The sequence below is a fragment of the Pseudomonas sp. NPDC079086 genome (assembly GCF_044542155.1).
Lineage (GTDB): Bacteria > Pseudomonadota > Gammaproteobacteria > Pseudomonadales > Pseudomonadaceae > Aquipseudomonas.
The window spans coordinates 909,827-965,057 of record NZ_JBITTY010000002.1 but is presented as its reverse complement, the minus strand read 5'-3'; the positions used below and the strand labels follow the sequence as shown (position 1 = coordinate 965,057).

General features: G+C 59.9%; 54 protein-coding genes and 6 tRNA genes (2 of these 60 cut by a window edge). 42 read left to right on the top strand and 18 right to left on the bottom strand.

Features of this window, described 5'->3' with window-relative positions; all coding sequences use genetic code 11:
• From ACIGEK_RS14230 to ACIGEK_RS14205, 6 genes are all read left to right on the top strand, one after another.
• Positions 1-442, top strand: partial view of a flagellar motor protein gene (locus ACIGEK_RS14230; RefSeq protein WP_397493915.1) — the 3' portion only. Its footprint begins 299 nt before the window's first position; 442 of the gene's 741 nt are visible here — the last part of the coding sequence; its start codon lies off the left edge, out of view; it ends in the stop codon at positions 440-442.
• 12 nt (positions 443-454) lie between these two features.
• Positions 455-1,324, top strand: a complete 870-nt coding sequence (gene motD / locus ACIGEK_RS14225) for a flagellar motor protein MotD (RefSeq protein ID WP_397493914.1) — start codon at positions 455-457, stop codon at positions 1,322-1,324.
• Between the two features lie 51 nt (positions 1,325-1,375).
• Positions 1,376-2,164: a ParA family protein gene (locus tag ACIGEK_RS14220; RefSeq protein ID WP_304864316.1), complete on the top strand. Its 789-nt coding sequence runs from the start codon at positions 1,376-1,378 to the stop codon at positions 2,162-2,164.
• An 87-nt stretch (positions 2,165-2,251) separates the two neighbouring features.
• Positions 2,252-3,091 (top strand): CheW domain-containing protein, encoded by an 840-nt coding sequence (locus tag ACIGEK_RS14215; protein ID WP_397493913.1) that lies wholly within the window; start codon positions 2,252-2,254, stop codon positions 3,089-3,091.
• A 105-nt stretch (positions 3,092-3,196) separates the two neighbouring features.
• Positions 3,197-3,676, top strand: coding sequence for a chemotaxis protein CheW (locus ACIGEK_RS14210; protein WP_090252131.1), 480 nt, complete (start codon positions 3,197-3,199; stop codon positions 3,674-3,676).
• 3 nt (positions 3,677-3,679) lie between these two features.
• Positions 3,680-4,084, top strand: a complete 405-nt coding sequence (locus ACIGEK_RS14205) for a DUF2802 domain-containing protein (protein WP_397493912.1) — start codon at positions 3,680-3,682, stop codon at positions 4,082-4,084.
• A 21-nt stretch (positions 4,085-4,105) separates the two neighbouring features.
• On the opposite strand, the gene ACIGEK_RS14200 is transcribed toward ACIGEK_RS14205, so the two are convergent.
• Both ACIGEK_RS14200 and ACIGEK_RS14195 read right to left on the bottom strand, forming a co-directional pair.
• On the bottom strand, positions 4,106-4,432 hold the full coding sequence (locus tag ACIGEK_RS14200; RefSeq protein WP_397493911.1) for an EscU/YscU/HrcU family type III secretion system export apparatus switch protein: 327 nt from the start codon (positions 4,430-4,432) through the stop codon (positions 4,106-4,108).
• Positions 4,429-5,973: a flagellar hook-length control protein FliK gene (locus ACIGEK_RS14195; protein WP_397493910.1), complete on the bottom strand. Its 1,545-nt coding sequence runs from the start codon at positions 5,971-5,973 to the stop codon at positions 4,429-4,431. The genes ACIGEK_RS14200 and ACIGEK_RS14195 overlap by 4 nt, the downstream gene beginning before the upstream one ends.
• Positions 5,974-6,136: 163 nt before the next feature.
• Between ACIGEK_RS14195 and ccmA the strand changes: the two genes are divergently transcribed.
• From ccmA to ACIGEK_RS14145, 10 genes are all read left to right on the top strand, one after another.
• The gene (gene ccmA / locus ACIGEK_RS14190; protein ID WP_397493909.1) at positions 6,137-6,772 is read left to right on the top strand and encodes a cytochrome c biogenesis heme-transporting ATPase CcmA; all 636 of its coding nucleotides are present in this window, start codon (positions 6,137-6,139) and stop codon (positions 6,770-6,772) included.
• Positions 6,769-7,440, top strand: a complete 672-nt coding sequence (gene ccmB, locus ACIGEK_RS14185) for a heme exporter protein CcmB (protein ID WP_397493908.1) — start codon at positions 6,769-6,771, stop codon at positions 7,438-7,440. The genes ccmA and ccmB overlap by 4 nt, the downstream gene beginning before the upstream one ends.
• 73 nt (positions 7,441-7,513) lie before the next feature.
• Entirely contained in the window at positions 7,514-8,272 is a 759-nt protein-coding gene (locus ACIGEK_RS14180) for a heme ABC transporter permease (protein WP_397494026.1), read from the top strand.
• Complete coding sequence (gene ccmD, locus ACIGEK_RS14175; protein WP_397493907.1) at positions 8,269-8,445, top strand: heme exporter protein CcmD; 177 nt, start codon at positions 8,269-8,271, stop codon at positions 8,443-8,445. The genes ACIGEK_RS14180 and ccmD overlap by 4 nt, the downstream gene beginning before the upstream one ends.
• Positions 8,442-8,930, top strand: coding sequence for a cytochrome c maturation protein CcmE (gene ccmE / locus ACIGEK_RS14170; protein ID WP_397493906.1), 489 nt, complete (start codon positions 8,442-8,444; stop codon positions 8,928-8,930). Before ccmD ends, ccmE begins: the two co-directional genes overlap by 4 nt.
• Complete coding sequence (locus tag ACIGEK_RS14165; RefSeq protein WP_397493905.1) at positions 8,927-10,900, top strand: heme lyase CcmF/NrfE family subunit; 1,974 nt, start codon at positions 8,927-8,929, stop codon at positions 10,898-10,900. Before ccmE ends, ACIGEK_RS14165 begins: the two co-directional genes overlap by 4 nt.
• Positions 10,897-11,433, top strand: coding sequence for a DsbE family thiol:disulfide interchange protein (locus ACIGEK_RS14160; RefSeq protein ID WP_397493904.1), 537 nt, complete (start codon positions 10,897-10,899; stop codon positions 11,431-11,433). The genes ACIGEK_RS14165 and ACIGEK_RS14160 overlap by 4 nt, the downstream gene beginning before the upstream one ends.
• Positions 11,430-11,912 carry a cytochrome c-type biogenesis protein gene (locus tag ACIGEK_RS14155; RefSeq protein ID WP_397493903.1) on the top strand — a complete coding sequence of 161 codons (483 nt, stop codon included), beginning with the start codon at positions 11,430-11,432 and terminating at the stop codon, positions 11,910-11,912. The genes ACIGEK_RS14160 and ACIGEK_RS14155 overlap by 4 nt, the downstream gene beginning before the upstream one ends.
• A complete protein-coding gene (gene ccmI / locus ACIGEK_RS14150; RefSeq protein ID WP_397493902.1) occupies positions 11,912-13,114 on the top strand; it encodes a c-type cytochrome biogenesis protein CcmI in 1,203 nt (400 codons plus the stop codon). The genes ACIGEK_RS14155 and ccmI overlap by 1 nt, the downstream gene beginning before the upstream one ends.
• Positions 13,111-13,437 (top strand): hypothetical protein, encoded by a 327-nt coding sequence (locus tag ACIGEK_RS14145; protein ID WP_397493901.1) that lies wholly within the window; start codon positions 13,111-13,113, stop codon positions 13,435-13,437. The genes ccmI and ACIGEK_RS14145 overlap by 4 nt, the downstream gene beginning before the upstream one ends.
• Before the next feature lie 6 nt (positions 13,438-13,443).
• Here the strand turns inward: ACIGEK_RS14145 and ACIGEK_RS14140 are convergent, their stop codons facing one another.
• From ACIGEK_RS14140 to ACIGEK_RS14125, 4 genes are all read right to left on the bottom strand, one after another.
• The gene (locus ACIGEK_RS14140; protein ID WP_397493900.1) at positions 13,444-13,887 is read right to left on the bottom strand and encodes a MerR family DNA-binding protein; all 444 of its coding nucleotides are present in this window, start codon (positions 13,885-13,887) and stop codon (positions 13,444-13,446) included.
• Between the two features lie 68 nt (positions 13,888-13,955).
• Positions 13,956-14,714 carry a VacJ family lipoprotein gene (locus ACIGEK_RS14135; RefSeq protein ID WP_397494025.1) on the bottom strand — a complete coding sequence of 253 codons (759 nt, stop codon included), beginning with the start codon at positions 14,712-14,714 and terminating at the stop codon, positions 13,956-13,958.
• Positions 14,715-14,724: 10 nt separating this feature from the next.
• Positions 14,725-16,023: a serine/threonine protein kinase gene (locus tag ACIGEK_RS14130; RefSeq protein ID WP_397493899.1), complete on the bottom strand. Its 1,299-nt coding sequence runs from the start codon at positions 16,021-16,023 to the stop codon at positions 14,725-14,727.
• Positions 16,024-16,166: 143 nt separating this feature from the next.
• Positions 16,167-16,739: a hypothetical protein gene (locus tag ACIGEK_RS14125; protein ID WP_397493898.1), complete on the bottom strand. Its 573-nt coding sequence runs from the start codon at positions 16,737-16,739 to the stop codon at positions 16,167-16,169.
• Positions 16,740-16,841: 102 nt separating this feature from the next.
• Between ACIGEK_RS14125 and ACIGEK_RS14120 the strand changes: the two genes are divergently transcribed.
• Positions 16,842-17,210, top strand: a complete 369-nt coding sequence (locus tag ACIGEK_RS14120) for a hypothetical protein (protein ID WP_397493897.1) — start codon at positions 16,842-16,844, stop codon at positions 17,208-17,210.
• Here ACIGEK_RS14120 and ACIGEK_RS14115 read toward each other — a convergent pair whose 3' ends face one another.
• The 5 genes from ACIGEK_RS14115 to ACIGEK_RS14095 form a co-directional block, all read right to left on the bottom strand.
• Positions 17,211-18,770 carry a beta (1-6) glucans synthase gene (locus ACIGEK_RS14115; protein WP_397493896.1) on the bottom strand — a complete coding sequence of 520 codons (1,560 nt, stop codon included), beginning with the start codon at positions 18,768-18,770 and terminating at the stop codon, positions 17,211-17,213.
• Positions 18,771-18,866: 96 nt separating this feature from the next.
• Entirely contained in the window at positions 18,867-19,091 is a 225-nt protein-coding gene (locus ACIGEK_RS14110) for a DUF2061 domain-containing protein (RefSeq protein WP_397493895.1), read from the bottom strand.
• 352 nt (positions 19,092-19,443) lie between these two features.
• A tRNA-Pro gene (locus ACIGEK_RS14105) sits at positions 19,444-19,520 on the bottom strand.
• A gap of 9 nt (positions 19,521-19,529) precedes the next feature.
• A tRNA-Asn gene (locus tag ACIGEK_RS14100) sits at positions 19,530-19,605 on the bottom strand.
• Positions 19,606-19,669: 64 nt separating this feature from the next.
• Entirely contained in the window at positions 19,670-20,866 is a 1,197-nt protein-coding gene (locus tag ACIGEK_RS14095) for an amino acid aminotransferase (RefSeq protein ID WP_397493894.1), read from the bottom strand.
• 176 nt (positions 20,867-21,042) lie between these two features.
• Between ACIGEK_RS14095 and uvrB the strand changes: the two genes are divergently transcribed.
• Positions 21,043-23,058, top strand: a complete 2,016-nt coding sequence (gene uvrB, locus ACIGEK_RS14090; protein ID WP_397493893.1) for an excinuclease ABC subunit UvrB — start codon at positions 21,043-21,045, stop codon at positions 23,056-23,058.
• A gap of 55 nt (positions 23,059-23,113) precedes the next feature.
• On the opposite strand, the gene ACIGEK_RS14085 is transcribed toward uvrB, so the two are convergent.
• The 3 genes from ACIGEK_RS14085 to ACIGEK_RS14075 all read right to left on the bottom strand — a co-directional run bounded on the left by ACIGEK_RS14085 (position 23,114) and on the right by ACIGEK_RS14075 (position 26,647).
• Positions 23,114-24,013: an EamA family transporter gene (locus ACIGEK_RS14085; RefSeq protein ID WP_397493892.1), complete on the bottom strand. Its 900-nt coding sequence runs from the start codon at positions 24,011-24,013 to the stop codon at positions 23,114-23,116.
• A gap of 44 nt (positions 24,014-24,057) precedes the next feature.
• Positions 24,058-25,548 carry an MDR family MFS transporter gene (locus ACIGEK_RS14080; RefSeq protein ID WP_397494024.1) on the bottom strand — a complete coding sequence of 497 codons (1,491 nt, stop codon included), beginning with the start codon at positions 25,546-25,548 and terminating at the stop codon, positions 24,058-24,060.
• A 61-nt stretch (positions 25,549-25,609) separates the two neighbouring features.
• Positions 25,610-26,647 (bottom strand): HlyD family secretion protein, encoded by a 1,038-nt coding sequence (locus ACIGEK_RS14075; protein WP_397493891.1) that lies wholly within the window; start codon positions 26,645-26,647, stop codon positions 25,610-25,612.
• A gap of 107 nt (positions 26,648-26,754) precedes the next feature.
• On the opposite strand from ACIGEK_RS14075, the gene ACIGEK_RS14070 reads away from it, so the two are divergent.
• From ACIGEK_RS14070 to ACIGEK_RS14035, 8 genes are all read left to right on the top strand, one after another.
• Positions 26,755-27,675, top strand: coding sequence for a LysR family transcriptional regulator (locus ACIGEK_RS14070; protein WP_397493890.1), 921 nt, complete (start codon positions 26,755-26,757; stop codon positions 27,673-27,675).
• 32 nt (positions 27,676-27,707) lie between these two features.
• On the top strand, positions 27,708-29,189 hold the full coding sequence (gene gltX, locus ACIGEK_RS14065) for a glutamate--tRNA ligase (RefSeq protein WP_397493889.1): 1,482 nt from the start codon (positions 27,708-27,710) through the stop codon (positions 29,187-29,189).
• Between the two features lie 146 nt (positions 29,190-29,335).
• Positions 29,336-29,411 (top strand) — tRNA-Ala (locus ACIGEK_RS14060).
• A 63-nt stretch (positions 29,412-29,474) separates the two neighbouring features.
• A tRNA-Glu gene (locus tag ACIGEK_RS14055) sits at positions 29,475-29,550 on the top strand.
• Positions 29,551-29,601: 51 nt separating this feature from the next.
• Positions 29,602-29,677: transfer RNA gene (locus ACIGEK_RS14050), tRNA-Ala, on the top strand.
• Between the two features lie 64 nt (positions 29,678-29,741).
• Positions 29,742-29,817 (top strand) — tRNA-Glu (locus ACIGEK_RS14045).
• A gap of 241 nt (positions 29,818-30,058) precedes the next feature.
• The gene (locus ACIGEK_RS14040) at positions 30,059-30,598 is read left to right on the top strand and encodes a TetR/AcrR family transcriptional regulator (protein WP_397493888.1); all 540 of its coding nucleotides are present in this window, start codon (positions 30,059-30,061) and stop codon (positions 30,596-30,598) included.
• An 11-nt stretch (positions 30,599-30,609) separates the two neighbouring features.
• The gene (locus ACIGEK_RS14035) at positions 30,610-31,449 is read left to right on the top strand and encodes an alpha/beta fold hydrolase (RefSeq protein WP_397493887.1); all 840 of its coding nucleotides are present in this window, start codon (positions 30,610-30,612) and stop codon (positions 31,447-31,449) included.
• Here ACIGEK_RS14035 and ACIGEK_RS14030 read toward each other — a convergent pair.
• On the bottom strand, positions 31,419-33,290 hold the full coding sequence (locus tag ACIGEK_RS14030; RefSeq protein ID WP_397493886.1) for a diguanylate cyclase: 1,872 nt from the start codon (positions 33,288-33,290) through the stop codon (positions 31,419-31,421). The genes ACIGEK_RS14035 and ACIGEK_RS14030 overlap by 31 nt on opposite strands.
• A gap of 85 nt (positions 33,291-33,375) precedes the next feature.
• Between ACIGEK_RS14030 and ACIGEK_RS14025 the strand changes: the two genes are divergently transcribed.
• The 5 genes from ACIGEK_RS14025 to ACIGEK_RS14005 all read left to right on the top strand — a co-directional run bounded on the left by ACIGEK_RS14025 (position 33,376) and on the right by ACIGEK_RS14005 (position 38,195).
• Positions 33,376-34,056, top strand: coding sequence for a 6-phosphogluconolactonase (locus ACIGEK_RS14025; RefSeq protein ID WP_397493885.1), 681 nt, complete (start codon positions 33,376-33,378; stop codon positions 34,054-34,056).
• 101 nt (positions 34,057-34,157) lie between these two features.
• A complete protein-coding gene (gene edd / locus ACIGEK_RS14020) occupies positions 34,158-35,966 on the top strand; it encodes a phosphogluconate dehydratase (RefSeq protein ID WP_397494023.1) in 1,809 nt (602 codons plus the stop codon).
• Positions 35,967-36,002: 36 nt separating this feature from the next.
• Positions 36,003-36,653, top strand: coding sequence for a bifunctional 4-hydroxy-2-oxoglutarate aldolase/2-dehydro-3-deoxy-phosphogluconate aldolase (locus ACIGEK_RS14015; RefSeq protein ID WP_397493883.1), 651 nt, complete (start codon positions 36,003-36,005; stop codon positions 36,651-36,653).
• On the top strand, positions 36,650-37,099 hold the full coding sequence (locus ACIGEK_RS14010; RefSeq protein WP_108489074.1) for a thioesterase family protein: 450 nt from the start codon (positions 36,650-36,652) through the stop codon (positions 37,097-37,099). The genes ACIGEK_RS14015 and ACIGEK_RS14010 overlap by 4 nt, the downstream gene beginning before the upstream one ends.
• Positions 37,100-37,214: 115 nt before the next feature.
• Positions 37,215-38,195: a tRNA dihydrouridine synthase gene (locus ACIGEK_RS14005; protein ID WP_397493882.1), complete on the top strand. Its 981-nt coding sequence runs from the start codon at positions 37,215-37,217 to the stop codon at positions 38,193-38,195.
• 9 nt (positions 38,196-38,204) lie between these two features.
• Here the strand turns inward: ACIGEK_RS14005 and ACIGEK_RS14000 are convergent, their stop codons facing one another.
• Positions 38,205-38,951: an SDR family oxidoreductase gene (locus ACIGEK_RS14000; RefSeq protein ID WP_397493881.1), complete on the bottom strand. Its 747-nt coding sequence runs from the start codon at positions 38,949-38,951 to the stop codon at positions 38,205-38,207.
• Between the two features lie 130 nt (positions 38,952-39,081).
• On the opposite strand from ACIGEK_RS14000, the gene ACIGEK_RS13995 reads away from it, so the two are divergent.
• Positions 39,082-39,528, top strand: a complete 447-nt coding sequence (locus tag ACIGEK_RS13995; protein WP_304864255.1) for an Hsp20 family protein — start codon at positions 39,082-39,084, stop codon at positions 39,526-39,528.
• 48 nt (positions 39,529-39,576) lie between these two features.
• Here ACIGEK_RS13995 and ACIGEK_RS13990 read toward each other — a convergent pair whose 3' ends face one another.
• Together ACIGEK_RS13990 and ACIGEK_RS13985 are read right to left on the bottom strand one after the other, a co-directional pair.
• Positions 39,577-42,876: a PAS domain S-box protein gene (locus ACIGEK_RS13990; protein ID WP_397493880.1), complete on the bottom strand. Its 3,300-nt coding sequence runs from the start codon at positions 42,874-42,876 to the stop codon at positions 39,577-39,579.
• 103 nt (positions 42,877-42,979) lie between these two features.
• Positions 42,980-43,873, bottom strand: coding sequence for a LysR family transcriptional regulator (locus ACIGEK_RS13985; RefSeq protein WP_397493879.1), 894 nt, complete (start codon positions 43,871-43,873; stop codon positions 42,980-42,982).
• 182 nt (positions 43,874-44,055) lie between these two features.
• Between ACIGEK_RS13985 and leuC the strand changes: the two genes are divergently transcribed.
• The 10 genes from leuC to folC form a co-directional block, all read left to right on the top strand.
• The gene (gene leuC / locus ACIGEK_RS13980) at positions 44,056-45,483 is read left to right on the top strand and encodes a 3-isopropylmalate dehydratase large subunit (RefSeq protein WP_397493878.1); all 1,428 of its coding nucleotides are present in this window, start codon (positions 44,056-44,058) and stop codon (positions 45,481-45,483) included.
• A gap of 10 nt (positions 45,484-45,493) precedes the next feature.
• Positions 45,494-46,141 carry a 3-isopropylmalate dehydratase small subunit gene (gene leuD / locus ACIGEK_RS13975; protein ID WP_397493877.1) on the top strand — a complete coding sequence of 216 codons (648 nt, stop codon included), beginning with the start codon at positions 45,494-45,496 and terminating at the stop codon, positions 46,139-46,141.
• Between the two features lie 51 nt (positions 46,142-46,192).
• Entirely contained in the window at positions 46,193-47,275 is a 1,083-nt protein-coding gene (gene leuB, locus ACIGEK_RS13970; RefSeq protein ID WP_304864243.1) for a 3-isopropylmalate dehydrogenase, read from the top strand.
• 54 nt (positions 47,276-47,329) lie between these two features.
• On the top strand, positions 47,330-48,442 hold the full coding sequence (gene asd / locus ACIGEK_RS13965) for an aspartate-semialdehyde dehydrogenase (protein ID WP_397493876.1): 1,113 nt from the start codon (positions 47,330-47,332) through the stop codon (positions 48,440-48,442).
• A gap of 144 nt (positions 48,443-48,586) precedes the next feature.
• Entirely contained in the window at positions 48,587-49,597 is a 1,011-nt protein-coding gene (locus tag ACIGEK_RS13960; RefSeq protein WP_397493875.1) for an aspartate-semialdehyde dehydrogenase, read from the top strand.
• A gap of 154 nt (positions 49,598-49,751) precedes the next feature.
• On the top strand, positions 49,752-52,568 hold the full coding sequence (locus ACIGEK_RS13955; protein ID WP_397493874.1) for a FimV/HubP family polar landmark protein: 2,817 nt from the start codon (positions 49,752-49,754) through the stop codon (positions 52,566-52,568).
• Between the two features lie 3 nt (positions 52,569-52,571).
• Positions 52,572-53,438 (top strand): tRNA pseudouridine(38-40) synthase TruA, encoded by an 867-nt coding sequence (truA, locus tag ACIGEK_RS13950; protein ID WP_397493873.1) that lies wholly within the window; start codon positions 52,572-52,574, stop codon positions 53,436-53,438.
• Between the two features lie 51 nt (positions 53,439-53,489).
• A complete protein-coding gene (locus ACIGEK_RS13945) occupies positions 53,490-54,110 on the top strand; it encodes a phosphoribosylanthranilate isomerase (RefSeq protein WP_397493872.1) in 621 nt (206 codons plus the stop codon).
• A gap of 218 nt (positions 54,111-54,328) precedes the next feature.
• Positions 54,329-55,213, top strand: a complete 885-nt coding sequence (gene accD, locus ACIGEK_RS13940) for an acetyl-CoA carboxylase, carboxyltransferase subunit beta (protein WP_397493871.1) — start codon at positions 54,329-54,331, stop codon at positions 55,211-55,213.
• Positions 55,210-55,231: the 5' end (the start) of a bifunctional tetrahydrofolate synthase/dihydrofolate synthase gene (folC, locus tag ACIGEK_RS13935; RefSeq protein WP_397493870.1), read on the top strand. The gene runs 1,286 nt beyond the window's last position; only the first 22 of its 1,308 coding nucleotides appear in the window; its start codon is at positions 55,210-55,212; the stop codon falls past the right edge of the window. The genes accD and folC overlap by 4 nt, the downstream gene beginning before the upstream one ends.

The window sequence follows — 55,231 nt, the reverse complement described above, 5'->3', positions numbered from 1 at the left end:
CGATGTTGAAGCCGACCCTTATGCCCGCAAAGGCTTGCAGCTGTTAGTCGATGGCGCAGAGCCTGAGGCCATTCGCAGTATTCTTGAAGTTGATCTGTACACCCAGGAAGGTCGCGATATTCAGGCTGCCAAGGTGTTTGAAAGCATGGGTGGCTACGCGCCGACCATTGGCATTATCGGTGCGGTGATGGGGCTGATTCACGTGATGGGCAACCTGGCCGACCCGAGCATGCTTGGCAGTGGGATTGCCGTGGCTTTTGTGGCGACCATCTATGGCGTGGGTTTTGCCAATTTACTGCTGCTGCCCATTGGCAACAAACTCAAGGCTATCGCTCAGCGCCAATCGCGTTACCGCGAGATGCTGCTCGAGGGTATCTTGTCGATTGCAGAGGGTGAAAACCCGCGCTCCATCGAATTGAAGCTGCAAGGCTTTATGGATTGATGGGGATACCAAATGGCCCGCAGGCGTCATCAAGAAGAACATGAAAACCACGAACGTTGGCTGGTGTCCTATGCCGACTTCATCACCTTGCTGTTCGCGTTCTTTGTGGTCATGTATTCGATTTCCTCGATTAACGAAGGCAAGTACAAAATTCTTTCGGACAGCCTGACTGGGGTGTTCAATCAGCCTGATCGGGCCATCAAACCGATTCCGGTGGGTGAGGAGCGGCCGCGCACCACTGAGCCGGATCGTTCGCTGGTGGATGAGGAAAGTGCGCAGTCATCCGCCGATGATCTGCAGAGCATTGCCAGCAGCGTGCGTGAGGCATTCGGTGACTTGATTCAGTCCGAACAGCTCAAGGTCAGTGGCAATGAGTTGTGGATTGAGATTGAACTCAGCTCCAGCCTGCTGTTTACCAGCGGCGACGCCATACCCAACAATGCGGCTTTCGACATTATCGAAAAAGTAGCCAAAATTCTGGCACCTTACGAAAACCCAATTCACGTGGAAGGCTTTACCGACAACCTACCGATTCAAACAGCCCAGTTCCCGACCAACTGGGAGCTCTCTACCGCGCGGGCTGCCAGTATCGTGCGTATGCTGACTATTGATGGGGTCAACCCCAGTAGGCTTGCAGCAGTCGGTTATGGTGAGTTCCAGCCTGTTGCGGATAACACCACCGCCGAGGGGCGCGGGCGTAATCGGCGGGTGGTGTTGGTAATCTCGCGCAATCTAGATGTGCGCCGTAGTGTGAGTGGTGTCGGCAGCGCCAATGCCAAACCCGATGCGGCCTTGCAGCGGGCTGGCACGCAACCTGCACCAGCCCCGGCAGCGCCGGCCCCGCAAACGGGTGCCGTCAATCCCCCGTCGCCGGCCCCATAAGGGTGGCCCCGTTCTCGGTCAGGCTGTAGCTGTACCGGGAGGATGATAACGATGAGAGTCTGGGCAGTAGCCAATCAAAAAGGTGGAGTCGGCAAGACCACCACATCAATCGCTCTGGCAGGCCTGTTGGCTGATGCTGGCAAGCGTGTGGTGATCGTCGATCTCGATCCCCATGGGTCGATGACCAGCTATTTCGGGCACGACCCGGACAGCCTGGAGCACAGCAGTTTCGATCTGTTTCAGCATAAGGGCAGCGTGCCGCGTGGCTTGCCGCAGCAATTGCTGTTGCCTACGAGCAATGAGCGCATCTCCCTGTTGCCGTCGAGTACTGCGCTGGCCACGCTGGAGCGCCAGTCGCCTGGACAGAGCGGCCTGGGCCTGGTGATTGCCAAGAGTCTGGCGCAGCTCTGGCAAGATTTCGACCATGCGGTGATCGACAGCCCGCCCTTGCTTGGCGTGCTGATGGTCAACGCTCTGGCCGCCAGCCAGCAGCTGGTGATTCCGGTGCAGACTGAGTTTCTCGCCGTCAAAGGTCTGGAACGCATGGTCAATACCCTGGCGATGATCAACCGTTCGCGTCAGCAGGCGTTGCCTTATACCATCGTACCGACCCTGTTCGACCGGCGTACCCAGGCCTCCATGGGTACACTGCGGGTGTTGCGCAATACTTACCCTGAGCATCTGTGGCCGGCCTATATTCCGGTGGATACACGCTTGCGTGATGCCAGCCGAGCGGGGCTTACACCGTCAACGTTCGACAACAATAGCCGAGGGGTAATCGCCTACCGGGCGTTGCTCAAACACCTGTTGTCGCAGCAGATTGCCGCACAGGTCGCTTGAGATGAACGGCTATGCTGAAGATATAGGCTCAAGTCTGTCGCTAGCGCGGCCGATAGTCTGTACAGATTGTTATTGCGGGTTGTATTCATGAGTCGTCCCCTAGCCACCGCTACACGTTCGCAACTGGCCTTGCAGTCCTATTTGGACGGCTTGCTGCAGGAGGCTGCGGTCGAGTTTGCCGAAAGCATCACTCTGGATGAGTTTGAGGCTGCGGTGCTGGAAGAGCAGGTGCGCGATGCCCGCACCATGCCGCAGGTACAAGCTGTGACGGTCAAGCCCGTGATTGAGCTGGCGCCGCGGCCGTTGGTGTTGCCTACCATCGAGATGCCTGCGCCGAAAATTGAAGTTCAGGTTGAACCGCCGCAGGAGGTGGTTGCAGCCCCTGTGGTGGTCGAGGCTATGCAGCCTGCTCCGCAGGTGCTGGTGGTGCCTGAGCCGGTGCTGCAGGGCCGGCCTGAGTGGGCTCAGGGGCCTTTCGAGTGTCTGCTGTTTGATGTTGCCGGGCTGACGCTAGCTGTTCCGCTGGTATGCCTAGGCTCAATTTACCCCCTGGAAGGCCAGGAACTTACGCCATTATTTGGCCAGCCAGACTGGTTTCTCGGCATACTGCCGTCCCAGGCCGGCAACTTGAAGGTGCTGGATACCGCGCGCTGGGTGATGCCGGATCGTTACCGCGATGATTTTCGCGAAGGTTTGCAGTATGTGATTTCTGTTGAGGGCTATGAGTGGGGGCTGGCGGTGCATCAAGTCAGTCGCTCTATTCGTCTCGACCCCAACGAGGTCAAATGGCGCAGCCAGCGCACACAGCGTCCGTGGCTGGCGGGTACGGTTATTGAACATATGTGCGCTTTGCTAGATGTCGCATCCCTGGCGGAATTGATTGCCAGTGGTGCGGCTAAACGCATGGCCGCGAACCAGATGCATTGAATAGCGCCGGGCTGTGCGATGTGCGCAGCTTTGCATCTATAGTAATCACAGCGGGGTATACACCCGCGATCGCCGCCGCGAGCGGTTCATGACGAGGCTAGGGACATGAAGAAAAGTTCTGCACAAGGTTCTGATGATCCGATTCTGCAGTGGGTGACGTTCCGTCTGGACAACGAAACCTATGGCATCAATGTGATGCAGGTCCAAGAAGTCTTGCGCTATACCGAGATTGCTCCTGTGCCGGGTGCTCCGAGCTATGTGCTTGGCATCATCAACCTACGCGGCAACGTGGTGACCGTGATCGACACGCGTCAGCGTTTTGGCCTCGACTCCACTGAGGTGACCGATAACACCCGTATCGTGATTATCGAGGCTGACAAACAGGTGGTTGGCATCTTGGTCGATAGCGTGGCCGAAGTGGTTTACCTGCGTCAGTCGGAAGTGGAGACCGCGCCGAACGTTGGCAACGACGAGTCTGCCAAGTTTATCCAGGGCGTTTGCAACAAGAACGGCGAGCTGCTGATTCTGGTCGAGCTGGACAAGATGATGAGCGAAGAAGAGTGGTCCGATCTGGAGAGCATCTAAGCCATGCTCGACGCGCTGCTGGTCGCGCTGGCCTTAGTTTGTCTGGGGCTGATAGGTGCATGCGTCTGGCTGGCCCGGCGGTTGCGCGACAGCATAAAGCTACAGGGCGAGCGTGATGCCGTGCGAGACCGGCGGCTCAAGGAGCTCAGCCGGCGGCTGGATGCCTACCTGACCGGTAGCGTGCAGATGGGCGAGGAGTTGCATGAGTTGCGCAGGGTCGTTGCGCCGTTACCGGACAAGCTCAATCAGATTGAGCAGCGTGACCCCAGCAGCCTGTCCTTTACCCAGGCTGCGCGTTTAGCTGGCATGGGTGCCAGCGTGGATGATTTGACCCAGTCCTGCGGTCTGAGTAAGGCCGAGGCTGAGTTGGTCAGCAAGATGCAACAGGCCAAACTGCAGCGTTCCTGATTCCCCAATCCTAAAAAACACTCAATGTGCCGGGCCTTCCAATAGGCGTAGCGGCGGCGTGATATCGCCATCACGTTCACTGCCGGCCGGCGCTTTACCCTTCAGGTACCAGGCAAAGGCGATGATCTCCGCGATACAGCGATACAGCTGCTCTGGAATCGCATCGCCCAGTTCCAGTCGCGCTAAAAGGCGCACCAGTTCGGCATTCTCGTAGATCGGTACTTCGTATTCGCGTGCGATGGCCAGAATGGCTTCGGCCAGCTCATCATCGCCTTTGGCACTGAGTACTGGCGCATTCTGGCCGTCGTAGGTGAGGGCGATGGCTTGGCGTGGCGCGGTCTTCTTCATGCGGTTTCATCCACCCAACGTTGTTCCAGGGTTGTGCGCGGCCCGCGTGGCGGCGTGCCCTGGCTGCAGGCCAATTCGCCAACCTGAACACCGGCAGCGTTTAGGCGCTGGCGTAGGTTGTCCAGTTCCGCATCGATCAGGCTGACGGTGCTGCTGCGTTCGGCCCACAGCTGGCTCGAAAGGCGACCGCGGGCCAGTTGCGCCTGCACTTGTAGAGGCCCTAGTGGATCAAGGTCGAAGGCAAGCTCGACTTTCCACAGGGTTTCCTTTTTCTCGGGCTTGCCTTGCGGGTTGCTTTCATCGCGCTGGATTTTTACCTGCAGCGGCACCAGCTCCTGTTGGTTGCGCATGGGCAGTTCCAGTTGCCAGGTGGTCAACAGGTTGCCGTCTGGGCCGACCTGACTCTGCGCCAGGCTGGAGAGCTGGTGGGTCTGCAGGCGTGAGATGGCTGCGGCGGCGAGCTTCAATAGGGTTTCCAGGTCAGCCTCACCTTCCATCGCCTGCAGCAGGCGTGAGGGCAGTGGGAAGTTCAACGCTTGCTGGCGGCTAGTGGCTTTGCCCAGGCTGCCTAGCAGGTCGCGGGCCAGTGCTGGCATCGCTTGGGCCAGGGCGGAGCCAGCATTGGCAGTGGCCAACGGTGCGGCGCCTGACAGGTTAGGTAGCAATTGAGTGATCAGGCGTAGCAGATTAGCTTTCAGGTCGGTTGGCAGCGCCTGGCCCTGGCCGCTGAGCAATTTGCTTTCCAATAGGATGCCGCTGTTTTCCAGGGCCGTGGCCAGGCCTTTTGGGGTGCTCAGTTGAGTGGCGTCGGGCAGGGCGCCGAAGAGTTTGTCGATACTGGTGCGCAGTCCTTCACTCATCTCGGCATTGCCGCGCAGCCCTTGCAGGGCGCTAAACAAACCCTCCAGGGAGCCTTGGCGGTTGTTTTGGCTGCCCAATTGCTGGCTCAGCGCGAGCTGATCCAGACGGCCGCTTAGCGGCATGAAGTTTAACGCTTGGCTACCTTGTACCTGAGCGCTGAGCAGGCTGCCCAAGGGGAGTGCCAATGGAGTTTCCAGAGACAGCTTGCTGCCAGCCAACGGCGTGTTGAGCAGGCTGACCAGCACCTTGTAGATCACCTGCTGCGAGCGTGTTTGCAGTATTTGTTCGCGAGCCACTACCTTGCCCTGCAGCAGGGTACCAACCGGTAACTGGTCGAGGTCCAGGCTGGTCAGGGTTTTTTCACCGCCCATCAGTACGGACAGGGCCAGGCGAGTTTCCGACAGGGCGGTTACGGCCAGGGATGTGCCTTGGGCAAGCGGACGCGGGCTGCTGGCTTCCAGGGTGGTCTGGCTACCGTTGCTCAACGTTAGCTTGAGCAGCATCTGAAAACTCTGCGCGACTTCCTTGAGGGCAATAACCTCGGCCTTGGCGGTTTCACCGCTGGCCAGCAGGCCCTGCATGGGCTGCAGCAGTTTCACCGCCAAGTCAGCCGCTATGGCGTTGGGTCGAGTGCTGGGAGGCGTCGGCGCAATAGGCCGTGGGCTGCTGATTTCGCTCATTGGCGGGTTACACCCTGTCGAAAATGCCCACTGCGGGAGGCGAGGTTGGGCATGTATAATCGCGCCCCGTCTGGTTCGGCTGCGCATTCCACTTGCGTCAGTATAGCGGCCAAGACTCTGCCGACTTGAACAGCTTTTGCCATCCATCTTAGGTGCCGATGCCTTGACCAGTCCTCTTCTCGAAGCCGTGGCGCTCGCCTGTGAGCGAGACTGGCGCATGCTCTTCGAGCGTCTGGAGCTGCGTCTGGTTCCCGGTGAGATGCTGCAGGTGGCCGGCCCTAACGGTAGTGGCAAGACCAGCCTGCTGCGTTTACTCGCCGGCTTGATGCAACCGACGGCTGGCGAGATCCGGCTCAATGGTCTGCCGTTGTCCGCGCAACGGGCTGAGCTTGCGCGCAACCTGCTGTGGATCGGCCATGCCGCTGGCATCAAGGGCTTGCTGACTGCCGAGGAAAATCTCACCTGGCTTTGCGCCTTGCATCAACCCGCTGAGCGCGATGCCATCTGGCAGGCGCTGGCGGCGGTAGGGTTATGCGGTTTCGAGGATGTACCCTGTCACACCCTGTCCGCCGGGCAGCAACGCCGTGTCGCGCTGGCGCGTTTGTACCTGCCGGGGCCACCGCTGTGGGTGCTGGATGAGCCGTTTACCGCGCTGGATAAGGCAGCGGTGGCGCAGCTGGAGAATCATCTGGCTGCGCATTGTCAGCAGGGCGGCCTGGTGGTGTTGACCACGCACCATGAATTGACGGTCAAGCCGGCCGGTTACCGCGAGCTTGATCTGGGGCAGCGTCCGTTATGAGCAATGTCTTTAGCCTATTGCTGGCCCGTGAGGCGCGTCTGTTGTTTCGTCGCCCGGCTGAGTTGGCCAACCCGCTGGTGTTCTTCGCCATTGTGATTGCCCTGTTCCCGCTGGCGGTGGGCCCGCAGACGCAGTTGTTACAAAGCCTTTCGCCTGGACTGGTGTGGGTAGCGGCCCTGCTGGCCGTGCTGCTCTCGCTTGACGGGCTGTTTCGCAGCGATTTTGAGGATGGCTCGCTGGAGCAGTGGGTCCTTTCGCCGCACCCCCTGGCTCTTCTGGTTCTGGCCAAGGTGCTGGCACACTGGCTGTTCTCAGGCTTGGCATTGGTGCTGTTGGCGCCGGTGCTTGCGCTGATGCTTGGTTTGCCAGGGCGCTGCCTGCCGGTGTTGCTGATCTCGCTGCTGCTCGGTACGCCGGTGCTGAGCTTGCTGGGTGCAGTCGGTGCGGCGCTGACGGTAGGCCTCAAACGTGGCGGCCTGTTGCTTGCGCTGCTGATTTTGCCGTTGTACATCCCGGTGCTGATTCTCGGCAGCGGTGCGTTACAAGCCAGCCTGCAAGGATTGCCGGCGGTCGGCCACCTGTTGTGGTTGGCCAGCCTCACCGCATTGGCGGTGACCTTGACACCTTTTGCCATCGCCGCTGGTCTGACGATCAGTGTCGCTGAGTAGACAATAAGCCTGAATGGCCGATTGATCCGGGAGCCTGCCTGCGCCCTGATCAGCCCTAGCACTGATGAGTAACCTGATGAACTGGACGTGGTTTCACAAGCTCGGCTCGCCCAAGTGGTTCTATGAAATCAGCAGCCGCTGGCTGCCCTGGTTGGCCCTGGCCGCTGCCTTGCTGCTGGTGGTCGGTCTGGTCTGGGGGCTGGCCTTTGCGCCGCCGGATTACCAGCAGGGCAACAGCTTTCGCATCATCTACATCCATGTGCCGGCAGCCTTCCTGGCCCAGTCGATCTACGTGATGCTGGCGGTGGCAGGTATTGTCGGTCTGGTGTGGAAAATGAAGCTGGCCGATGTCGCTCTGCAGCAGGCGGCGCCCATCGGTGCCTGGATGACCGTGATTGCGCTGATAACGGGTGCAGTGTGGGGCAAGCCGACCTGGGGTACTTACTGGGTGTGGGATGCACGCCTGACCTCGATGCTGATTCTGCTGTTTCTGTATTTCGGCGTGATCGCCCTGGGTAACGCCATTACCAACCGTGATAGCGCTGCCAAGGCCTGTGCGGTGCTGGCCATCGTTGGTGTGGTGAACATCCCGATCATCAAATACTCGGTGGAGTGGTGGAACACTCTGCATCAGCCGGCCACCTTCAGCGTTGTTTCGAAGCCGGCCATGCCGTTCGAGATGTGGATGCCGTTGCTGATCATGGTGCTGGGTTTCTACTGCTTCTTTGGCGCAGTGCTGCTGCTGCGTATGCGTCTGGAAGTGCTCAAGCGCGAAGCGCGCAGCAGTTGGGCCAAAGCCGAGGTCAAGGCGCTGGTGGAGAAAGGCCGATGAGTTTTGCCAGCTTTAGCGAGTTTATCGCCATGGGCACCCATGGGCCTTACGTCTGGTCCTGTTATGCCATCAGCCTGGCTGTGCTGGGGCTGAATGTGGCGCTGCCAATCCTGGCGCGTCGCCGTTATCTGCAAGACGAGGCGCGTCGTATGCGCCGGGAGGAGTTGAAGTGAACCCCGTGCGTAAAAAGCGCCTGTATATCGTCCTGGCCATCATCGCCGGTGTTGGCATCGCTGTGGCACTGGCCCTCAGCGCGTTGCAGCAGAACATCAATCTGTTCTACACCCCCACGCAGATCGCCAATGGCGAAGCCCCGCAGGACACCCGTATCCGCGCCGGTGGTCTGGTCGAGGAGGGCTCGGTCAAACGTTCCAGTGACTCGCTGGACACCGATTTTGTCGTCACCGACGGTGCCAAGAGCGTAACCATCCGCTTCAGCGGCATCCTCCCGGACCTGTTTCGTGAAGGGCAGGGCATCGTTGCCATGGGCAAGCTTGACGCCAATGGCGTACTGATCGCCGATGAAGTGCTGGCCAAACACGATGAGAACTACATGCCGCCGGAAGTCATGCAGGCCCTGGAACAGAGCGGTATGAAGCAGAAACATGACGCGGCCAAAGCGGCCAAGCAGGCGTCCCAATCGGAGTACGCGCAATGATCCCCGAACTCGGCCATCTGGCGATGATTCTGGCGCTGTGCATGGCGCTGGTGCAGGCGACTTTACCGATGATCGGAGCCTGGCGCGGTGATCGCCAGTGGATGAGCCTGGCGCAGCCAGCCGCATGGGGGCAATTCAGCTTCATGTTGTTCGCCTTTATCTGCCTGACCTATGCCTTTATGGTCGACGATTTCACCGTCGCCTACGTGGCCAACAACTCCAACAGCGCACTGCCCTGGTACTACAAATTCAGCGCCGTGTGGGGCGCGCACGAAGGCTCGCTGCTGCTCTGGGGTCTAATCCTCGCCGGCTGGACCTTTGCCGTATCGATTTTCTCGCGCCAGCTGCCGGAAGAGATGCTCGCCCGCGTGCTGGCGGTGATGGGCATCATCAGTATCGGCTTCCTGCTGTTCCTGATCATCACCTCCAACCCTTTCGAACGCCTGCTGTTTGATACCCCGGTCGATGGCCGCGATCTCAATCCGTTGTTGCAGGACTTTGGTCTGATCATTCATCCGCCGATGCTATATATGGGCTATGTCGGCTTCTCCGTGGCCTTTGCTTTCGCCATTGCTGCCTTGCTTGGTGGCAAGCTGGACGCGGCTTGGGCGCGCTGGTCGCGGCCATGGACCATTGTCGCCTGGGCCTTCCTCGGCATCGGTATTGCGCTGGGCTCCTGGTGGGCCTACTACGAACTCGGCTGGGGCGGCTGGTGGTTCTGGGACCCGGTGGAGAATGCCTCCTTTATGCCCTGGCTGGTCGGCACCGCACTGATCCACTCGCTTGCCGTGACGGAGAAACGCGGTGTGTTCAAGAGCTGGACCGTGCTGCTGGCCATCGCCGCCTTCTCCCTGAGCCTGCTGGGTACCTTCCTGGTGCGTTCCGGCGTACTGACTTCGGTGCATGCCTTCGCCAGCGATCCTGAGCGTGGCGTATTTATCCTGGCGTTCCTGTTGATCGTGGTGGGCAGCTCGCTGGCGCTGTTTGCGATCCGTGCGCCGGTGGTTAAGAGCCAGGTTGGCTTCGCCCTGTGGTCGCGGGAAACCTTGCTGCTGGTCAACAACCTGATTCTGGTGGTGGCCGCCGCGATGATTCTGCTCGGCACCCTGTATCCGTTGGTGCTAGACGCCATGACCGGGGCCAAGCTGTCGGTCGGCCCGCCGTACTTCAACGCCTTGTTTGTGCCGCTGATGGGCCTGTTGATGGCGATGATCGCGGTCGGCGTGCTGGTGCGCTGGAAAGACACCCCGCTGCAGTGGCTGCTGAGCATGCTCGCGCCGGTGCTGATCGGCAGTGTGGTGCTGGCAGTGATCGCGACTTTCCTGGTCGGCGACTTCAACTGGGCGGTGCTCGGCGTATGCCTGCTAGCCGCTTGGGTGGTGCTGGCCGGGGTGCGCGATATTGTCGAGAAGACTCGCCACAAGGGCCTGCTCAAGGGGTTGCCAAGCCTGACCCGCAGCTATTGGGGTATGCAGACTGCGCACCTGGGCATGGCGGTATGCGCCCTCGGTGTGGTGCTTACCAGCATGGGCAGCTTCGAGCGCGATATGCGCATGGCGCCGGGTGAGTCGGTGGACATTGGTGGCTATCAGTTTGTCTTTGAAGGCGCCGTGCATTTCGAAGGACCGAACTTTACTTCCGACAAAGGCACAGTGCGCATCCTGGAAGAGGGTAAGCAGATTGCCGTGCTGCACCCGGAAAAGCGCCTGTATACCGTGCAGCAATCGGTGATGACCGAAGCCGGTATTGACGCCGGGATCACCCGCGACCTGTTCGTCGCCCTCGGCGAGCCACTGGAAGACGGTGCCTGGGCAGTGCGCGTGCATATCAAGCCGTTCGTGCGCTGGATCTGGTTCGGTGCGCTGCTGATGGGCTTCGGTGGCTTCCTGGCTGCCAGTGATAAACGCTACCGCATGAAGGTACGCACCCGCGTGCGTGATGCGCTGGGCATGGCGGGGGCGCAGGCATGAAGCGATTACTGCTGCTGTTGCCGTTGCTGGTCTTTCTTGGCGTGGCGGTGTTTCTCTATCGTGGGCTGTTCCTCGATCCCACCGAGTTGCCTTCGGCGCTGATCGGCAAACCGTTGCCGGCGTTCTCCCTGCCAGCGGTGCAGGATGGCAAAACGCTCACCGAGGCCGACCTCAAGGGCAAGCCGGCGCTGGTCAACGTCTGGGCCACCTGGTGTGTGGCTTGCCGCGTTGAGCACCCGGTGCTGAACAAGCTGGCCAAGCTGGGCGTGATCATTTATGGGGTCAACTACAAGGATGACAACGCAGCCGCGCAGAAGTGGTTAGTGGAGTTCCATGACCCCTATCAACTGAATATCAACGATGCGCGCGGCACTCTGGGTCTGGACCTGGGCGTTTACGGCGCGCCAGAGACCTTCCTGATCGACAAGGATGGGATCATCCGCCACAAGTTTGTCGGGGTGATCGATGAGCGTGTCTGGCGTGAACAGTTGGCGTCGCTGTATCAGGCATTGGTCGACGAGGCTAAACCATGAAACGTTTGCTGACCGCTGCCGTATTGGGGCTCGCCTTGCTTGGCACTGCCCAAGCAGCCATCGATACCTACGAATTTGCCACTGAGGCTGAGCGCCAGCGTTATCGCAATCTTGTGGAAGAGCTGCGCTGCCCGAAGTGCCAGAACCAGAACATTGCCGACTCCGATGCGCCGATTGCCATGGACCTGCGTGCACAGATCTACCGCATGCTGGAGGAGGGTCAGAGTAACGAGCAGATCATCGACTATCTGGTTAGCCGCTATGGCGATTTCGTCCTCTACAAACCGCCAGTAACCGCGCGCACTGTGCTGCTGTGGTACGGCCCAGCTGGTTTGCTGGCCGGTGGTTTTGTCCTGCTTGGGGTCATCCTCCTGCGTCGTCGCAGCAAGCCAGGCGTCACCGCCAGCGGCCTGTCAGTAGATGAACAGCAGCGTCTGGCTGCTCTGCTTAATCAAACGCCTGTGGATAAGAAAGACTGATGATTGAATTCTGGTTATGCGCCGGTCTGTTGCTGCTGACGGCCCTGGCTTTTCTGCTGATCCCGGTGCTGCGTGCACGCAAGGTTCAGGCTGAAGAAGACCGTACTGCCCTCAACGTGACCCTGTATCAGGAACGTCTGCAGGACCTGCAGACGCAACACGAAGCGGGAGCGTTGAATGCCGAGCAGCTGGCCAATGGCCGTGATGAGGCAGCCCGCGAGCTACTCGCCGATACCGAGGGCGTGTTGGCGCAGCCCATGCGGCGTGCGTTGGGCGGCAAGATTCCACTGATTGCCGCGCTGCTGATGCCGCTACTGGGCTATGGCCTGTATCAGCATTGGGGCGCAATCGATGATGTTGAGCGTGCACGTACTTTTGCCGATCAGCCGAAAACCATCGAGGAAATGACTGCACGCCTGGAAGCTGCGGTGAAGAACGATCCCAAATCCGCCGAGAGCTGGTACTTCCTTGGTCGTACCTATATGGCCCAGGAGCGTGCTGGTGATGCTGCGGTGGCGTTCGAGCGCGCTATCGGCGTAGCCGGACGCGAGCCGGAGCTGCTCGGGCAGTGGGCGCAGGCGCTGTATTTTTCCGGTGACAAGCAATGGACCGAACAGCTGCAGGCGCTGACCGATGAGGCGCTGAAAGGTGACCCGGCAGAAGTTACCAGCCTTGGCCTGCTCGGTATTGCCGCCTATGAAGCTGGGCAGTTCCAGCAGGCGATTGGTCACTGGCAGCAACTGGTGGCGGTACTGCCGGCGGAAGACCCTTCACGTCAGGCGATTCAGGGTGGGATTGACCGTGCCCGTGAGCAGCTTGGTGAGCCCGCAGCTGATGTTGCTCCAGCAGTCAGTCAGGGTTTGAACGTACGGGTCGCGCTGGCTGCCGAGCTGCAGGCCAAGGTGCAGCCGGGCGACTCGGTATTTATCTTTGCTCGCGCGGTTTCTGGGCCGCCGATGCCGTTGGCGGTCAAGCGCCTTACCGTGGCGGATTTGCCGGCCGAAATCAGCCTGTCGGACAGCGATGCGATGATGCCGCAGCTGAAAATCTCCGGCTTCGAACAGGTACAGCTGGTTGCACGTATTTCGCGCAGCGGCAACGCCACGGCCGGTGAGTGGATCGGCAGCAGCCAACCGTTGGCCAGTAAGACCACCGAGCTGCAGCAACTGCTGATCGATAGCGCCGACAGCAAAACACCATGAGTCGGTTACTGCGCGGCGCCGTGCTAGTCGGTCTGCTGGGGCTCGGCGCCTGCGTACAGACCCCACTTGCCACGGCGCCGGTTACCAGTCCGAGTGGCAGTAGCAATCACCCACGCTTTGCCCCACCACCTGCGGTAGAGAGTCAGTGGGATGCGGGGTTAGGCGTGTACGTGGTCGGTGGTACTCCTCACCTGTATTACCGTGAGCGTACCTATTACCGTTGGAACTCCGGTTGGAGCTGGGCCAGTAACCCGAAGGGTCCTTGGTTGCCGACCGACAGCAGCGGTGTGCCGCCCGGTTTGTATCGCCGCTACGCGCAATAAGCAGTTTTAGTGCGCGGGGCAGGGCGTCGCCGGGCGGCGCTCGATATCCGGTTCGAAATCTTCGATCAAACGGCAGATGGCCTGACCATCGGGGGCGCATTCGCCCTTGCCGGCCCAGTCGTCGAAGGCGTTCTGCATCACCAGCGCCAGGCGCTGACATTCCTCGATATGTGCCTGTAGCGCCGTCAGGCGTTCGCTCAGCAGGTCGCGTACCTCAGAGCAGGGTGCGTGGCCGTTATCGGCACTGCTGAGAATCTGCTGCGTGTCTTTCAGGCTAAAGCCCAAGCGGCGGGCGCGAGCGATAAAGCGCAGGCGTTGCAGGTCCGTGCTGGAATACTCCTGATAGCCGTTATCCGGGTTGCGCGAGGGCCTGAGCAGGCTGAGATCTGTGTAGTGACGCACCGTCTCACTGCTTACAGCGGCGGCTTTGGCAAGTTGGGCTACGCGCATAGTCACTCTCCATTGATAAGGGCCGCGCCAGGTTAAAACCTGGGGGCGGCCCTTGGGTCAAGCGCAGGTTATTCAGCGATCTGCAGCTTGCGCGCCTCATGGTAGAAGAAGCGAATTTTCTCGTACTCAAACGGCGAGTTGAGCTGGCCGTAGCGGAAGTTCACCGTGGAGCGCTGGTCGACTACTTCTAGCAGGGTAATTTCCGGGTGACTGACGCTGGCTTCGGCGACATTCAGCCAGTTGACCTGGCTTTTAACCGTAAAGTCCGCCACCAGGCCGCCGGTATCGCGCAGGTTCGATGGCCCCAGCAACGGCAGGATCAGGTAGGGCCCAGCCGGTGTGCCGTAATAGCCAAGGGTCTGGCCGAAGTCTTCCTTCTGCTTGGGCAGGCCCATGCGCGTGGCGGGGTCCCACAGGCCGGCGACTCCCAAGGTGGTGTTGAGCAGCAGGCGCCCGGTGGTCTGCATGGCGCGCTTGCCCTTGAGTTGCAGTGCGCTGTTGAGCAAGTTGGGCACGTCTCCCAGGTTGCTGAAGAAATTGCTGACGCCTGTCTGCACCAAGTTGGGGGTGATGTAGCGGTAGCCATCGACAATCGGCAGGAATACCCACTCATCGAAGCGGTAGTTGAAGTGATAGACGCGACGGTTCCACGACTCCAGCGGGTCATAGACCTGCAGTGCGTCGAGGGTCGAGCGCTCGAACTCACGCTCATCCAGCCCAGGGTTGAACTGCAGGTGTTGTAACGGTTGTTTGAAGCCATCGTCATCGACGCTGTGCTCTGCGTGGGCAAGGCTGCTAGCCAACGCCAGGGCCAGTAGTAAGGCAATGCGAGAAGTCTTAACCACGGAAAAACTCCAGCATGGCGTCGCTATTGACGCGGTAATTGAGGTTGCCGCAATGGCCACCCAGCGGATAAACGGTCAGGCGATCACCCAGAGTACGGCGCAAAAAGCCCAGGTCACCCGGGCCGAGGATCACATCATCGGCGTTATGCATAACGGCAATCTTGCTGCTGTTTTTCAGGTAGTCAGCCACGGCATACAAGCTGACTTGGTCGATCAGTTGCGCAATGCTGCCGCCATCAGTGCGGGCGCGCCACATTGGAATCACCTGTTCGGTCAGGTAACAGTCGAAGTCGCACTGCAGGGCGCGGCGAAAGAACGGCGTAAGGCTGGTGCCTTCACTGATCGGGTAGTCGATCGGGGTGATCAGGCCACGACGGTTGATCAGGTCCGAGGTAAAGGTGATGTCGGCGGAGGAGAAGCGGAACGCGGCGCCGATCAGCATGGCCATTTGCTCGTCGCTGAGTTTCTCCTTAGAGTTCTGGAAGTCATAGAGCAGTGCGTCGTTGATATCGACATAGCCCTTGTCCTGGAAGTAACGGGTCAGCTTACCCAGTACCAGCTCATAGAAATTGGTGCTGTTGTCGATGCCCTCAACCTTGGTTTGCACCATACGGTCGAGGTTGGTGATTGAGGTGTAGAGGTTGACCGGCGGGTTGAGAAGCAGCACGCGCTTGAAGTTGAAGCTGCGCCGGGTTTCATCCAGCTCGCTGACAAAGGCCGCCTGCAGCGCGCCCAGGCTATAGCCGGTGAGGTGAAATTCGCTGACTTTCAGGCGAGGGTGTTGCGCACGCACGGCCTGCATGGCGCGGTACAGATCGTCGGCGTCTTCGCGGGTAATGCCGGGTGTGGCAAAACGCGAGGCCGAGGTCATAAAGTCATAACTAGTTGGCGACGACAACTGCACCACGTGGTAGCCCGCGCCGTAAAACAGCTTCTTCAGGTATTCCGGGGTGCTGCTGGCGTAATGCGCGCCCGTGCCGGCGATGATAAAAATCAGCGGTGCTTCGCCGGGCTGGGTTGCCAGGCGATAGCGCATTTTGGTGACCGACCAGAAGTTGTCCGGTAATTCGAATTCGCGCTCAGGGCGCAATTTGATCTGGTAGTCACTCTGGTTGATATCAGCATCGGCTGGCAACTCAGGTCGCAGTTCTGGCGGCGTAGTCGCCAGAGTGGCTTCGAATGCGTTGCTGATGGGGTAGCCGTAGCTGCTGGCGTCGATATCGGCCGCGCTGACGGGAGCGATCAGTGCCAGGCAACTAAGAAGGGCAAGCAGACGAGGGACATGCGACATGGCTAAATCTCTTGAGAGCTAGGGCTGGTTCTATGCAGATGCATGATGCCGGTTGAATTTGACCATAGAAGTCAGGCTAAGTGCCGTTTAGTTATAGTTGCGTACGTTTTCAGGCGAAAGCGCCATGTCGAAACGCGGTATTACTAGGGCAATACCGCCAGTTGCTCGACCCAGATCAGCTCGCAGGCTCCATCGCCAGTGTCTTCTCGGCTGAGCGAGCTGGCCCAGCGATAGCCGTCGTCGCCATCGACCCTTACCAGTTGTCCGCTGAGGCGAATGTGCTGGCCTTCTTTGAGCCCGGCCAGGGTGCTGGCTACTTCAGGGGTGGCGGGTATCAGGTGCATATTGGCGCTATGGATCTCGATCTGCCGGCGTTCGATCGGCAACTGCTCAGCGCGCCAGAAGTACCAGCGGTTGCGCTGACTGATGCTGATATGGCGCAGTACTTCGGGGTCGGCCATTGGTCCCCAGCCGAGCGCCAGGTCAGTCGGCGAGAGTTTGGCGCCACGGTCGAAGTAGTAGTCTTCACGGCCGAGAACGCGTGCTTCGAGTTGAAAACTCTCCAACCTGCTGATCGTGTGCTCCGCCACGCGCCAGCTATCACTGGACAGCGGCGTGCTAGCAGGCGGACCACTGGGTGTGGGCAGCAGTATGACCCACAGCATCCAGAGGCCGAGCAGGCTTGCGGCGATCAGTATCAGGCGACGTATCAGCATGGCTGGATTCTAGCTGGAGAGACCGCAGGGGGGCGATCTCGGGGGTGTTATCTGTGACGCGGCAGCTTATCCTACGCAGCCTTTTATCTGCTTGAGTTGCCCATGCCCCGTTATCTGCCTCTGATTGCTCTGCTGATCGCGGCAGCCTTGTGTCTGGCGCTGAGCGTTGCCCTGCGTTACCAGCTGATGGAAGGCGCGCAGTGGGTTGGCCTGTGCGTCGATGCCCCGCAGCAGTTGGCTTGCCAGGTGCGCGCAAGCCTTGGCTGGTTGATCCACTTCCGCGTATTGGCCTGGGCTTCGTTGTTGTGTGCCGTGTTGGCATTTGTGCTGCCAGGTGCCTGGGGTAAGCGCCTGGCGGTGCCGGCATTGTTGCTCGCTCTACCGGCGTTGGTGTTGTACAGCGCTAGCCTTGCGGTATTTGCCGTAGTGTTGGCGCTGCTGCGCTGGGTGCGCGCGCCACAAACCGCCTGATCAGGCGGTTTGTGCTTTAACCCGCAGGCTGCGCCATAGCGCCGCCACCAGTAGCACGCAGGTCAGCGCCCAACCTAAGGCCTGCCAGTTGCTCAGGGTTTCCTGGTACAGCTGCGGCGCAATGCACGCGCCGATCAGCAGCGCGAGCAGGGCGATTTCACGGCGGTAGCCACCTACCGGACGGCACAGATAAACCAGTGCCGGCAGCAAGAGCGCTGCGCTGGGGAAGCTGCGGTAGCGCGCATCCGCTACCAGGGCGAGCATCATCACCGCGCCGGCAAAGCCGCTTAGCGCCAGCCACAGGGCGCCATGGCTGTGCAGCCTGCTGAACGCGCGTTCGCGCCAGCCATTGCGGCTGCTTAGTAGCAGCGCTGCATGGCTCAGTACCAGTAGATTCAGCAGAATAAGCGCGGCGGCCCAGAGCCATTCGCCGAGGTAACGGCTGGTAACCAGGGTCAATTCTGCAAACAGGCCGATACAGCCGGCGCCGAGTGCCGCCAGCAGCGGCAATAACAGCGCGGCGCGTGGCGACTGAGGGCGGCCGGCCAGCAGTAGGGTGGCGGCTGCAATGATCAGGCTGAAGACCAGCCAGGTCGGCCAGTGCGGCAGGTTGGATACGGCGCCAGCGAGGATCGATTTGTCCTCGCGGTCGGCGTCATACAGGCCCCAATAACCGCCAACGGCACCTTCGCTGATGCGTTTCCACGGCTGGTCAAACGCCTCGATCAGGTTGTAGCGCCAGCCGTTTTGCTCGGCCAAGGCGACAAAGCCACGGATGAACTTCGCCTGATTGACCAGGTTTGGCACTGCGGTTTCGCGCTGGCGGCCTTCGCTCGGCCAGCCGGTTTCGCCAATCATGATGTCCTTCGGTGCATAAGCATTGCCGAAGGTCTGGCGCACCTCGGCCACCTCATGCAGCGCCGTTTCGATGCCAGCGGGGTTGTCTTCCCAGTAGGGCAGTAGGTGGATGGTGATGAAATCCACCGTTGGCGCAACTTCCGGGTGCTTGAGCCAAAACTCCCAGACATCGGCGTAGGTCACTGGTTGTTTGATCTGCGCCTTGACCTGCTCGATCAGTGCCACCAATTGCTGCGGAGTGACTTCCTTGCGTAGCAGCGCCTCGTTTCCGACGATCACCGCTTGGACCACATCCGGGTTCGCGTTGGCGATTTTCACCAAACCAGCGATCTCAACCGCGGTATCGGTTGGATTACGGCTGACCCAGGCGCCGACGATCAGTTTCAGGCCATGCTTGCGTGCCATGTTCGGCAGCTCTTCCAAGCCGGTCACCGAGTAGGTGCGCAGGCACTCGAAGCGTTCGGCGAGCAGTGCGAGGTCGGCATCCATACGCTCGGGACGCAGCTGCATCGGCTGGTCGAAAGGCGATTGATCCTTGTCGAACGGTGTATAGGACGCGCACTGCAGCTTGTGCGTGGGCGTTGCCGCATCTGCCAGTTCGACCGGTTGACCAATACCAAACCACAGGCCGCAAAGCGCCAACAGGCCAAGCAGGCAGGCAAACACGTGTGGTGCAGCAGGGAAGCGAGAAGTGGCGGGCATGATCGGGCGCGTATGGTGACTGAGCCGCGCATAGTAGCGGATTGGCTCAGTTCCTCGCTGGCTGTTTTACGCCCGGCTCGAAGGTTTAACCTGGCCTCAAGCCTGGTGATGCAACCAGGCATGTCTGGGGCGAGCTGCGGCAGTTGTTGAGCGACCTTCGATGCGCTGCCAGACCTTCTCGTGGAAGTAGAAACCCACCGAGTTGCACAGCGGTTCGATGGCGGCCACCAGCCCGCTGGCAGCGATGCTACCGGTCAGTGCGTAAGTGACGCCGAAGGCGATGCAGAAGTGCATTAGGGTGAAAGTCACAGTCTTGAGCATGGCGCACCTCGAGTGAGAATTATTCTTCATTGAGGTGCAGCCTAGCTGCTCAAGCTCGATTGTAGAAATGTTTCAATTGAATGGCTTTAATAGTTTTCGATGATTTAAACGTTGTGCTGCTCTTGCAGTTGTTAGCGGGTAAGAACGCCAATCAAAACTGCTTGGAACAGTTCTAACGTCGTGTAGCGGCGGGCCGAAGGGTGATGACCACGGGTGGAAAGCCATAAAAAAACCCGCACTAGGCGGGTTTTTACTTTCAAGCTGGCTTGAAAAGGTGGTTCGTGTAGCTTTCTGATCTATGAGTAATTGGTTAAAACCAGCTGCTCTATCAGTTGAGTCAAGGACTCGAAAATGGTCGGGGTAGGGGGATTCGAACTCCCGACATCCTGCTCCCAAAGCAGGCGCGCTACCGGACTGCGCTATACCCCGATGTACTGCTGGCTCCGCGACCAGGACTCGAACCTGGGACCCAATGATTAACAGTCATTTGCTCTACCGACTGAGCTATCGCGGAACGATGGCGCGTATCCTACTGATTAGAAAGGGGAAGTCAAGCCCTGGCTGACTTTCCTGTTGAATCAGAGTACGGCTGCGATGGCCTCGGTAACGGCCGGCAGATTGCGCTGATTGAGTGCCGCAACGCAGATGCGCCCTGTTCCAACGGCATAGATGCCGAACTCGTTACGCAGGCGCTCGACTTGCTCGGTCGTCAGGCCGGAGTAAGAGAACATGCCGCGTTGTGCTGCCACAAAGCTGAAGTCGCGCTTGGCGCCCAGGGCTGCCAGCTGCTCGACCATGGCCATGCGCATACCACGAATGCGCTCGCGCATTTCACCCAGTTCGGCTTCCCACATAGCGCGCAGTTCCGGGCTGTTGAGCACGGTGGCTACTACGCTGGCTCCGTGAGTTGGCGGGTTGGAGTAGTTGGTGCGGATGACGCGCTTGACCTGCGACAGCACGCGCCCCGTTTCTTCTTGCGAGCCGGTAACGATGGACAGCGCGCCAACGCGCTCGCCATACAGGGAGAACGATTTGGAGAACGAGCTGGAGACGAAGAAGGTCAGGTCGGACTCAGCAAACAGGCGCACGGCCTCAGCGTCTTGTTCAATGCCATCGCCAAAGCCTTGGTAGGCGATGTCGAGGAACGGCACGTGTTCGCGCTCGCGGAGGATCTCCAGCACGGCTTTCCAGTCGTCCAGCGTCAGGTCAACACCAGTCGGGTTATGGCAGCAGGCATGCAGTACGACGATTGAGCGCGTTGGCAGGTTTTTCAGGTCTTCGAGCAGGCCGCCACGGTTAACACCATTGCTGAAGGCATCGTAGTAACGGTAATTGCGCACCGGGAAACCTGCAGACTCAAACAGCGCGCGGTGGTTTTCCCAGCTTGGGTCGCTGATGGCTACGGTGGCGTCAGGTAGCAGGCGCTTGAGGAAGTCTGCACCGACTTTCAGAGCGCCAGTGCCGCCAATGGCTTGGGTAGTGATTACGCGACCTTGCTCAAGCAGCGGCGAGCCCTGGCCGAACAGCATGGTTTGCACGGCTTTGTCATAAGCGGCAATGCCCTCGATCGGCAGGTAACCACGTGGCGCATGTGCCGCCGTCAGGATGGTTTCCGCTTCGGCCACTGCGCGCAGCAGCGGGATGCGCCCTTCTTCGGTGGTGTAAACACCAACGCCCAGGTTGACCTTGGTGGTGCGAGGGTCAGCGTTGAATGCTTCATTGAGGCCCAGAATGGGGTCGCGCGGTGCCATTTCGACGGCAGAGAACAGGCTCATGGGTGCGGCAGCTCTGAAGAGGAGAAGTGGGGGTCAGGCAACACCCTGCTAGGGGTTGCGTAAGTGCAGCGGTAGTATACCGGCGCATAACCTGTGCTGCGACAGCAGGCACACGCTTTTCACCGGTTATGACGTAGGCTTTCAGGTCGCGTCACAACCGCTTGTCGAGGTCCGTCATGTCCGAGTTTCAATTGGTCACCCGTTTCCAGCCAGCCGGCGATCAGCCGGAGGCTATTCGGCAGATGGTCGAGGGCCTGGAGGCGGGCCTTTCGCACCAGACATTGCTCGGCGTAACGGGATCGGGCAAGACGTTTTCTATTGCTAATGTGATCGCGCAGATTCAGCGCCCGACCTTGGTGTTGGCGCCGAACAAGACCCTGGCCGCGCAGTTGTATGGCGAGTTCAAGAGTTTTTTCCCGAACAACGCGGTGGAGTATTTCGTTTCCTATTACGACTACTACCAGCCAGAAGCCTACGTGCCGTCCTCCGATACATTTATCGAGAAGGATGCCTCGATCAACGACCATATCGAGCAGATGCGTCTGTCGGCGACCAAGGCGCTGCTGGAGCGGCCGGACGCCATCATCGTCACCACTGTGTCGTGCATCTACGGCCTGGGTAGCCCTGAGTCGTATCTGAAAATGGTGCTGCACGTCGATCGTGGCGACAAAATGGACCAGCGCGCCTTGCTACGCCGCTTGGCCGATCTGCAGTACACCCGTAACGACATGGACTTCGCCCGTTCGACCTTCCGCGTGCGCGGCGATGTGATCGATATATTCCCGGCAGAGTCGGACCTGGAAGCCGTGCGCATCGAACTGTTCGATGATGAGGTGGAGAGCATCTCGTCGTTCGATCCACTGACCGGCGAGGTGATCCGCAAGCTGCCGCGCTTCACCTTCTATCCCAAGAGCCACTACGTCACCCCGCGTGACGTGCTGCTGGAAGCGGTGGAGAAGATCAAGGTCGAGTTGGTGGAGCGGCTGGAGTACCTGCGCAGTAACAACAAGCTGGTGGAAGCCCAGCGCCTGGAGCAGCGCACCCGTTTCGATCTGGAAATGATCGTTGAGCTGGGTTACTGCAATGGCATCGAAAACTACTCGCGCTACCTCTCCGGGCGCGACTCCGGCCAGCCGCCGCCGACGTTGTATGACTACCTGCCGGACCAAGCGCTGCTGGTGATCGACGAATCCCATGTCTCGGTGCCGCAGGTCGGTGCCATGTACAAAGGCGACCGCTCGCGCAAGGAAACCCTGGTGGAATATGGCTTCCGCCTGCCTTCGGCGCTGGACAACCGGCCGATGAAGTTTGATGAGTGGGAGGCGGCCAGCCCGCAGACCATTTTCGTCTCGGCGACACCGGGTAACTACGAAGCGGAGCATGCCGGGCGAGTGATCGAGCAGGTGGTGCGGCCGACTGGGCTGGTCGATCCGCAGATCGAAGTGCGTCCGGCGCTGACCCAGGTGGATGATCTGCTATCGGAGATCCATAAGCGCGTGGCGATTGAGGAGCGTGTTCTGGTCACCACCCTGACCAAACGCATGGCTGAGGATTTGACCGATTATCTGGCTGATCACGGCGTGAAAGTGCGCTACCTGCACTCCGATATCGATACCGTGGAGCGGGTTGAGATCATCCGCGATCTGCGCATTGGTGCCTTCGATGTATTGGTGGGTATCAACCTGTTGCGCGAAGGCTTGGACATGCCGGAAGTGTCGCTGGTGGCGATTCTCGATGCTGATAAAGAGGGCTTCCTGCGCTCTGAGCGTTCGTTGATCCAGACCATCGGCCGCGCCGCACGTAACCTCAACGGTCGGGCGATTCTGTATGCCGACCGCATGACTGGCTCGATGGAGCGCGCCATTGGTGAGACCGAGCGGCGGCGCAACAAGCAGATCGCCTTCAACGAAGCCAACGGCATTATCCCCAAGGGTGTGTTCAAGGACGTTCAGGACATTCTCGAGGGCGCAGTCGTTCCCGGTTCGCGCAGCAAGAAACGCAAGGGCATGGCTCAGGCCGCCGAAGAAAGTGCGCGTTACGAGAACGAGCTGCGCTCACCCAGTGAAATCACCAAGCGCATTCGTCAGCTCGAAGAGAAGATGTATGCGCTTGCACGCGATCTGGAGTTTGAAGCTGCGGCGCAGATGCGTGACGAGATTCAGAAACTGCGCGACCGGTTGTTGCAGGTGTAACAGGACGGGTATGGGGCGTTTGTGGGAGGGCTTTCCCTCCCGCCGATAGGTGTACTTAACGGCGACCGAAGATAATGAGCACCACGCCGCCCAGAGTAATGCCGCAGGCGAGCATGGCTGCGACGCTAAGATGTTCGTCCAGCAGCAGATAACCCAGCAGTAGAGCGACTACTGGGTTCACAAACGCAAAAGTCGACACCAGGCTGGGGCGTACCTCGCGCAACAGCCAGAAGTACGCTGGGTATACGCCCAGGCTTACTGGTAGCACCAGATACGCCAGCCAGAGCCAAGCGTTGCTGCTTAGGCTGCGCAGGTCCAGCGCCTGCCAGTCGCCGTGCCACAGGCCAAACAGTGCCAGCAGCATTGCCCCAATCAGCATTTGCAGGCTCAGACCCAGCCAGCTCGAGCGAAATGGCGGGCGCTGCCGCAGTAGCCAAGCCCCTCCGGCCCAGAGCAGTGTTGCGCTGACCACCAGCACCCCAGCGAACCATTGTTCGCCTGAGGCCGCTTGGCCCAGGCCGTTGTTCATCAGCAAGACAATGCCGCCGCAAGCCAGCGCTAGGCCGCAGAGCACCCACAGGGGGGGGCGCTCTCCGAGCAGCCACTCCAGCGCCACGCTCCACAACGGCAGGGTGGTGTAGAGCATGGCGAGCATGCCGGTTGGCAAATATTGATTGGCGTAGATGAGTGCACCCTGGCCGACCGTAATCAGGGTTAAACCACCCAGTAACACGCCCCCCCAGTCACTGCGCTGAATACGCAGCTGGCCGCTGAGAATTACCCACGTCAGGGCTATTAAGCCAGCAAAGGAAAAACGCAGGCTGCCGATGACGAACGGCGGCAGCTCCAGCAAGAGGAAGTGGTTGGCCAGGTAGGTTGTACCCCAGCCCAGGTAAATTACGGCGAACGCGATAATTAGCAGCAGTGTGCGAGTACGTGGGGCGAAGGTGGACATGGGGACCTGAAACGACAACGCGCCAGAGGTTGGCGCGGGTAGGGTTAGTGCGCCGCTGTGCCAGTGGTGCCCGCAGGCAGCTTTCTGGTTAGCAGCACCGCAATCATGCTGACGCCAAGGGCGATGCCAATGCAGTGGAAGGCGTCATTGTAGGCCATGATCGCTGCCTGCTGATGGGTGATTTCGCTGAGCTTGGCCAGTGCCGCTTGTTCGCTGCCGAGCTTTTCGGTCAGCAACGCCAGGCGCTCAGCGACCTGCGGGTTGCTCGGTACCAGGGCTTCGCGCAAGTAGTCGAAATACACTTTGGTCCGGCTGTCGAGCAGGGTGGCGAGTAGGGCGATGCCGATGGCACCGCCGAGGTTGCGCAGAATGTTGAACAGGCTGGAGGCCGAGCCAGCATCTTGCGGCATCACGTAGGCGGTGGCGATCAGCGAAATGGTCACCATCACCAAGGGTTGACCGAGCGCGCGAATAATCTGGATATGGTTGAACTGCTCGCCGGCAAAGTCCGGATTGAGTACGCCCGAGAGGAAACTGGCTCCACCGAACAGGCCAAAGCCAATGGCGCAGAGCCACTTCGGGGAAATCTTTTTCATCATTAGCGGTACGAAGGGGATGAGGAATAGTTGCGGTACACCCATCCACATAATCACTTCGCCGATCTGCAGGGCGTTGTAGCCCTGGATTTGTGCCAGGTACAACGGCAATACATAGATCGAGCCATATAAGCCCATGCCCAGGCCGACGCTGGAGATACTCGACAGGCCAAAGTTGCGCTCGCGCAACACACCGAGATTGATCAGTGGGTTGGGGCGTGACACCTGCAGAATGACAAATAGCACCAGGCTGATCGCGGCAATGCTGCCCAGGCCGCTGATCAGGTTCGACTCCAGCCAGTCCTTGCGATGGCCTTCCTCTAGAAATACCTGCAAGCAGCCGAGCCCTAGACCGAGGGTGAGAATGCCTGCGTAGTCAGTGCTTTTCAGCATGTCCCAATTCGACGCTTTCTTTTCCAGGCCGTAGAGCAGCCCGGCAATCATCAGCAAGCCCGGTGGCACGTTGATGTAGAAAATGTATTCCCAGCCGAAGTTCTCTGTCAGCCAGCCACCGAGCGTAGGGCCGATTGACGGTGCGAAGGTCGCGGTCAGGGCAAACAGCGCCATGCCTTTGGCGCGGTGATGCTCAGGTAGTTTGATCAGCGTCAGGGTGAACGCCAGTGGGATCAATGCACCGCCGGTAAAGCCCTGCATGGCGCGGAATACGATCATGCTCTCCAGGCTCCAGGCCAGTGAGCAGAGCAGTGAGGAAAACAGAAAACCGATGGACACCCACACGGCCAGGCGCCGTGCCGAGAGCAACTGCACCAGCCAGGCGGTGAGCGGGATCATGATGATCTCCGCGACCAGGTAGGAGGTGGAAATCCACGAGCCTTCCTCCAGGGTGGCCGATAGCGCGCCCTGGATGTCCTTGAGTGAGGAGTTGGTGATCTGGATATCCAATACCGCCATAAAGGCGCCGAGCATGGCGCTCATCACTGCGATCCAGTCACGCCGGCTCGGTTCACCCGTTGGGCGGATCAGCGAATCACCTGTCATGTTATGGCTCGGACCGCAGGTCGACCTTGACCTCGACCGACATGCCCGGACGAATCAGACCTTTGAGTGGATTATCCACGGCGAAGGTCAGTTTTACCGGGATGCGCTGCACTACCTTGGTGAAGTTGCCGGTGGCGTTATCCGGCGGCAGCAGGCTGAACTGAGCGCCGGAGGCGGCAAACAGGCTTTCAACGTGCGCCTCAATCGGTGTGTCGGGGAAGCTGTCGAAGGTCAGCTCAGCGCTCTGCCCAGGGCGCATGTGGCCGATCTGGGTTTCTTTGAAGTTGGCTTGGATCCATATGTCCTGATCCGGCACCAGTGACAGCAGGTAGGCGCCCGCCTGAACAACTTGGCCGTTGCGGGCCGCACGTTGGCCGATAAAGCCGCTGATTGGTGCATGGATTTGCGTGCGGGTAAGGTTCAGTTCGGCCTGTGCCAAGTCGCTGCGGGCGCTTGCGATTTGCGCCTCCAGGCGTTTGATCTCGGCGTTCAGGGTGTTGATTTGTTGGCGCTGGGCTTGCAGGTCAGCCTGCGCTTTGCTCACTTGTGAGCTGGCGATACGGCTGTCGGCGGTCAGGGTAGTGACCCGCTCCGCGGAGATAAATCCAGGCTTCTGCAGGGTTTTCGCGCGCGATAGATCGATTTGGGTGCGGCCCAGGGTGGCTTGGCTTGCCGAGACATCCGCTTGGCTGGCGGCTATCAGGCTGGCTTGTTGCTCCAGCGTGCTGCGCGCCTGGCTCAACTCCGCTTCACGGGTGGCCAGGGTCGCCTCGGCGCGTTGCCTGGCCAGCTCGAAGTCTGCGCTTTCTAGCACCAGCAACAATTCGCCTTGCTCGACGTGCTGGTTGTCTTGCACCAACACGTTGTCAATGCGTGCGCCTAGCTGGCTGGATACGCGGGTAATCTCGCCCTGTACGTAAGCGTTGTCGGTACTTTCCAGGTAGCGGCCGATCAGCAGCCAGTGGCCGAAAAAGGCGGCGATGATCAAAACGAGGATGGTCAGGAAGACAAATAGGCGGCGTTGCAGTTGGGCGGGCATGGCAGGTGCTCGAAGGTCGGGCAAAAATTGTAAGTGAATCTAACAGTGTTCCTTTCGCGCCTGTAGTCGCTAGAATTCATAAACTTTGTTGCTTCTAGGGAACAATAATGGGGCTGGATGATGCGCTGATCTTCACTCGCGTGGTCGAGTGCCACAGTTTTACCCAGGCGGCACAGGGCCTGGGCATGCAAAAGTCGACAGTCAGCCGGCGCATTGCCCTGCTTGAAGAGCGGTTAGGCGTGCGCCTGCTCAATCGCACCACGCGCAAGCTGCGCCTGACCGAAGTGGGGCAGGCCTATTACGAGCGCTGCCGGCAGATCATGCTCGATTTCGCCGAGGCCGAGCAGGCAGTGATGCAATTGCAGCTGGCTCCTGCCGGTTTGTTGCGTATCAGTGCGCCAATCGAATTTGGTCAGCTGTTTCTCGGGCGGGTGCTGGGTGAATTTATGCGTCAGTACCCGCAGATCACCGCAGAAGTGGAGTTGACCTCGCGGCGCGTTGATCCGGTCGAGGAGGGTGTGGACATTGCCATCCTGGTCGGTCAGCCGCAGGACTCCACCCTGATCGCGCGCAAGGTCTATGAGACCAGTCGGGGCTTGTATGCTAGCCCCGACTACCTGGCGCGGCACGGTACGCCGCAGACTGTTGCCGAGCTGGCTGGGCATCGTGCGGTCGTGCTGCCCAATGACTCGACGCGTTACTGGCCGTTGGAGGGGGAGAGCATTGCCTGCCAGGGCGTGCTGTCGTGCAACAACATCACCTTTGCCCGCGAGGTGGCCATGGCCGGCGCTGGGATTGCCGGCTTGCCGATCATGATTTGCGAGGCGGCGGTACAGACCGGGCAGTTGGTTGCGTTGCTTCCCGAGGCGCGCCTGCCGGCTGGCGAACTGTATGCGGTCTACCCGTCACGGCGCTTTCAGGCCATGAAAGTGAAAACCTTTCTCGACTTTCTGATTCGCAGTCTGCCGTTGTCAGCTGGTCGGCTGCTGGAGCCGCCCATGGCTGGCCTGTTAACATCGGCGCCTTAATCCGCGTTCACTGCAACTCTTCGAGACTTTCCATGACCACCGTCCGCACCCGTATTGCGCCGTCGCCCACTGGTGATCCGCACGTAGGCACCGCCTATATCGCCCTGTTCAACCTGTGTTTTGCCCGTCAGCACGGTGGCGAGTTTATCCTGCGTATCGAAGACACAGACCAGCTGCGTTCCACCCGTGAGTCGGAACAGCAGATCTATGACGCCCTGCGCTGGCTCGGCATTGAATGGAGCGAAGGCCCGGACGTCGGCGGCCCGCACGGCCCGTATCGGCAGAGCGAGCGCGGCCACATCTACCAAAAATACAGCGCTGAGCTGGTGCAGAAGGGCCATGCCTTCCACTGTTTCTGCAGTGCCGAGCGCCTGGACAAGCTGCGCGCCGAGCAGATGGAGGCCAAGCAGACGCCGCGTTACGACGGCCACTGCATGCACCTTTCTGCTGAAGAGTTGCAGCAGCGCTTAGCGGCTGGTGAGCCGAATGTGGTGCGCATGAAGGTGCCGACCGAAGGCGTCTGTGTGGTGCCCGATATGCTGCGTGGCGAGGTCGAGATTCCGTGGGACCGCATGGACATGCAGGTGCTGATGAAGACCGATGGTCTGCCCACCTACTTCCTGGCCAACGTGGTCGATGACCATCTGATGGGCATCACCCACGTGCTGCGCGGCGAAGAATGGCTGCCGTCGGCGCCCAAGCTGATTTTGCTGTACGAATACTTTGGCTGGGACAAACCGCAGCTGTGCTACATGCCGCTGCTGCGTAATCCAGACAAGAGCAAGCTGTCGAAACGCAAGAACCCGACCTCGATCACCTTTTACGAGCGCATGGGCTTTCTGCCGCAGGCGATGCTCAACTACCTTGGCCGCATGGGCTGGTCGATGCCGGACGAGCGCGAGAAATTCAGCCTCGACGAGATGGTCGAGCACTTCGACATAAACCGGGTTTCCTTGGGCGGACCGATCTTCGACCTGGAGAAACTGTCCTGGCTCAACGGTCAGTGGATGCGCGAGCTGAGCGTCGAAGAATTCGCCGCTGGTGCGCAGAAGTGGGCGTTCAACAGCAACTACCTGATGCAGATTGCACCGCATGTGCAGGGCCGGGTGGAAACCTTCAGCCAGATCGCGCCATTGGCCAGCTTCTTCTTTGCCGGCGGCGTAGCCCCGGATGTCGCGCTGTTCGAGCACAAGAAGCTCTCGGCCGAGCAGGTGCGTCAGCTTATGCAGTTGATCCTGTGGAAGCTTGAAGCGCTACGCCAGTGGGAAAAAGACAAGATCACCAGCTGCATCCAGGCGGTGGTCGAGCACCTGGAGCTGAAACTGCGCGACGCCATGCCGCTGATGTTTGCTGCCGTCACCGGCCAGGCCAGCTCGGTCTCGGTGCTCGATGCCATGGAAATCCTAGGCCCGGACCTGACGCGTTTCCGTCTGCGTCAGGCCATTGAGCTGCTCGGTGGCGTGTCGAAGAAGGAAAACAAAGAGTGGGAAAAACTGTTGGCGTCCATTGCCTAATCAGCTAAATGCCTCATCCGGCCGTCGTTTGGGCGTGCCGTGATGGGGTAAGTGGTTGTTCTGTCAGCATAAAGAATGCTGGCGTAGGTAAAAATATTGTTGACAGGTGTGGGGCGTGCTCTTAACATGCGCCCCGTCCTTGAGATGGGGCTATAGCTCAGCTGGGAGAGCGCTTGCATGGCATGCAAGAGGTCAACGGTTCGATCCCGTTTAGCTCCACCATCTTCAAAGCCGCAAGGCTTGCCACAATCAGCTCTTGTAGTTGGTTGGTTGTAGAAGGGTTACGTCCCCTTCGTCTAGTGGCCTAGGACACCGCCCTTTCACGGCGGTAACAGGGGTTCGAGTCCCCTAGGGGACGCCAGTTTCAAAAAGCAGTGCTGGTTTGGGCTGTGAGCCGAGAGGCGATAAATCCGGGGGTATAGCTCAGCTGGGAGAGCGCTTGCATGGCATGCAAGAGGTCAACGGTTCGATCCCGTTTATCTCCACCAATTTTGCAGTAGTAGCAACTGCCACGGGGCCAGCGTAAAGCTGGCCTTGTTCTTCGAAGGTTTCGTCCCCTTCGTCTAGTGGCCTAGGACACCGCCCTTTCACGGCGGTAACAGGGGTTCGAGTCCCCTAGGGGACGCCATTTTTGCCCGCTATGCGGGATTTTGAAGGGTCATTCATTATTGAATGGCCCTTTTGTTTTTATGGCCTTTCATCCCTGGCGGCCACCCTGCGGGCCGTCGCTACGCGACGTTAAAAATTTCTCTAGGCAATTTTTTCTACCTCCTGAGCATTATTTCTCCAGCCGATCAGCGGTTGCCGCGCAGGCTTGCCTAATTATATTTCGCCTATAATATTATGATCGTAATGTTAAGGAGGCGAACATGAGCGAGAAGAAGGCGCAAACCCGCGAACGCATTCTGGCCGCTGCCGGTGAGGCGCTGCTGCAGCGTGGCCTGGTCGAACCCGGTGTGGGCGAGGTGATGGGTGCTGCGGGCCTGACGGTAGGCGGCTTCTACGCGCATTTTGAGAACAAGGAAGCGCTGATGCTGGAAGTATTTCAGCAGATGCTCTGCCAGCGTCGGGAGCGGGTCGCGCAGCTTGATCCGGCGCTGACTGGCCAAGACCGCCGCGTGCTGTTGGCTGCTTTCTATCTGTCTCGCAAGCACCGCGATGCCCGCGAGCAGGGCTGCCCGCTGCCCAGCTCGTTAGGCGAGCTGGGGCGTATGCCGGATGGTTTTCGTGCGGTGCTGGCGGAGCACATCGAGCTGATGACCGCACAGCTGGCGGGCAGCCCTGAGGAGGCTGAGCAGGCGCTGGCCGATATCGCCTTGATGGTCGGAGGGCTGGCGCTGGCACGCGCGCTAGGCCCTGGTGAGTTGTCTGATCGAGTTTTGCGTGCCGCTAAATCGGCAATCGTCTGAGGAGAATGGCAATGAACAGCATGAGCTGGGTTCGTGGTTTCAACGCATCGATTGGTCTGCTGGCGCCGCATGCCCTGGCTAGCAAGTTGCGTCGGGAGTTTATGACGCCACATACCTTGCCGCCGCGGGATTGGGAGTTGCCACTGTTGGCGCAGGCCGAGCGCATTACCCTGCGTTTTGGTCTGTCAGCGTTGCGCTGGGGCAGTGGGCCGGCCGTGTTGCTGATGCATGGCTGGGAAGGGCGGCCGACGCAGTTCGCCGAGCTGATCAAGGCCCTGGTCAATGCCGGCTACGGCGTGGTGGCGCTGGATGCTCCGGCGCATGGCCGTTCGCCTGGGCGTGAGGCCAATGTGGTGTTGTTTGCCCGCGCCTTGCTGGAGGCCGCCAGCGAGTTGCCGCCGCTGAAAGCGGTGATTGGCCATTCCATGGGTGGCGCCAGTGCTTTGCTGGCCACTCAGTTGGGCTTGCGTACTGAGGCGCTGGTCAGCATTGCCGCGCCCAGCCGAATTCTGACTATGTTGCGGCGTTTCTCGCGCTATATGGGGTTGCCGCGCCAGGCGCGCGCGCACTTTGTCCGGCTGGTCGAGGAGAAGGCCGGGATTCCTGCCGGGCAGCTCGATAGCGCGCACTACCAGCTGGATTTCCCCGGATTGGTCGTACACGCGGCGGACGATCCGATGGTGCCATTCAGCGAGGCTGAATCGATTCATCAGAGCTGGTTCGACAGTCGCCTGCTGCGCTTGGAAAGCGGTGGGCATCAGCGCGTATTGGCCGATCCGCGGGTGGTGCAGGCGGTGCTGGAGCTGTTGGAATCGTTGAATCAGACATCGTCCAAGGCGCTGGCTTCGTAACCGATGACCTTGTTGCGCCCGGCGGCCTTGGCTTGATAAAGCGCCTCGTCGGCGTTGCGTAGCAGCTGTTCGCGGTCGCTGCCGCTATCCGGAATCAACGCATAGACGCCGATGCTCAGGCTCAGGTCGATGCGCAGACCCTGATGCATGCAGGGGTGACTGGCCAAGTCTGCACGCAGCTGCTCGGCCAGGTCCATTGCGCCGGATTGGTCCGTGTCGCAGAGCACGGCGGCAAATTCTTCGCCGCCGAAGCGTACCAACAAATCGTTACTGCGCATGCGCTGCTGCATGCGCAGTGCCGTGTGCTGGAGGCAGGCGTCGCCGACCAGGTGACCGTGCTGGTCGTTGACCTTCTTGAAGTGGTCCAGGTCCATCATCAGCATCGCAAGCGGCCGCTGGCTGCGTTTGGCCTGGGCGAGCATGCGCTCCAGTTCTTCATTGAGCACCTGGCGGTTGAACAGCCCGGTCAGGCTGTCGCGACGGCTGAGCTCGGCTAGCTGGCGGTTGGCGGTGGAAAGTTCCTGCAGGGCCTTTTGCAGAGAGGCGGTGCGCTCTTCCACGCGGGCTTCCAGGCCTTCATTGATCTGTTGCTGCAGATCCAGGCTCTTGGCCTGTTCCAGTCGCAGTTGGTGCTCATTGGCGTATAGCTGCTCTTGAGCCAGTTGCTGGGCGTGTTGCGCCAGGCGGATGCGTGAGCCGAGGGCAATCGAGAAGATCACCAGCTCAAGTAGGCTGCCAATCTGCTGGGCATGCAGGGTCAGCAGGGAGTTGGCAATCAGGCCGGTACCGCTGAGCACGCTGAACAGGCTGGCGATAATCAGGGCTGACCAGCCGAGGGCGAACAGCTTGGCCGGCGGGTAGCCGTCGCGCCAGCGCAGCACCGTGAAAATGCAGCCGAAAATCGCGCAGACCAGCAGCAGTACGAAACTGCCGATCAGCGCCACGAGGTAAGGCGCAACCAAAGCCAGCACCATTACCAGCAGGCTACTGCCAATCAGGCCGCGGCAGATCCAGCTGTAAGCCGGGTGCTGGTTCTTGAGGTCGAGTACGCCATAGGCGAACAGCACGCCGAACAGCGTTGCCAATGCCGAGCTGAACGGGAAGCTCATCTGCTGCCAGGCCAGTGACTCAGGCCAGAGCCATTGCAGGGCAAAACCCAGCTGGATGAACTGATAGAGGCTGAAACTGGCGACAAACAGGCTGTACCACAGGTAATTGCGGTCGCGGGTGATGATAAAGATCGACAGGTTGTAGATCATCATCACCAGCAGGGCGCCGAAGAACAGGCCCTGTAGCAACAACATGCGTTGTTCGTGCTGGTTGAATGCCTGGGCACTCATCAGGCTGGCGCTGAGGTTGGCCGAACCATCGGTCTGCATGCGCAGAATCAGCTCACGTTCCTCCCCGGCGGCCAGGCTGAATGGCAGCACCAGTTGGCGATGATTGACCCAGCGTTGGTTAAACGGTCTCTGATCACCGGCTTGATACACATGGTCGCCGTCCAAGCCGTAGGCATCCAGCATGTCAAGCAGCGGGTTGCCGATCAACAATACCCAGTCGATCGCCTCATCCGCCGGGTTGTGCAGGCTGAAACGCAGCCAGTAGGCGTGTGTGCTGTAGCCAAAGCTGGCATCGCGGCGGGCCACCGGTTGCCATACTGACTCAGGGAGCTGGCGCACGCTGTGGATGTCCGCCAGGCCTTCGGGGTCTGCCCACACCTGCATGACGGGGCCAGGCAGCAGCGGCGTGTCGCTGGCCAGCAGGGGCAGGCTGGTGGCCTGCGCCAGTGTCGGCATTAACAGCAGTAGAAGTACGCGCAGCAACACAATCAAAAGAGGCATTCCGTGGCAAGGATGTTGGCGGACACGACAAAGGTGCATTATTGCGCGGCCTTATGACATACCGATAGCTTAGCCGGGGTTGCTTATGAGCCAAAATTTGCTGCATTGCCATGCTCAGCGCGCCGCTTGCCTGCATGCGCTGGCCGCCGACCTACTGGCGCAGATTCAGGCCACGCTGGCGCAACACCTCCGTGCCGGGCTGATACTGCCCGGCGGCAGTAGCCCGCAGGCCTTGTTGCCCTTGCTGGCGCAGCAACTGGCTAGTCAGCGCATCGACCTCAGCCCCAGTGATGAACGCTGGGTGGCGGCGCAGTCAGCCGAGAGTAATTGGCAGCTGTTACATCACGGGCTACCGAACGCTAATTGCCTGGACCCACGCCAGGGCGAAACGCCAGCACAGGCGGCGTTGAATTGGGGCGAGCAACTGGCGCAGTGGCCTCCGTTTAGCGCGGTGCTGCTGGGTATGGGTGAAGACGGCCATATCGCCTCGCTGTTTCCCGGTATGCCTGGTTTGGCGAGCGGGCTTGATCCGCTGGCTAAACCTGCAGCCTTGTCAGCCCTGGCGCCGCAGGAGCCGCGTGAGCGTCTGTCGCTTAACCTGGCCATGCTGCAGCGTGGTCAGTGGCTGGGCTTGCTGGCGTTTGGCGAGCGCAAGCGCGAGTTGATTGATGCGGTGTTGGCCGATCAGTCCTCGGCTCGCGAGATACCCTTATATGCCTGGCTGCAGCGCAGTCCGTTGCCGGTAAATATTTACTGGGCACCCTGAGCGGATATTAAGGTCAGCTGCATATAGGTCGGCTGCGTTAAAGCAGGCGCTAAGCCGTTACACTGCAAGCTTGTACCTCGCCGATAAAGGGAATCGTCATGTTGCATCCGGTTGTTGAGCAGGTTACCGCCGCACTGGAAAAACGTTCGGCCAAGCGCCGCGAACGTTATTTGCAGCGCCTGGCCCTGGCAGCCGGGCGCACCGCGCATCAGGCGCTGGGTTGCTCCAACCTAGCCCATGCCCTGGCCGCGCAGCCCGATGATGCGCGACTGATCATGAAGCAGGGCGGCTCGCCGCATGTCGCGATCATTTCCAGCTACAACGATCTGCTCTCGGCCCATGCGCCGCTGAGGGATTACCCTGAGCGCCTGAAAGTGGCGCTGGCCAAGGCCGGTGCGACTTCGCAGTTTGCTGCAGGGGTACCGGCCATGTGCGACGGCATTACCCAGGGTGAGGGGGGTATGCAGCTGTCGCTGTTCTCCCGCGACCTGATCGCCCAGGCTGCCGGCATCGGCCTGACCCACGGCATTTTCGATGGCGCGTTGTACCTGGGTGTGTGCGACAAGATTGTCCCAGGCTTGCTGATCGGTGCTTTGCATTTCGGTCATCTGCCGGCTGTGTTCGTGCCGGCCGGGCCCATGCAATCGGGTTTGCCGAACAAGGAAAAAGCCGCAGTGCGCCAGCGTTATGCTCGTGGCGAAGCCAGCCGTGATGAGCTGCTGGCTGCCGAGCTGGCCGCTTACCATCAGGCCGGCACCTGCACCTTCTACGGCACGGCCAATACCAATCAGCTATTGATGGAAGCCATGGGCCTGCACGTACCGGGCAGTGCTTTTATCCATCCCTATACGCCACTGCGCGATGCTATGACCGATGAGGCGGCGCGCCTGGTCGCGCATAACAGTCGTAAGGGCGAGCGTTACTTGCCGGTCGGTCAGCAGATTAATGCGCGGGCGTTGATCAATGCCGTGGTGGCTCTGCTCGCCAGCGGCGGCTCGACCAACCACACCCTGCATCTGCCTGCCATCGCCCGGGCTGCTGGTTATGAACTGAACTGGGATGATTTTGCCGCGCTGTCGCGGGTTGTGCCGCTGCTGGCGCGCGTCTACCCCAATGGCGCGGCGGACGTTAATCAGTTCCAGGCCGCTGGTGGCCCAGCCTGGTTGCTGCGTGAGCTTCTCGGCGCCGGCTTGCTGCATGACGATGTCGCCACCGCCGCCGGACATGGTTTACACGCCTATACCCGTGAGCCCTGGCTGGAATATGAGCGCCTGGCCTGGCGCGACCTGCCGGCGCAGAGTCCCGCCCCGGAGATTGTCCGGCATGTGGCTGAGCCATTTGCCGAGGAGGGTGGCCTGGTGCTGCTGGCGGGTAACCTGGGTCGCGCCATCCTGAAAACCTCGGCGGTGGATCCGGCGTTCTGGCAGATCCGCGCCCAGGCGCGCGTCTTCGATTCGGAAGCAGCCGTGCAGGCGGCCTACAGCGCTGGTGAGTTGCAAGGTGACCTAGTGCTGGTGGTGCGCTTCCAAGGCCCACGAGCCAACGGTATGCCTGAGCTGCACAAACTGATGCCACTGTTGGCCAATCTGCAGCAAGCCGGCCAGCGTGTCGCGTTGATTACCGATGGGCGCATGTCCGGCGCTTCCGGGCAGGTTTCTACGGCCTTACACGTGACCCCGGAGGCGGCGGCAGGCGGTGCCTTGGCGCGGTTGCAGGATGGTGATTGGCTGGTGCTGGATGCGCAAAACGGGCGGCTGCAGGTGGAACTGAGCGAGCAGCAACTGGCCGCACGACCATTGGCGTGTGCCAGTGCTGAGCTGGAATTGGGCTATGGTCTGGAAATGTTTGCGGCCCAGCGGCGTCTGGTTAGCTCGGCTGAGCAGGGCGCCAGCAGCCTGTTTGAAGACTGAACGCGACGATTGAATCTTGAGAGCGGGGAGCAAGGCATGAGCCTGACGATGGATGTGGTGCTGCAACAGGCCCGCCCGGTGTTGCCGGTGTTGGTGATCGACGATATCAGCCTGGCGGTGGACCTGGCCCGTGCGCTGCACGCCGGCGGTATTCGTGTGCTGGAAGTGACTTTGCGCACCCCGCGCGCGCTGGATGCCCTGGCGGCCATGCGCAAGGAGTTGCCGGACCTGCTGGTGGGCGCCGGTACCCTGATTCATGCCGAGCAGTTCAGCGAAGCCCGCGACGCTGGGGCGCAGTTCGCCGTCAGCCCTGGCTGCACTGAGCGACTGGCCGCCGCTGCAGAGGACTCCGGCTTGCCCTACCTGCCGGGCGTGATGACGCCCTCCGAAGTGCTGCTGGCGTTGGAGTACGGCTATCGTTCGCTGAAATTGTTCCCGGCCAATGGCGCGACCAGCATCAAGATGCTCAAGAGCTTCAAAGGACCGTTCACCGGCATTCGTTTTTGTCCAACCGGTGGGGTAACCCCGGATAACCTGCTGAGCTTCCTGCGTCTGCCCAACGTGGCCTGCGTCGGTGGCACCTGGATCGCGCCAAGCAATCTGGTACGCGCCCGCGCCTGGGATCAGATCACCCAGCTAGCGGCCGAGGCCCGCGCCTTGGCCGGTAGCCTGGAGCAGCCAGCATGAGCTGGGAGTTGAGTAACCCCTTTGTTATCGATATCCAGGTCACGGCAGAGGATATCGACGGCCTTGGCCACGCCAACAACGCCGTGTATGTCAGCTGGCTTGAGCGCTGCGCCTGGCGCCATTCGCAGTTTTTGGGGCTGGACTTGGCCGAGTACCGCCGCCTCGATCGCGCCATGGCCGTGCTGCGCCATGAAATCGATTACCTGGCCAGCGCCTATGAAGACCAGCAACTGCAGATGGCCACCTGGATTGTCGAGTCGGATCAGCGCCTGAAGATGGATCGGCGCTTCCAGCTGATTCGCCCGGAAGATGGCGTGACCCTGTTGCGGGCGAAAACCACCTTTGTCTGCATCGAGCTGTCCAGCGGCAAACCCAAGCGCATGCCGCCAGAGTTTGTTGAGGGTTATGGTGCGGCGTTGCAGCCACCATTCCCTATGGAGTTGTAGCGCGGCTTAACCGATAGCTGGCTGCGCATCAGCCTGTCGCGCCGCGTACACTACGCGGCGTTTTTGTACCTGCGCCCTTTATCTTGCGCGGCAAAGAATATTCAAGAGACTGCCTATGCAAATCGCCCTGGCTCCGATGGAGGGGTTGGTCGACGAAATCCTTCGCGATGTGCTCACTCAGGTGGGCGGCATCGATTGGTGCGTGACGGAATTTATCCGGGTCACTGAGCGGGTGCTGCCCGCCAGCACCTACCAGAAGCTCGCCCCTGAACTGTTCAGCGGCGCGCAAACGGCTGCTGGCACGCCGTTGCGCGTGCAGTTCCTCGGCTCCGATCCGGCCTGCCTGGCCGATAACGCCGCCTATGCCTGCACTCTGGGCGCGCCGGTAATCGACCTCAATTTCGGCTGCCCGGCCAAGACGGTGAACAAGTCCCGTGGTGGCGCGGTATTGCTCAAGGAGCCCGAGTTGCTCCACGCCATCGTTCGTGAGGTGCGACGTGCGGTGCCGGCGGCGATCCCGGTAACCGCGAAGATGCGCCTGGGTTTTGATCACAAGGATTACGCCCTGGAATGTGCCCAGGCGCTGGCCGATGGTGGCGCGGCGCAGATCGTGGTGCATGCGCGGACCAAGGTTGAAGGCTACAAACCGCCTGCGCATTGGGAGTGGGTGGCGCGGGTGCAGGAAGTGGTGAAGGTGCCGGTATTCGCCAATGGCGAGATTTGGACCCTGGATGACTGGCGGCGCTGCCGCGAGGTCAGCGGGGTTGAGGACATCATGCTCGGTCGTGGCCTTGTGGCGCGTCCGGATCTGGCCCGGCAGATTGCTGCCGCCAAGGCTGGGCAGGATGTTGTGCCCATGAGTTGGGCCGAGCTGCAGCCGCTGCTGGCGGATTTCTGGCTGCAAGCGCGGCGCAAGATGTCGCCACGTTACGCGCCGGGGCGGCTCAAGCAATGGCTAGCCATGCTCACCCGCAGCTACCCCGAAGCCACCGAGCTATTCAATTTGCTGCGCCGCGAAAGCGACTGCCTGCGTATCGATGGTCTGCTTGGCATTGACTTTATCGAGCCTGAGCGTGCCGAGCAGGCGAGTGCCTGATCCTGATATTCAGCGCCCGCCGCTGACATCCAGCAGCGCACCGCTGGTGTAGGACGCCTGCTCGCTGGCTAGCCAGAGAATCGCTTCAGCCACTTCACGGGCCAAACCGCCGCGGCCCATGGGCACACTCTGGCTGACCCGCGCGACCCGCTCCGGCTCACCGCCGCTGGCGTGAATCTCAGTCTCAATCACCCCTGGGCGCACCGCGTTGACGCGAATGCCATCGGCCGCCACTTCCTTGGCCAGGCCCAGGGTCATGCTGTCGATGGCGCCCTTGGCTGCGGCGTAGTCGATATATTCGCCCGGTGCGCCGAGTCGTGCGGCTGCCGAGGACAGGTTGACGATGGCGCCGCCGTTGCCGCCCTGGCGGGTCGACATGCGTTTGATCGCCTCACGGCAGCAGAGAAAACTGCCGTACACATTGGTCGCGAATACCCGTTGCCAGCGCGCCAGCTCCATCTGTTCCAGACGCATTTGGGTTTCCAGTATCCCGGCGTTGTTGACCAGCACATCGAGGCGGCCAAAGTGCTGGTCAATGCGGGCGAACAGCTGCATTACCTGGCGTTCATCGGCTACATCGGCCTGCACGGCGATGGCCTGGCCGCCCGCTTGGGTGATCTCGCGCACCAGTGCTTCAGCCGCTGCCTGTTGCCGCTGATAGTTCAGGCACAGCGCGTAACCCTGGGCGGCCGCCAGCCTGGCAGTGGCGGCGCCAATACCGCGGCTGGCCCCGGTTATCAGCATGACCTTTTCCATCAGCGTCTCCTCCCTGTAAGAAAATTTTGCAGAGGCTTGAAATCTACCTGAGTAGCCACATTTTTAGTGATGTGGGATGCCGAAGCCGGGTCCCGCGTTTATCACTCGCTGAATCTCAGGAGATTTAATCATGAGCACCGCATTTTCCATGACCCCGCTGTTCCGTCAGTCCGTAGGCTTCGACCGTTTCAATGACCTATTCGAGTCGGCCATGCGCAATGAGGCGGGTAGCAGCTATCCACCCTACAACGTCGAGAAGTATGCCGACGACCAATACCGCATCGTGGTCGCGGCAGCGGGCTTCCAAGAAGACGACCTGGAACTGCAGGTCGAGCGCGGCGTGCTGACCGTCACCGGCGGCAAGCGCGACACCAGTGCCGAGAACGTCACCTATCTGTACCAAGGCATCGCCCAGCGTGCGTTCAAGCTGTCGTTCCGTCTGGCCGACCATATCGAGGTCAAGGCCGCCAGTCTGGTCAACGGCCTGCTGAATATCGACCTTGTGCGCATCGTGCCGGAAGAGGCTAAAGCCAAGCGTATCCCGATTGGGGGCAGCCGCACCGTGCTGCAGAGTTAAGCTGCCACGCTTTTAACAACAAGGGCACCTACGGGTGCCCTTGTTGTTTTACAGGGGGGCCGGTATGCGGTTGTTGTGCAGCAGTTGGCGGAACTGCTCCAGCGGCACCGGCCGGCTGAACAGGTAGCCCTGGTAGTGATGGCAGCCCTGCTGCTGGAGGAATTCCAGTTGGTCGGTTTGCTCGACGCCTTCGGCAATCATGTCCAGGCCCAGGCTGCGGGCCATGGCGACGATGGCGCGGATGATTTCCGCGTCGTTGGCATCCAGGGTGGCATCGCGTACGAAGGACTGGTCGATCTTCAGCACATCCACGGGCAGACGCTTGAGGTAAGTCAGTGAGCTGTAGCCAGTGCCGAAATCGTCCATGGCGAAGGTCACGCCGAGGCGTTTTAAGCGGTTCATCTTGGCGATGGTGTCGTCGATATTCTGGATCACGATGCCTTCGGTTATTTCCAGCTTGAGCATGTGCGGCGGCAGGTGGCTGCTGGTAAGGCTGCCTTCCACCAGTTCGACAAAATCATTCTGGCGAAATTGCCGGGGGCTGATATTCACGCACAGGCTGAATTGCGTGGCGTCGACCATTCCCTGTTGCAGCAGTTGTGCGCAAGCGTGGCAGGCTTCGGCGAGCACCCAACCGCCGACTTCGAGAATCAGCCCGCTTTCTTCGAGAATATGGATAAACAGCGCCGGTGATTGCATGCCCAGTGTCGGGTGCATCCAGCGCAGCAGGGCTTCGGTGCCAATGATCTGGTTGTTGCGTGCATCCACCTGGGGCTGAAAGTGCAGCTCGAACTCACCCCGTGCCAGCGCTAGGCGCAGGTCGTTTTCCATGCGCAGGCGTTCGCTGGCGGCCTTCTGCATGGTGTTGCGAAACAGCTGGATGCAGTTACGCCCCGAGTCCTTGGCCCGATAGAGTGCAATATCGGCACGCTTGAGCAGGTCCGAGGGTGTGTCGCCATGGTCGGGAATCAGGGCGATACCGATGCTTGGAGTGACTTGCAATTGTTGGCCGTCGAGCAGCATCGGTTCGGCCAGCAGGTGGCGCAGTTTTTCTGCCAGCGAGCGAACCTGCTGGACCACCTTTGAGCGTTTGCCTTCCAGGCCGGAAATCAGCACGACAAACTCGTCACCACCCAGGCGCGCTACGGTGTCCTCCTGGCGCACGCTGGCTTCCAGGCGTGCGGTAACCAGCTTGAGCACAGCATCGCCGACTGGGTGGCCGAGTGAGTCATTAATGTGTTTGAAGTGGTCGAGGTCGATAAACAGCAGGGCGCCGCGTAGTTCGTGGCGTTTGAGCAGGGATATCTGTTGGGTCAGACGATCGAGTAACAGTGCGCGGTTGGGCAGGTTGGTCAGCGAGTCGTGGTAGGCCAGGTGCTGTACCTGGGCCTGGGCCTCTTTGAGTTCGCTAATATCACGAGCAGTCAACAGTAGGCAGGGGACATTATTCAGTTGGATGGGATTGACCGATACCTCAACCATCTTGATGGTGCCGTCACGGTGTCTACCGTGCATTTCCATGCGGCGAACATGCCCATCGCGTCTAAGAGTATCTAGCATCTGAACGCGTTCTGACGGATCAGCCCATACGTTAATTTCTAGTGCCGTGCGACCTATGACCTCTTCAGCGCTGTAGCCGTTTAGCCTGCAGAAGCCTTCATTGACCTCAATGTAGCGGGCGGTATCGCGTTCGGTAATGGTGATGGCGTCCGGGCTTGATTGGAATGCCAGGGCAAACTTCTCCTGGCTGGCCTGCAGTGCAGCCTGGGCTTTCTGCCGCTCGCTGATATCGCGGAAGGTGGTGAGGATGCAGCGCTGGTTGCTGACAAGTACGACCCGAGAGGAAACCACACAGGTAATGATGCGGCCATCTTTGGCGCGATAGTCTGCAACTTCGTTGTGCAGCACTTGGTCGCGTTTAAGTTTGCCGGCTAGGTTATTGCGTTGCTGCAGGTCGGCCCATAACTGGATGTCGGTCATCCTGTTTCCGATCACTTCTTCCGGTTGCCAGCCAAAGGTCTGGCTGAAGCTGGAGTTGATCTCCATGGCCAGGCCTTCTGGCAAAGTGGTCAGGGTGATCGGGTCTGGACTGGACTGGAACAGGCTGGCGAACTTGGCTTCCGAAGCGGCCAGGCTTTGCTCGCGTCGCACCCGTTCGCTGATATCGATAAGGATGCCGGCCATGCGTTCGGGTTTGCCGTCAGCATCGCGGTAGAGCTTGGCGGTGCTTTCCAGGTAATGCACGTCCTTGTTGCCGTACACCGCCCGGTAGGTGACCTGGTAATCCTCGGTCAGACCTTTAGCCAGGCTGTTGAAGTGCTTACGCATGGCGTGACGATCTTCCAGCGGGACAAAACTGAAGAATTTGCGGAAATCGTCATGGAAGGGCTCGTCCGCCAGGCCATGCAGCTTTGAGGCGCGGGCTGAACCAAACAGCATATTACTGGGGATGTGCCAGTCCCAGGTGCCGAGGTCGGCTGAGTCGAGGGCCAGATTAAGGCGCTCCTGGCTGTCGCTGAGAGCTTGTTCCTGCTGGCGTTGCTGGGTGATATCACGCAGTGACAGGACTAGGCAAAGATTGCCCTCCAGTACGATCTCGCCGCCGAATAGCTGGTTTCGGCGGATGCTGCCGTCGCGGTGATAGAGCGATACTTCCAGGCCGTTGAGGCTGTTGTTGCTGATCGCAGTCATCATCCGCTGGCGATCTTCCAGGCAGGCCCAGATACCCATTTCCAGCGAAGTACGGCCCAGGGTCTGTTCACTGGTCCAGCCAAACTGGCGCTCGAAGCCGGCGTTGATCTCAATAAAGCGGCCGCTGGCCTTGTCGGTGATCACCACGGCATCCGGGCTGTAGTTGAAGGCCTGGGCGAACTTCTCCTCGCTGCTGCGCAGTGCTTGTTCGCGGGCTTGCTGGCTGGTTATATCGCGGATTACGCCAATAACGCGCTGTTTACCATCGGCGTCCAGTTGTAAGCTGCCGCTGATTTCCAGCCAGTGCAGGCTGCCATCTGGCCAGCGGATGCGGTGACGAAAAGCGCGGTTGCTTGGGTTGCCGGCGAGCAGTTGCTCGAACAGGCGCAGTATATCGGGGCGGTCTTCCTCGGGAATCAGCTCGATATAGTCGATGCGTTTTTCCAGCGGCAGCTTGGGGTCGAGGCCGAACAGTGCTTGGGCACCACGTGACCAGCTGACCCGGCCGCTTTCGATGTCCCAGTACCAGGTCCCCAGCTTGGCACCGTTGAGGGCGCGCAATAGGCGCGGGGCATCGTTCCAGGTGCTTTCGAATTCGGCAGGATCCAGTGCCGGGATAAACGGCAGTGGCGGACGGCGATCACTGGATTTAGCCACGACCAACTCTTCCTTTGTATACGTGGGTTTCCTGGTCTGTGGCTGAGCAGCGGGGCTGAGTCATGCAGAAACCTTTCTTATCGTTATGAGCTCACGTTAGCCCTTAGTTGCTGGCCATTGCAAGGCCATCACGCTGGGCATCCAGCAGGTTCATAAAGGCCCGCGCAGCGTTGGAAAGAGTGCGTTCGGTGTGACTGATATAACCCAGCTGACGGGTTAACTGAATGCCCGGTAGCGGCAGGCGCGCCACCTGTTCGTCGAGCATGGTACGTGGTAGCACGCTCCAGGCCAGGCCGATGGAAACCATCATCTTGATGGTTTCCAGGTAGTTGGTGCTCATGGCGATATTCGGTGTCAGCCCCTGGGCCTCAAACAGGCGCCGCACAATATGGTGGGTAAAGGTATTGCCACCGGGAAAGACCGCCGGGTGATGGGCCACATCGGCCAGGCTGATCGCTTTGCTGCGGGCTAGCGGGTGCTCGGGGGCGGCGACGAAATCCAGCGGATCATCCCACACGGCCACTGCATGCACCGGCTCGCGGGTTTCCGGCGCCAGGGTGATTACCGCCAGCTCGGCGCGGCCATGCAGCACTTCTTCATAAGCCACTTCCGAGTCGAGAAACTGGATATCCAGCGCCACCTGTGGGTGCGCCCGGGTAAAGGCGCGCAGCAGCGGCGGCAAGCGATGCAGGCCTATATGGTGACTGGTTGCGAGGGTCAGGCGACCGCTGATCTCGCCATTCAGGTTGGTCAATGCGCGGCGCGTATCATCGAGCACATTGAGTATTTGGTAGGCCCGCGGCAGTAGGGCGCGGCCGGCCTCGGTCAGGCTGACCTCGCGGCCCAGGCGGTCGAACAGGCGCACACTCAGCTGCTGCTCCAGGCTGGCGATGCGTTTACTCACCGCCGGTTGTGTTAGATGCAGGCGTTCAGCCGCCTCGGAGAAGCTGCCCAGCTCGGCGATAGCAATAAAGGCATTGAGGGTGGCGAGATCCATAGGGCTGCTCCTGGCGATGGGCGACGTGCAGTATGCGTAACTTAAATGCACTTGCATTCCAATGAGGAATGCTTTGAATGAAAAATATGAATTTGAGTAATTTAATGCAAGCCCATAGGATTACCCCATAAGCCAAAGGGCTATTTGCCCAGGCATAGAAACAGGTTGATGAGGGATAGCGGATGGCCGGCAAAACGCTGTACGACAAGCTCTGGGAAATGCACGAAGTGAAGCGCCGCGACGATGGCTCGTCGCTGATCTACATCGACCGGCATATCCTTCACGAAGTGACCTCGCCGCAGGCCTTTGAGGGCTTACGTCTGGCCAGCCGCAAACCGTGGCGCATCGACGCCAACATCGCCACCCCAGACCACAACGTGCCGACCACCAAGGCCGAGCGTCAGGGCGGCCTTGAGGCCATCGCTGATGAAGTGTCGCGGATTCAGGTGCAAACCCTGGATGAGAACTGTGATGACTTCGGCATCCTCGAATTCAAAATGAACGACATCCGTCAGGGCATCGTCCATGTGGTCGGTCCAGAGCAGGGCGCGACCTTGCCGGGCATGACTGTGGTCTGCGGCGACTCGCATACCTCGACCCACGGCGCTTTCGGCGCACTGGCCCACGGTATCGGCACTTCCGAGGTCGAGCATGTGCTGGCGACCCAGTGCCTGGTGGCGAAGAAGATGAAGAACATGCAGGTGCTGGTCGAAGGCAAGCTGCCGTTCGGCGTGACCGCCAAGGACATCGTGCTCGCGGTAATCGGCAAGATCGGCACCGCCGGCGGTAATGGCCACGCGCTGGAGTTTGCGGGTAGCGCAATCCGCGACCTGTCGCTGGAAGGGCGCATGACCATCTGCAACATGTCCATCGAAGCCGGCGCCCGCGTGGGCCTGGTGGCGGTGGATGAGAAAACCATCGCCTACGTCGAGGGCCGCCCGTTTGCTCCGAAAGGTGCCGATTGGACCGCCGCCGTGGCGCAGTGGCAGGACCTGGTGTCGGACGCTGATGCGCATTTCGACACCGTGGTCGAATTACGTGCCGAAGACATCAAGCCGCAAGTCAGCTGGGGTACTTCGCCGGAAATGGTGCTGGCCGTGGATCAGAACGTGCCGGACCCGGCCGCCGAAAACGACCCGGTGAAGAAGGATTCGATTACCCGTGCCCTGAAATACATGGGTTTGCAGGCCAATCAGGCGATCACCGATATCCAGCTGGATCGCGTGTTTATTGGCTCCTGCACCAACTCGCGCATTGAAGACCTGCGGGCCGCCGCCGAGGTAGCCAAGGGCCGCAAGGTCGCCAGTACCATCAAGCAGGCGATGGTGGTACCGGGCTCAGGCCTGGTCAAAGCCCAGGCGGAACAAGAAGGTTTGCACCACATCTTTATCGAAGCCGGTTTTGAATGGCGCGAGCCGGGCTGCTCCATGTGCCTGGCGATGAACCCAGACAAACTCGGCAGCGGCGAGCATTGCGCCTCTACCTCTAACCGTAACTTCGAAGGCCGTCAGGGCGCTGGTGGGCGTACCCATCTGGTCAGCCCAGCCATGGCGGCGGCGGCGGCAGTAACCGGCCGCTTTATCGATGTGCGTGAATTGATTCAGGCCTGAGGACTCGACTATGAAAGCCTTTACCCAACACACCGGCCTGGTCGCTCCATTGGATCGCGCTAACGTCGATACCGACCAGATCATCCCCAAGCAGTTCTTGAAGTCGATCAAGCGCTCAGGTTTCGGTCCTAACCTGTTCGATGAGTGGCGTTATCACGATATTGGCCAGCCGAATCAGGACAATTCCAAGCGGCCGATCAATCAGGACTTCGTGCTGAACTTCCCGCGTTATCAGGGCGCCAGCGTGCTGCTGGCGCGGGAGAACTTTGGCTGTGGTTCGAGCCGCGAACACGCGCCTTGGGCGCTGGAAGAGTACGGTTTCCGTACCATAATCGCGCCGAGCTTTGCCGATATCTTCTTCAATAACAGCTTCAAGAACGGTCTGCTGCCGATCATCCTCAAGGAAGACGAGGTCGATGCGTTGTTCCAGCAGGCCGAAGCCACTGTCGGTTATCAGCTGACCGTCGACCTGGCCGCGCAAACCGTGACCCGCGCCGATGGCGTGCAGTACCGCTTCGAAGTCGATGCGTTCCGCAAGCATTGCCTGCTCAATGGCCTGGACGATATCGGCTTGACCCTGCAGGACAGCGATGCGATCAAGACTTTTGAAAGCACTTACCAGCAGCGCAGCCCCTGGTTGTTCGGCGCCATCAAGTAATCAGTGGGCGAGTGCATGCGTCACTCGCCGATTTAATGAGTTGAGAAAAGTATGTCCAAACAGATTCTGATTCTCCCCGGTGACGGCATTGGCCCGGAAATCATGGCCGAAGCGGTCAAGGTGCTGGAACTGGCCAACGATAAGTACAACCTGGGTTTCGAGCTGAGTTTCGATGACCTAGGTGGCGCGGCCATCGACCGTTATGGCGTGCCGCTGGCTGACGAAACCCTGGCTCGCGCCAAGGCCGCTGATGCCATTCTGCTCGGCGCCGTCGGCGGCCCGAAGTGGGACGCCATTGACCCGGCGATCCGTCCGGAACGTGGCCTGCTGAAGATTCGTTCGCAGCTGGGCCTGTTCGGCAACCTGCGCCCGGCGATTCTCTATCCGCAACTGGCTGATGCCTCCAGCCTCAAGCGCGAAATCGTTGCCGGCCTGGATATCCTGATCGTGCGTGAGCTGACCGGCGGCATCTATTTCGGTCAGCCGCGCGAAAGCAAGGTGCTGGAAAACGGCGAGCGCATGGCCTACGACACCCTGCCGTACAGCGAGAGTGAAATCCGCCGTATCGCCCGCGTCGGTTTCGACATGGCCCGCGTGCGTGGCAAGAAACTCTGCTCGGTGGACAAGGCCAACGTGCTGGCCTCCAGTCAACTGTGGCGCGCCGTGGTCATTGAAGTAGCCAAGGATTATCCGGACGTCGAACTCAGCCACATGTACGTCGACAACGCCGCGATGCAACTGGTGCGCGCGCCGAAGCAGTTCGATGTGATGGTCACTGACAACATGTTTGGCGACATTCTTTCGGATGAAGCGTCGATGCTAACTGGCTCTATCGGCATGCTGCCGTCGGCTTCGCTGGATGCCAACAACAAAGGCATGTACGAGCCGTGCCACGGCAGCGCGCCGGATATCGCTGGGCAAGGCATTGCCAACCCGTTGGCGACGATTCTGTCGGTGTCGATGATGTTGCGTTACAGCTTCAATCAGACCGCTGCCGCTGATGCCATCGAACTGGCCGTGAGCAAGGTGCTGGATCAAGGCCTGCGTACCGGCGATATCTACAGTGCTGGTACGACCAAGGTCGGTACTGCTGCGATGGGCGATGCAGTAGTCGAAGCGCTGCGCAGTCTGTAATCTTCCTGGCCCGCCGGAGGTCTCCGGTGGTCAGCTTATATAGGTGTAGTGGTTATGAAACGTGTAGGTCTGATCGGTTGGCGCGGCATGGTGGGTTCCGTGCTGATGCAACGCATGCTGGAAGAGCAGGATTTCGACTTGATCGAGCCGGTGTTCTTCACCACCTCCAATGTCGGCGGCCAAGGCCCTGCTATTGGCAAGGAAACGGCGCCTTTGAAGGACGCCTACAGCATTGACGAGCTGAAAAGCCTGGACGTGATTCTCACCTGCCAAGGTGGCGATTACACCAGCGAAGTCTTCCCCAAGCTGCGTGAAGCGGGTTGGCAGGGCTATTGGATCGATGCCGCCTCGTCGCTGCGCATGGACGACAGTTCGGTCATCGTGCTCGACCCGGTCAACCGCAAGGTGATCGATCAGCAACTGGATGCTGGCACCAAGAACTACATCGGTGGCAACTGCACCGTCAGCCTGATGCTGATGGCCCTGGGTGGCCTGTACGAAGCCGGTCTGGTCGAGTGGATGAGTGCCATGACCTACCAGGCGGCTTCAGGTGCTGGCGCGCAGAACATGCGCGAGCTGATCAAGCAGATGGGCGCGATCAATGCTTCTGTGGCTGATGAACTGGCTGACCCGGCAAGCGCCATTCTGGATATCGACCGCAAAGTGGCCGAAGCCATGCGTGCTGAATCGTTCCCGGTCGATAACTTTGGCGTGCCGCTGGCCGGTAGCCTGATCCCCTATATCGACAAGGAGCTGCCGAACGGCCAGAGCCGTGAAGAGTGGAAGGGTCAGGCGGAAACCAACAAGATCCTCGGCCGCTTCAAAAACCCGATCCCGGTCGACGGCCTGTGCGTGCGTATCGGTGCCATGCGCTGCCACAGCCAGGCGCTGACCATCAAGCTGAACAAGGATGTGCCGCTGTCGGATATCGAAGGCCTGATCAGCCAGCACAATCCATGGGTCAAGCTGGTGCCGAACCAGCGCGAAGCGAGCATTCGCGAACTGGGCCCGACTGCTGTAACGGGTACTCTGAGCGTGCCGGTCGGCCGTCTGCGCAAGCTCAACATGGGCTCACAGTACCTCGGCGCGTTCACCGTCGGTGACCAGTTGCTGTGGGGCGCGGCGGAACCGCTGCGGCGCATGCTGCGTATCCTGCTGGAGCGTTAATCGCGCTGCGTTGATACATAAACAGGCTGTCCAAGAGGGGCGGACTGTTGGGTGTTCGAGTCAAATCGAGCGCTCAGCAGTCCGCTCCTTTGCATTTGGCGGGTGCGCCTATACAGTGCTGGGCTTATTTCCTCGAGCCTTGTCATGACCCGCACTTTTGATATTGCCGTTATTGGCGCCACCGGCAGCGTTGGCGAAACCCTGGTGCAGCTGCTGGAGGAGCGCGAGTTCCCGGTGGCCAATCTGCATCTGGTAGCCAGCGGTGAGTCAGCCGGGCGCTCCTTGTCCTACAAGGGCAAGAACCTGCGTGTACGTGATCTGGAAACCTTCGACTTTGCCAGCGTGCGCCTGGCGTTCTTAGCTGCCGGCAGCAAAGTGACGCAGAAATATGCCGCACAGGCTGCAGCGGCGGGCTGCGCGGTGATCGATCTGGCCAGTGGTTTGCCCGCTGCGCAGGCGCCACGAGTGATTCCCGAGGTCAATCCTGCCGTATTGGCGAGCTTGTCCGCGCCCTATCTGCTGACCAGTCCAAGTGCCCCGGGTATTGCGCTGGCCGCCGTGCTGGCGGCGTTGCCTGAGCAAGTCCGCATTCAACGGGTGACTGTGACGGCCTGCCTGGCCGTATCCAGTCGCGGGCGGGAAGGGGTGTCCGAGTTGGCGCGGCAAACCGCGGAACTGCTCAATGGTCGAGCGTTCGAGCCGCAGCTGTTCGATCGGCAGATGGCATTTAATCTGCTAGCGCAGGTTGAGCAGACCGATAGTGCAGGGCACGCTGCGCTGGAGCGGCAGATTGCCAGCGAACTCAAAGAGCTGCTGGCATTGCCTGATTTGCAGGTTGCGGTGACCTGCATCCAGGTGCCGGTATTTTTTGGTGACAGCCTGAGCGTTTCATTGCAGACCGAAGCGGCCATCGATCTTAAGCAGGTCTGTGCCGCTCTGGACGCTGCGCCGGCTCTGGAGCTGGTGGAATTGGATGATTATCCAACCGCTGTCGGCGACGCCGTTGGCCAGGATGTGGTCTATGTTGGCCGGGTGCGCGCTGGTTTGAACGATCCAGCCGAACTCAATTTGTGGATTACGTCTGATAACGTGAGAAAAGGCGCGGCGCTAAATGCTGTGCAATTAGCCGAGTTGTTGATAAAACACTATCTGTAAAAGATACTTACCTAGAAATTTGAAGAATCTTTCGAGCTTGGCAATACTGGCTGAGTTGATTGCTGAATGGGGTTACGTCTCTGGACGTGACAGGCAGCAATTTTCAACATCCTCTCGCTGGTCGAGAAAAAAAGATAAAACAAGGGATAACGCTATGGTTCGGGTTCGCAAACTGGTGCTGGCAATCGCAGCTGCTTCGGCGCTGTCATCCGGTATGGCGCACGCGCTGGGGCTGGGTGAAGTGACCCTGCAATCGGCGCTCAATCAACCGCTGGTGGCTGAGATTGAGTTGCTGGAAGTGCGTGACCTGGCTTCCAACGAAGTTATACCGACCCTGGCGTCCCCTGAAGCATTCAATAAAGCTGGCGTTGATCGTCAGTTTTTTCTGACTGACCTGAAGTTCACCCCGGTACTCAAGCCCAATGGCAAAAGCGTCATTCGGGTGACCTCCAGCAAACCGATGCGCGAGCCTTACCTGAATTTCCTGGTTGAAGTGCTCTGGCCGAATGGCCGTTTGCTGCGTGAGTACACCGTACTGCTTGATCCGCCGCTGTATACCCCGCAGAGCGTTATTCCTGCCGCTGCGCAGATGCCTGCAGCCGCTCCGGCCCCCGCGCCACGCGTACAAACTCCAGCGCCCGCACCGCGTCCAGCAACTGCTGCGGCTCAACCGGCAGCGCCAGCGGCTCCAGCCGCACCTGCTGCTCCAGCTGCCAAGCCGCTGGAAGGCAATGAATACAAAACCACCGCCAACGACACCCTCTGGGAAATTGCCCAGCGTGCGCGTGCCGGCGGCAGTGTGCATCAAGCCATGTTGGCGATTCAGGATCTGAACCCGGATGCCTTTATCGGTGGCAACATCAATCGTCTGAAAAATGGCCAGGTACTGCGTCTGCCTGATGAGCAGCAGGTCAAGAGTCGTGCTCAGGGCGAAGCCATCGCTCAGGTAGCCGAGCAGAATGCAGCCTGGCGTGAAGGGCGCAGTGTCGCTGCGAGCGCCCGTCAGCTGGATGCCACCAAGCGTACCAGCGCCGCAGCTACTCCAGCCAAAGTTGAAACCGGCGATAGCCTGAAACTGGTTGCTGCTGATAGCGGAAAAGCTACGGCCGGTAGCGACAAAGGCGCAGCTGACAGTAAGGCGCTGACTGACAAATTAGCCGTGACCCAGGAAAGCCTGGACTCCAGCCGTCGTGAAAACGATGAGCTGAAGGGCCGCATGACGGATCTGCAGAGCCAGCTCGACAAACTGCAGCGTTTGATTCAGTTGAAAGACGACCAGATGGCCAAACTGCAGGCTGATCTTGCTGCGCAAGGTCAGGCTCCAGCGGTTGCCCCTGTCGCTCCAGAGGCAGTCGTAGCTGAAACACCGGTTGCTCCAGTTGAGCCTGCACCACAAGATCCAGCTGCATCGACACCCGTAGTACCTGCAGCAACTGGCGAAACGGATTTTAATTACAGTGAAGAACCCGCTGCCCAGCCAGAAGCCGTTGCACCAGTCGCGCCGCCTGAGCCAGCCCCTATTGCTGCTCCCGAGCCAGCTCCGGTAACCCCCGTTGCCCCAGTTGTCGAAGCGCCAGTTGTGGTCGAACCGCCAGCTGAAAGCAGCACTATTGATGATCTATTGGCCAATCCGATGTTGCTGGGCGCCGCTGGTGGTGGTGCGCTGCTGGTATTGCTGATTGCACTGATGATGCTGTCGCGCCGCAATGCACTGAAAGAAGCCGAGTTGCAGGAAAGCCTGGCTGCCGATGACGGCTCGTCCGATCTGGGCGCTGGTCTGGATCTGCCAGATGACAGCTTTGCCGGTTTGGCTGATGACCTTGATGGTCAGCAAACTGATCTGCCAAATGAAGAACGTGTGACCGCGCAAACTGGCGATGCACTGGGCGAAGCGGATATATACATTGCCTATGGCCGCTTCCCGCAGGCTGCTGAGTTGCTGCAAGGCGCGATCAATGATGAGCCACAGCGCAGTGATCTGCGTCTGAAATTGATGGAAGTCTATGCCGAGATGGGTGACCGCAATGGTTTTGCCCGTCAGGACAACGAACTGCGTGAGATCGGCGGTAGTGCCGCTGAGCTTGATCAAATCAAGGCTCGCTACCCAGCCATGGCTGTTACGGCAGCTGCAGGCTTTGCTGCTGCGGCTGCTGAAGAGAATCTGGACAGCTTCAGTCTGGACGACCTGGCCCTGGACGAGCCGAGCCCGAAAGCCGCTACTGACGAGCAGGATGATGCATTCGATCTGAGTCTGGATGATCTTGAGTCCGAGCTGGATCGTGATCTGCAGGCTGCCGGTAACACTGCTTCCCTGGATGACCTGGACAGCCTGTCTCTGGATGACGATCTGGATTTCAGTTCGCCGGTTGAGCAAGCCAATAACAAGGATGACGACCTGGGTTTTGATCTGAGCCTGTCTGATAGCGGCGATAGCGGTCTTGATCTAAGTGGTGATCTGGCTGATTTCAGTCTGGATCTGGATACCCCGGCCAAGCCAGCTGCGGCTGCCGAAGATGACTTCCTGCTGAGTCTGGATGACGAGCCAAGTGCTGCGCCGGTCGTGCCTGAGCCAGGGTTTGATCTGCCGGATGAGCAGACAGGCGGTGACTTTGATCTATCGGCTGATTTCGATCTGTCGCTGAATGATGAGGCGCCTGCGCAGCCATCGGGCGATAGCTTCGCTGCTCAACTGGATGAAGTCAGCGCTGAGCTGGATATTTTGTCTGACGATCTGGATCAGCCTGTTGATCTAGATGCGCCGGCAAGTACCGCCTCGTCCAGTATGGATAATGACGATGACTTCGACTTCCTGTCGGGTACCGACGAGACAGCAACCAAGCTCGATCTGGCTCGCGCCTACATCGACATGGGTGATACCGAAGGTGCTCGCGATATCCTCGATGAAGTCATCACTGAAGGTAACGAAGGTCAGCAAAATGAAGCGCGTGAGCTGATCGCTAAATTGGTCTGATACATGTCTGATGGTCTTACTACAACGGCAGCCGATTCGGCTGCCGTTGGCGTTTTCAAGATAGCCCTGGGCGTTGAGTACAAAGGTTCGCGCTATCGCGGCTTTCAGCGCCAGCGTGCTGGTGTGCCTTCGATTCAGGAATCACTGGAAAAGGCCCTGGCGAAAGTCGCAGGCGGTGTTCCCGTAACGCTAAGCTGCGCTGGGCGTACCGATGCGCTAGTGCACGCCAGTGCTCAGGTGGTGCATTTCAATACGCCGGTCGAGCGCTCCATGCATGCCTGGGTCATGGGCGCGAATATGAACCTGCCTGGTGATATCAGTGTGACCTGGGCCAAGTCGATGCCGGCGCACTTTGATGCGCGTTTCTGCGCTCAGGCGCGGCGCTACCGTTATGTGATTTATAACGACCAGATTCGTCCGGCGCATATGGCCGAAGAGGTGACCTGGAACCATCGGCCGCTGGATGTTGAACGCATGCGCCAGGCGTCTCGGGCATTTATTGGCACCCATGATTTCAGCGCTTTCCGTGCCCGTCAGTGCCAGGCCAAGTCACCGATCAAAACTGTGCATCACCTGGAACTGCTGCAGTACGGGCGGTTTATCGTGCTGGATATCCGCGCCAATGCCTTTCTGCATCATATGGTGCGCAACATCGCGGGGGTGTTGATGACCATTGGTGCGGGCGAGCGACCTGTTGAGTGGGCGCAGGAAGTGCTGGAAACCCGCGTGCGGCGTACCGGCGGCGTGACTGCGCATCCTTATGGGTTGTATCTGGTGCAGGTCGATTACCCTGAGGAGTTCGACCTGCCCAAGCGCTACCTTGGGCCGCATTTTCTTTCCGGCTTGCCCGATGTGGCGGCTGACGCCTGAAAGGCTATTTGCTAGCATCCGGCTTCCACTGAGTTTATCGAGGTCATCCTGTTGTCAGCCGTTCGCAGCAAGATTTGTGGCATTACCCGCATAGAGGATGCATTGTCGGCTGTCGAGGCAGGCGCGGATGCTATTGGCTTGGTGTTTTATGCCAAGAGCCCGCGCGCTGTTACGGTGTTGCAGGCGCGGGCGATCATTGCCGCCTTGCCACCTTTTGTGACCACGGTAGGGTTGTTCGTTGATGCCAGCCGCTGCGAGCTTGGGGAAATCCTTGATGCGGTGCCACTTGATTTGTTGCAGTTCCATGGCGACGAAACCCCAGCCGACTGTGAGGGCTATCACCGTCCCTACATCAAGGCGCTACGGGTCAAACCAGGTGATGACATTGCCGCGCAGGTTGCGCTCTATAAGAATGCCAGTGGCGTGCTACTGGATACCTATGTGCCAGGTATTCCGGGCGGCACAGGTGAGGCATTCGATTGGTCACTGGTGCCTCAAGGCTTGAACAAGCCAGTTATTCTGGCGGGCGGACTGACTGCTGAGAGCGTTGCACAGGCCATCGCTCAGGTGCGTCCCTATGCCGTGGATGTCAGTGGTGGCGTAGAAATAGCCAAGGGCATCAAGGACGCTGAGAAGATTCGCGCTTTTATGCAGGCAGTCAAGGCTGCTTGAGGTGCGCGGGGTTGATGTGACGACGCTGCCGACTTGGCCGTCCATACCCCTGTTGCAGGTTGGATAAACGCTGCAGGCGGTCGTTAGAGGCGGCGGGTGCGTAAATGCTGATGGCTGTGCACCGGCCCCTGAAACGACTGTACCCATGAATTTTCCCGATTAGGCCAGGTCGCATTTAGCGCAGCCCGTCCGGTTAACAGCTTTGGAGAGACAAGAGCATGAGCAACTGGTTAGTAGACAAACTGATCCCATCGATCATGCGTTCCGAGGTCAAGAAGAGTTCGGTGCCCGAAGGCCTGTGGCATAAGTGCCCATCTTGCGACTCCGTGCTGTACAAGCCTGAGTTGGAAAAGACCTTGGATGTTTGCCCCAAGTGCAATCACCACATGCGTATCGATGCTCGCGCGCGCCTGGATATCTTCCTCGATGCCGAGGGGCGCGAAGAGCTGGGTGCTGACCTTGAGCCGGTCGATCGCCTGAAGTTTCGTGACAGCAAGAAGTACAAGGACCGTCTCACCGGTGCACAGAAGCAGACCGGTGAGAAAGATGCTCTGGTGGCCATCCGCGGTACCTTGGAAGGCATGCCGATTGTGACCTGCGCCTTTGAGTTCTCTTTTATGGGTGGCTCGATGGGCGCCATCGTCGGTGAGCGTTTTGTCCGCGCCGCCAACGCAGCCCTGGAGCAGCGATGCCCGTTGGTGTGTTTCTCTGCATCCGGCGGTGCGCGCATGCAGGAAGCGCTGATCTCATTGATGCAAATGGCCAAAACGTCGGCTGTACTGGCGCGTCTGCGTGAAGAAGGTATTCCGTTTATATCTGTGCTGACCGACCCGGTGTATGGCGGCGTGTCTGCCAGTCTGGCCATGCTCGGTGATGTGATTGTTGCCGAACCTCGCGCGCTGATCGGTTTTGCCGGTCCGCGCGTGATCGAGCAGACCGTCCGCGAGAAACTGCCTGAAGGTTTCCAGCGTAGCGAGTTTCTGCTCGAGCACGGCGCCATCGATATGATTATTCACCGTGCCGAACTGCGTCCGCGCCTGGCGCTTTTGCTGGCCCAGTTTATGGGGCTGCCTTCGCCTGTAGCCTTGCCGGCGACTACATGACCGAGCGCTCCCTTGCCG

What these genes read in the sequence shown, in the direction of transcription:
- motD (WP_397493914.1), top strand. Translation starts at nt 455, where the DNA reads ATGGCCCGCAGGCGTCATCAAGAAGAACATGAAAACCACGAACGTTGG.
- ACIGEK_RS14220 (WP_304864316.1), top strand. Translation starts at nt 1,376, where the DNA reads ATGAGAGTCTGGGCAGTAGCCAATCAAAAAGGTGGAGTCGGCAAGACC.
- ACIGEK_RS14215 (WP_397493913.1), top strand. Translation starts at nt 2,252, where the DNA reads ATGAGTCGTCCCCTAGCCACCGCTACACGTTCGCAACTGGCCTTGCAG.
- ACIGEK_RS14210 (WP_090252131.1), top strand. Translation starts at nt 3,197, where the DNA reads ATGAAGAAAAGTTCTGCACAAGGTTCTGATGATCCGATTCTGCAGTGG.
- ACIGEK_RS14205 (WP_397493912.1), top strand. Translation starts at nt 3,680, where the DNA reads ATGCTCGACGCGCTGCTGGTCGCGCTGGCCTTAGTTTGTCTGGGGCTG.
- ACIGEK_RS14200 (WP_397493911.1), bottom strand. Translation starts at nt 4,432, where the DNA reads ATGAAGAAGACCGCGCCACGCCAAGCCATCGCCCTCACCTACGACGGC.
- ACIGEK_RS14195 (WP_397493910.1), bottom strand. Translation starts at nt 5,973, where the DNA reads ATGAGCGAAATCAGCAGCCCACGGCCTATTGCGCCGACGCCTCCCAGC.
- ccmB (WP_397493908.1), top strand. Translation starts at nt 6,769, where the DNA reads ATGAGCAATGTCTTTAGCCTATTGCTGGCCCGTGAGGCGCGTCTGTTG.
- ccmD (WP_397493907.1), top strand. Translation starts at nt 8,269, where the DNA reads ATGAGTTTTGCCAGCTTTAGCGAGTTTATCGCCATGGGCACCCATGGG.
- ACIGEK_RS14165 (WP_397493905.1), top strand. Translation starts at nt 8,927, where the DNA reads ATGATCCCCGAACTCGGCCATCTGGCGATGATTCTGGCGCTGTGCATG.
- ACIGEK_RS14160 (WP_397493904.1), top strand. Translation starts at nt 10,897, where the DNA reads ATGAAGCGATTACTGCTGCTGTTGCCGTTGCTGGTCTTTCTTGGCGTG.
- ACIGEK_RS14155 (WP_397493903.1), top strand. Translation starts at nt 11,430, where the DNA reads ATGAAACGTTTGCTGACCGCTGCCGTATTGGGGCTCGCCTTGCTTGGC.
- ccmI (WP_397493902.1), top strand. Translation starts at nt 11,912, where the DNA reads ATGATTGAATTCTGGTTATGCGCCGGTCTGTTGCTGCTGACGGCCCTG.
- ACIGEK_RS14145 (WP_397493901.1), top strand. Translation starts at nt 13,111, where the DNA reads ATGAGTCGGTTACTGCGCGGCGCCGTGCTAGTCGGTCTGCTGGGGCTC.
- ACIGEK_RS14140 (WP_397493900.1), bottom strand. Translation starts at nt 13,887, where the DNA reads ATGCGCGTAGCCCAACTTGCCAAAGCCGCCGCTGTAAGCAGTGAGACG.
- ACIGEK_RS14130 (WP_397493899.1), bottom strand. Translation starts at nt 16,023, where the DNA reads ATGTCGCATGTCCCTCGTCTGCTTGCCCTTCTTAGTTGCCTGGCACTG.
- ACIGEK_RS14125 (WP_397493898.1), bottom strand. Translation starts at nt 16,739, where the DNA reads ATGCTGATACGTCGCCTGATACTGATCGCCGCAAGCCTGCTCGGCCTC.
- ACIGEK_RS14120 (WP_397493897.1), top strand. Translation starts at nt 16,842, where the DNA reads ATGCCCCGTTATCTGCCTCTGATTGCTCTGCTGATCGCGGCAGCCTTG.
- ACIGEK_RS14115 (WP_397493896.1), bottom strand. Translation starts at nt 18,770, where the DNA reads ATGCCCGCCACTTCTCGCTTCCCTGCTGCACCACACGTGTTTGCCTGC.
- ACIGEK_RS14110 (WP_397493895.1), bottom strand. Translation starts at nt 19,091, where the DNA reads ATGCTCAAGACTGTGACTTTCACCCTAATGCACTTCTGCATCGCCTTC.
- ACIGEK_RS14095 (WP_397493894.1), bottom strand. Translation starts at nt 20,866, where the DNA reads ATGAGCCTGTTCTCTGCCGTCGAAATGGCACCGCGCGACCCCATTCTG.
- uvrB (WP_397493893.1), top strand. Translation starts at nt 21,043, where the DNA reads ATGTCCGAGTTTCAATTGGTCACCCGTTTCCAGCCAGCCGGCGATCAG.
- ACIGEK_RS14085 (WP_397493892.1), bottom strand. Translation starts at nt 24,013, where the DNA reads ATGTCCACCTTCGCCCCACGTACTCGCACACTGCTGCTAATTATCGCG.
- ACIGEK_RS14075 (WP_397493891.1), bottom strand. Translation starts at nt 26,647, where the DNA reads ATGCCCGCCCAACTGCAACGCCGCCTATTTGTCTTCCTGACCATCCTC.
- ACIGEK_RS14070 (WP_397493890.1), top strand. Translation starts at nt 26,755, where the DNA reads ATGGGGCTGGATGATGCGCTGATCTTCACTCGCGTGGTCGAGTGCCAC.
- gltX (WP_397493889.1), top strand. Translation starts at nt 27,708, where the DNA reads ATGACCACCGTCCGCACCCGTATTGCGCCGTCGCCCACTGGTGATCCG.
- ACIGEK_RS14040 (WP_397493888.1), top strand. Translation starts at nt 30,059, where the DNA reads ATGAGCGAGAAGAAGGCGCAAACCCGCGAACGCATTCTGGCCGCTGCC.
- ACIGEK_RS14035 (WP_397493887.1), top strand. Translation starts at nt 30,610, where the DNA reads ATGAACAGCATGAGCTGGGTTCGTGGTTTCAACGCATCGATTGGTCTG.
- ACIGEK_RS14030 (WP_397493886.1), bottom strand. Translation starts at nt 33,290, where the DNA reads ATGCCTCTTTTGATTGTGTTGCTGCGCGTACTTCTACTGCTGTTAATG.
- ACIGEK_RS14025 (WP_397493885.1), top strand. Translation starts at nt 33,376, where the DNA reads ATGAGCCAAAATTTGCTGCATTGCCATGCTCAGCGCGCCGCTTGCCTG.
- ACIGEK_RS14015 (WP_397493883.1), top strand. Translation starts at nt 36,003, where the DNA reads ATGAGCCTGACGATGGATGTGGTGCTGCAACAGGCCCGCCCGGTGTTG.
- ACIGEK_RS14010 (WP_108489074.1), top strand. Translation starts at nt 36,650, where the DNA reads ATGAGCTGGGAGTTGAGTAACCCCTTTGTTATCGATATCCAGGTCACG.
- ACIGEK_RS14005 (WP_397493882.1), top strand. Translation starts at nt 37,215, where the DNA reads ATGCAAATCGCCCTGGCTCCGATGGAGGGGTTGGTCGACGAAATCCTT.
- ACIGEK_RS14000 (WP_397493881.1), bottom strand. Translation starts at nt 38,951, where the DNA reads ATGGAAAAGGTCATGCTGATAACCGGGGCCAGCCGCGGTATTGGCGCC.
- ACIGEK_RS13995 (WP_304864255.1), top strand. Translation starts at nt 39,082, where the DNA reads ATGAGCACCGCATTTTCCATGACCCCGCTGTTCCGTCAGTCCGTAGGC.
- ACIGEK_RS13985 (WP_397493879.1), bottom strand. Translation starts at nt 43,873, where the DNA reads ATGGATCTCGCCACCCTCAATGCCTTTATTGCTATCGCCGAGCTGGGC.
- leuC (WP_397493878.1), top strand. Translation starts at nt 44,056, where the DNA reads ATGGCCGGCAAAACGCTGTACGACAAGCTCTGGGAAATGCACGAAGTG.
- leuD (WP_397493877.1), top strand. Translation starts at nt 45,494, where the DNA reads ATGAAAGCCTTTACCCAACACACCGGCCTGGTCGCTCCATTGGATCGC.
- leuB (WP_304864243.1), top strand. Translation starts at nt 46,193, where the DNA reads ATGTCCAAACAGATTCTGATTCTCCCCGGTGACGGCATTGGCCCGGAA.
- asd (WP_397493876.1), top strand. Translation starts at nt 47,330, where the DNA reads ATGAAACGTGTAGGTCTGATCGGTTGGCGCGGCATGGTGGGTTCCGTG.
- ACIGEK_RS13960 (WP_397493875.1), top strand. Translation starts at nt 48,587, where the DNA reads ATGACCCGCACTTTTGATATTGCCGTTATTGGCGCCACCGGCAGCGTT.
- ACIGEK_RS13955 (WP_397493874.1), top strand. Translation starts at nt 49,752, where the DNA reads ATGGTTCGGGTTCGCAAACTGGTGCTGGCAATCGCAGCTGCTTCGGCG.
- truA (WP_397493873.1), top strand. Translation starts at nt 52,572, where the DNA reads ATGTCTGATGGTCTTACTACAACGGCAGCCGATTCGGCTGCCGTTGGC.
- accD (WP_397493871.1), top strand. Translation starts at nt 54,329, where the DNA reads ATGAGCAACTGGTTAGTAGACAAACTGATCCCATCGATCATGCGTTCC.